61 protein-coding genes, 10 tRNA genes and 1 rRNA gene (1 of these 72 running past the window's edge) are annotated in these 57,671 nt (G+C 41.4%); 68 read left to right on the forward strand and 4 right to left on the reverse strand.

Annotation, left to right across the window (positions count from 1 at the left end):
* Nucleotides 1–5: 5 nt before the first annotated feature.
* From rrf to J7Q78_RS07815, 13 genes are all read left to right on the forward strand, one after another.
* Nucleotides 6–122 (forward strand): 5S ribosomal RNA (gene rrf / locus J7Q78_RS07755).
* An 11-nt stretch (nt 123–133) separates the two neighbouring features.
* Nucleotides 134–206: transfer RNA gene (locus J7Q78_RS07760), tRNA-Val, on the forward strand.
* A gap of 2 nt (nt 207–208) precedes the next feature.
* A tRNA-Lys gene (locus J7Q78_RS07765) sits at nt 209–281 on the forward strand.
* Nucleotides 282–304: 23 nt separating this feature from the next.
* Nucleotides 305–388, forward strand: a tRNA-Leu gene (locus tag J7Q78_RS07770).
* A 35-nt stretch (nt 389–423) separates the two neighbouring features.
* A tRNA-Thr gene (locus J7Q78_RS07775) sits at nt 424–496 on the forward strand.
* Between the two features lie 7 nt (nt 497–503).
* Nucleotides 504–575, forward strand: a tRNA-Gly gene (locus J7Q78_RS07780).
* A 14-nt stretch (nt 576–589) separates the two neighbouring features.
* A tRNA-Leu gene (locus J7Q78_RS07785) sits at nt 590–675 on the forward strand.
* 14 nt (nt 676–689) lie between these two features.
* A tRNA-Arg gene (locus tag J7Q78_RS07790) sits at nt 690–763 on the forward strand.
* A gap of 5 nt (nt 764–768) precedes the next feature.
* Nucleotides 769–842, forward strand: a tRNA-Pro gene (locus J7Q78_RS07795).
* Between the two features lie 28 nt (nt 843–870).
* Nucleotides 871–942, forward strand: a tRNA-Gly gene (locus J7Q78_RS07800).
* Between the two features lie 28 nt (nt 943–970).
* Nucleotides 971–1,044 (forward strand) — tRNA-Pro (locus J7Q78_RS07805).
* A gap of 174 nt (nt 1,045–1,218) precedes the next feature.
* The gene (locus J7Q78_RS07810) at nt 1,219–1,689 is read left to right on the forward strand and encodes a CtsR family transcriptional regulator (protein WP_154243346.1); all 471 of its coding nucleotides are present in this window, start codon (nt 1,219–1,221) and stop codon (nt 1,687–1,689) included.
* A 17-nt stretch (nt 1,690–1,706) separates the two neighbouring features.
* Nucleotides 1,707–4,172 carry an ATP-dependent Clp protease ATP-binding subunit gene (locus J7Q78_RS07815; protein WP_154243345.1) on the forward strand — a complete coding sequence of 822 codons (2,466 nt, stop codon included), beginning with the start codon at nt 1,707–1,709 and terminating at the stop codon, nt 4,170–4,172.
* Nucleotides 4,173–4,208: 36 nt separating this feature from the next.
* On the opposite strand, the gene J7Q78_RS07820 is transcribed toward J7Q78_RS07815, so the two are convergent.
* Nucleotides 4,209–6,128 (reverse strand): fructose-1,6-bisphosphatase, encoded by a 1,920-nt coding sequence (locus J7Q78_RS07820; protein ID WP_208422932.1) that lies wholly within the window; start codon nt 6,126–6,128, stop codon nt 4,209–4,211.
* A 195-nt stretch (nt 6,129–6,323) separates the two neighbouring features.
* On the opposite strand from J7Q78_RS07820, the gene J7Q78_RS07825 reads away from it, so the two are divergent.
* The 3 genes from J7Q78_RS07825 (at nt 6,324) to rpoC (ending at nt 14,838) form a co-directional block, all read left to right on the forward strand.
* The gene (locus tag J7Q78_RS07825; protein ID WP_235688088.1) at nt 6,324–7,289 is read left to right on the forward strand and encodes an LTA synthase family protein; all 966 of its coding nucleotides are present in this window, start codon (nt 6,324–6,326) and stop codon (nt 7,287–7,289) included.
* A gap of 272 nt (nt 7,290–7,561) precedes the next feature.
* Entirely contained in the window at nt 7,562–11,161 is a 3,600-nt protein-coding gene (gene rpoB, locus J7Q78_RS07830; protein WP_154243342.1) for a DNA-directed RNA polymerase subunit beta, read from the forward strand.
* 32 nt (nt 11,162–11,193) lie between these two features.
* Nucleotides 11,194–14,838: a DNA-directed RNA polymerase subunit beta' gene (gene rpoC, locus J7Q78_RS07835; RefSeq protein WP_208422934.1), complete on the forward strand. Its 3,645-nt coding sequence runs from the start codon at nt 11,194–11,196 to the stop codon at nt 14,836–14,838.
* A 64-nt stretch (nt 14,839–14,902) separates the two neighbouring features.
* Here the strand turns inward: rpoC and J7Q78_RS07840 are convergent, their stop codons facing one another.
* Nucleotides 14,903–15,601, reverse strand: coding sequence for a prepilin peptidase (locus J7Q78_RS07840; protein WP_173011607.1), 699 nt, complete (start codon nt 15,599–15,601; stop codon nt 14,903–14,905).
* A 279-nt stretch (nt 15,602–15,880) separates the two neighbouring features.
* Between J7Q78_RS07840 and rpsL the strand changes: the two genes are divergently transcribed.
* From rpsL to fusA, 3 genes are all read left to right on the forward strand, one after another.
* The gene (rpsL, locus tag J7Q78_RS07845; RefSeq protein ID WP_154243339.1) at nt 15,881–16,294 is read left to right on the forward strand and encodes a 30S ribosomal protein S12; all 414 of its coding nucleotides are present in this window, start codon (nt 15,881–15,883) and stop codon (nt 16,292–16,294) included.
* An 87-nt stretch (nt 16,295–16,381) separates the two neighbouring features.
* Nucleotides 16,382–16,852, forward strand: coding sequence for a 30S ribosomal protein S7 (gene rpsG, locus J7Q78_RS07850; RefSeq protein ID WP_154243338.1), 471 nt, complete (start codon nt 16,382–16,384; stop codon nt 16,850–16,852).
* 95 nt (nt 16,853–16,947) lie between these two features.
* Nucleotides 16,948–19,035, forward strand: coding sequence for an elongation factor G (gene fusA / locus J7Q78_RS07855; protein WP_154243337.1), 2,088 nt, complete (start codon nt 16,948–16,950; stop codon nt 19,033–19,035).
* A gap of 524 nt (nt 19,036–19,559) precedes the next feature.
* On the opposite strand, the gene J7Q78_RS07860 is transcribed toward fusA, so the two are convergent.
* Nucleotides 19,560–20,111: a cysteine hydrolase family protein gene (locus tag J7Q78_RS07860; protein ID WP_208422935.1), complete on the reverse strand. Its 552-nt coding sequence runs from the start codon at nt 20,109–20,111 to the stop codon at nt 19,560–19,562.
* Between the two features lie 330 nt (nt 20,112–20,441).
* On the opposite strand from J7Q78_RS07860, the gene rpsJ reads away from it, so the two are divergent.
* From rpsJ to J7Q78_RS08020, 32 genes are all read left to right on the forward strand, one after another.
* Nucleotides 20,442–20,750, forward strand: a complete 309-nt coding sequence (gene rpsJ / locus J7Q78_RS07865) for a 30S ribosomal protein S10 (RefSeq protein WP_004270220.1) — start codon at nt 20,442–20,444, stop codon at nt 20,748–20,750.
* A gap of 43 nt (nt 20,751–20,793) precedes the next feature.
* The gene (rplC, locus tag J7Q78_RS07870; RefSeq protein ID WP_057908162.1) at nt 20,794–21,429 is read left to right on the forward strand and encodes a 50S ribosomal protein L3; all 636 of its coding nucleotides are present in this window, start codon (nt 20,794–20,796) and stop codon (nt 21,427–21,429) included.
* 23 nt (nt 21,430–21,452) lie between these two features.
* Complete coding sequence (gene rplD, locus J7Q78_RS07875; protein ID WP_004270194.1) at nt 21,453–22,076, forward strand: 50S ribosomal protein L4; 624 nt, start codon at nt 21,453–21,455, stop codon at nt 22,074–22,076.
* On the forward strand, nt 22,076–22,360 hold the full coding sequence (rplW, locus tag J7Q78_RS07880; RefSeq protein ID WP_004270217.1) for a 50S ribosomal protein L23: 285 nt from the start codon (nt 22,076–22,078) through the stop codon (nt 22,358–22,360). The genes rplD and rplW overlap by 1 nt, the downstream gene beginning before the upstream one ends.
* Before the next feature lie 38 nt (nt 22,361–22,398).
* A complete protein-coding gene (gene rplB, locus J7Q78_RS07885; protein ID WP_154243335.1) occupies nt 22,399–23,232 on the forward strand; it encodes a 50S ribosomal protein L2 in 834 nt (277 codons plus the stop codon).
* 84 nt (nt 23,233–23,316) lie between these two features.
* Complete coding sequence (gene rpsS / locus J7Q78_RS07890; protein WP_004270198.1) at nt 23,317–23,598, forward strand: 30S ribosomal protein S19; 282 nt, start codon at nt 23,317–23,319, stop codon at nt 23,596–23,598.
* Between the two features lie 18 nt (nt 23,599–23,616).
* On the forward strand, nt 23,617–23,970 hold the full coding sequence (gene rplV, locus J7Q78_RS07895; protein ID WP_089556242.1) for a 50S ribosomal protein L22: 354 nt from the start codon (nt 23,617–23,619) through the stop codon (nt 23,968–23,970).
* Nucleotides 23,971–23,983: 13 nt separating this feature from the next.
* Entirely contained in the window at nt 23,984–24,643 is a 660-nt protein-coding gene (rpsC, locus tag J7Q78_RS07900) for a 30S ribosomal protein S3 (RefSeq protein WP_004270189.1), read from the forward strand.
* 2 nt (nt 24,644–24,645) lie between these two features.
* The gene (gene rplP, locus J7Q78_RS07905) at nt 24,646–25,080 is read left to right on the forward strand and encodes a 50S ribosomal protein L16 (RefSeq protein ID WP_004270207.1); all 435 of its coding nucleotides are present in this window, start codon (nt 24,646–24,648) and stop codon (nt 25,078–25,080) included.
* Nucleotides 25,070–25,264, forward strand: a complete 195-nt coding sequence (gene rpmC, locus J7Q78_RS07910; protein WP_154243334.1) for a 50S ribosomal protein L29 — start codon at nt 25,070–25,072, stop codon at nt 25,262–25,264. Before rplP ends, rpmC begins: the two co-directional genes overlap by 11 nt.
* 23 nt (nt 25,265–25,287) lie before the next feature.
* Entirely contained in the window at nt 25,288–25,557 is a 270-nt protein-coding gene (gene rpsQ, locus J7Q78_RS07915) for a 30S ribosomal protein S17 (RefSeq protein ID WP_154243333.1), read from the forward strand.
* A 43-nt stretch (nt 25,558–25,600) separates the two neighbouring features.
* Nucleotides 25,601–25,969, forward strand: coding sequence for a 50S ribosomal protein L14 (rplN, locus tag J7Q78_RS07920; protein WP_154243332.1), 369 nt, complete (start codon nt 25,601–25,603; stop codon nt 25,967–25,969).
* A 30-nt stretch (nt 25,970–25,999) separates the two neighbouring features.
* Nucleotides 26,000–26,311: a 50S ribosomal protein L24 gene (gene rplX, locus J7Q78_RS07925; protein WP_208422936.1), complete on the forward strand. Its 312-nt coding sequence runs from the start codon at nt 26,000–26,002 to the stop codon at nt 26,309–26,311.
* Nucleotides 26,312–26,338: 27 nt separating this feature from the next.
* Nucleotides 26,339–26,881: a 50S ribosomal protein L5 gene (gene rplE / locus J7Q78_RS07930; protein WP_154243331.1), complete on the forward strand. Its 543-nt coding sequence runs from the start codon at nt 26,339–26,341 to the stop codon at nt 26,879–26,881.
* A gap of 17 nt (nt 26,882–26,898) precedes the next feature.
* Nucleotides 26,899–27,084: a type Z 30S ribosomal protein S14 gene (locus tag J7Q78_RS07935; RefSeq protein ID WP_076786297.1), complete on the forward strand. Its 186-nt coding sequence runs from the start codon at nt 26,899–26,901 to the stop codon at nt 27,082–27,084.
* 32 nt (nt 27,085–27,116) lie between these two features.
* Entirely contained in the window at nt 27,117–27,515 is a 399-nt protein-coding gene (rpsH, locus tag J7Q78_RS07940; RefSeq protein WP_004270181.1) for a 30S ribosomal protein S8, read from the forward strand.
* Between the two features lie 30 nt (nt 27,516–27,545).
* Nucleotides 27,546–28,076, forward strand: a complete 531-nt coding sequence (gene rplF / locus J7Q78_RS07945; RefSeq protein ID WP_154243330.1) for a 50S ribosomal protein L6 — start codon at nt 27,546–27,548, stop codon at nt 28,074–28,076.
* A 40-nt stretch (nt 28,077–28,116) separates the two neighbouring features.
* Nucleotides 28,117–28,476, forward strand: a complete 360-nt coding sequence (gene rplR, locus J7Q78_RS07950) for a 50S ribosomal protein L18 (RefSeq protein ID WP_154243329.1) — start codon at nt 28,117–28,119, stop codon at nt 28,474–28,476.
* An 18-nt stretch (nt 28,477–28,494) separates the two neighbouring features.
* Nucleotides 28,495–28,995, forward strand: coding sequence for a 30S ribosomal protein S5 (gene rpsE, locus J7Q78_RS07955; protein ID WP_004270199.1), 501 nt, complete (start codon nt 28,495–28,497; stop codon nt 28,993–28,995).
* A 14-nt stretch (nt 28,996–29,009) separates the two neighbouring features.
* Nucleotides 29,010–29,195, forward strand: a complete 186-nt coding sequence (gene rpmD / locus J7Q78_RS07960) for a 50S ribosomal protein L30 (RefSeq protein WP_004270183.1) — start codon at nt 29,010–29,012, stop codon at nt 29,193–29,195.
* A gap of 34 nt (nt 29,196–29,229) precedes the next feature.
* The gene (gene rplO, locus J7Q78_RS07965; protein ID WP_154243328.1) at nt 29,230–29,664 is read left to right on the forward strand and encodes a 50S ribosomal protein L15; all 435 of its coding nucleotides are present in this window, start codon (nt 29,230–29,232) and stop codon (nt 29,662–29,664) included.
* Nucleotides 29,665–30,960 (forward strand): preprotein translocase subunit SecY, encoded by a 1,296-nt coding sequence (gene secY / locus J7Q78_RS07970; protein WP_154243327.1) that lies wholly within the window; start codon nt 29,665–29,667, stop codon nt 30,958–30,960.
* Between the two features lie 53 nt (nt 30,961–31,013).
* Nucleotides 31,014–31,670: an adenylate kinase gene (locus J7Q78_RS07975; protein WP_004270218.1), complete on the forward strand. Its 657-nt coding sequence runs from the start codon at nt 31,014–31,016 to the stop codon at nt 31,668–31,670.
* 193 nt (nt 31,671–31,863) lie between these two features.
* Nucleotides 31,864–32,082, forward strand: coding sequence for a translation initiation factor IF-1 (gene infA, locus J7Q78_RS07980; protein ID WP_004270190.1), 219 nt, complete (start codon nt 31,864–31,866; stop codon nt 32,080–32,082).
* Between the two features lie 33 nt (nt 32,083–32,115).
* A complete protein-coding gene (gene rpmJ, locus J7Q78_RS07985) occupies nt 32,116–32,232 on the forward strand; it encodes a 50S ribosomal protein L36 (RefSeq protein WP_011375433.1) in 117 nt (38 codons plus the stop codon).
* A gap of 25 nt (nt 32,233–32,257) precedes the next feature.
* Nucleotides 32,258–32,623: a 30S ribosomal protein S13 gene (rpsM, locus tag J7Q78_RS07990; protein WP_154243326.1), complete on the forward strand. Its 366-nt coding sequence runs from the start codon at nt 32,258–32,260 to the stop codon at nt 32,621–32,623.
* Between the two features lie 23 nt (nt 32,624–32,646).
* Complete coding sequence (gene rpsK / locus J7Q78_RS07995) at nt 32,647–33,039, forward strand: 30S ribosomal protein S11 (RefSeq protein WP_004270203.1); 393 nt, start codon at nt 32,647–32,649, stop codon at nt 33,037–33,039.
* Between the two features lie 83 nt (nt 33,040–33,122).
* Nucleotides 33,123–34,061, forward strand: a complete 939-nt coding sequence (locus tag J7Q78_RS08000; protein WP_004270221.1) for a DNA-directed RNA polymerase subunit alpha — start codon at nt 33,123–33,125, stop codon at nt 34,059–34,061.
* A 26-nt stretch (nt 34,062–34,087) separates the two neighbouring features.
* Nucleotides 34,088–34,468, forward strand: coding sequence for a 50S ribosomal protein L17 (gene rplQ, locus J7Q78_RS08005; RefSeq protein ID WP_004270204.1), 381 nt, complete (start codon nt 34,088–34,090; stop codon nt 34,466–34,468).
* 369 nt (nt 34,469–34,837) lie between these two features.
* Complete coding sequence (locus J7Q78_RS08010) at nt 34,838–35,683, forward strand: energy-coupling factor ABC transporter ATP-binding protein (RefSeq protein WP_208422937.1); 846 nt, start codon at nt 34,838–34,840, stop codon at nt 35,681–35,683.
* A complete protein-coding gene (locus tag J7Q78_RS08015; RefSeq protein WP_208422938.1) occupies nt 35,659–36,534 on the forward strand; it encodes an energy-coupling factor ABC transporter ATP-binding protein in 876 nt (291 codons plus the stop codon). The genes J7Q78_RS08010 and J7Q78_RS08015 overlap by 25 nt, the downstream gene beginning before the upstream one ends.
* On the forward strand, nt 36,527–37,318 hold the full coding sequence (locus tag J7Q78_RS08020; RefSeq protein WP_154243323.1) for an energy-coupling factor transporter transmembrane component T family protein: 792 nt from the start codon (nt 36,527–36,529) through the stop codon (nt 37,316–37,318). Before J7Q78_RS08015 ends, J7Q78_RS08020 begins: the two co-directional genes overlap by 8 nt.
* 55 nt (nt 37,319–37,373) lie before the next feature.
* Here the strand turns inward: J7Q78_RS08020 and J7Q78_RS08025 are convergent, their stop codons facing one another.
* On the reverse strand, nt 37,374–37,931 hold the full coding sequence (locus tag J7Q78_RS08025) for a recombinase family protein (RefSeq protein ID WP_154243322.1): 558 nt from the start codon (nt 37,929–37,931) through the stop codon (nt 37,374–37,376).
* Between the two features lie 172 nt (nt 37,932–38,103).
* Between J7Q78_RS08025 and truA the strand changes: the two genes are divergently transcribed.
* The 17 genes from truA to J7Q78_RS08110 all read left to right on the forward strand — a co-directional run.
* Nucleotides 38,104–38,868: a tRNA pseudouridine(38-40) synthase TruA gene (truA, locus tag J7Q78_RS08030; protein WP_208427754.1), complete on the forward strand. Its 765-nt coding sequence runs from the start codon at nt 38,104–38,106 to the stop codon at nt 38,866–38,868.
* A 119-nt stretch (nt 38,869–38,987) separates the two neighbouring features.
* Nucleotides 38,988–39,431, forward strand: coding sequence for a 50S ribosomal protein L13 (rplM, locus tag J7Q78_RS08035; protein ID WP_154243320.1), 444 nt, complete (start codon nt 38,988–38,990; stop codon nt 39,429–39,431).
* A gap of 13 nt (nt 39,432–39,444) precedes the next feature.
* Entirely contained in the window at nt 39,445–39,837 is a 393-nt protein-coding gene (gene rpsI / locus J7Q78_RS08040) for a 30S ribosomal protein S9 (RefSeq protein ID WP_154243319.1), read from the forward strand.
* Between the two features lie 147 nt (nt 39,838–39,984).
* On the forward strand, nt 39,985–40,926 hold the full coding sequence (locus tag J7Q78_RS08045; protein WP_208422940.1) for a diacylglycerol/lipid kinase family protein: 942 nt from the start codon (nt 39,985–39,987) through the stop codon (nt 40,924–40,926).
* A gap of 156 nt (nt 40,927–41,082) precedes the next feature.
* Complete coding sequence (locus J7Q78_RS08050) at nt 41,083–41,721, forward strand: YcjF family protein (protein WP_407929562.1); 639 nt, start codon at nt 41,083–41,085, stop codon at nt 41,719–41,721.
* Nucleotides 41,722–41,798: 77 nt separating this feature from the next.
* Complete coding sequence (locus tag J7Q78_RS08055; RefSeq protein ID WP_208422941.1) at nt 41,799–42,479, forward strand: type 1 glutamine amidotransferase domain-containing protein; 681 nt, start codon at nt 41,799–41,801, stop codon at nt 42,477–42,479.
* Nucleotides 42,480–42,543: 64 nt separating this feature from the next.
* On the forward strand, nt 42,544–42,705 hold the full coding sequence (locus J7Q78_RS08060; RefSeq protein ID WP_004270617.1) for a hypothetical protein: 162 nt from the start codon (nt 42,544–42,546) through the stop codon (nt 42,703–42,705).
* A gap of 210 nt (nt 42,706–42,915) precedes the next feature.
* Nucleotides 42,916–43,653 carry an oxygen-insensitive NADPH nitroreductase gene (gene nfsA, locus J7Q78_RS08065; RefSeq protein ID WP_154243314.1) on the forward strand — a complete coding sequence of 246 codons (738 nt, stop codon included), beginning with the start codon at nt 42,916–42,918 and terminating at the stop codon, nt 43,651–43,653.
* Between the two features lie 118 nt (nt 43,654–43,771).
* Nucleotides 43,772–43,984, forward strand: coding sequence for a hypothetical protein (locus tag J7Q78_RS08070; protein WP_208422942.1), 213 nt, complete (start codon nt 43,772–43,774; stop codon nt 43,982–43,984).
* A gap of 269 nt (nt 43,985–44,253) precedes the next feature.
* Complete coding sequence (locus tag J7Q78_RS08075; protein ID WP_154243312.1) at nt 44,254–44,955, forward strand: ABC transporter ATP-binding protein; 702 nt, start codon at nt 44,254–44,256, stop codon at nt 44,953–44,955.
* Nucleotides 44,956–44,964: 9 nt separating this feature from the next.
* Nucleotides 44,965–47,367, forward strand: coding sequence for an ABC transporter permease (locus tag J7Q78_RS08080; RefSeq protein WP_208422943.1), 2,403 nt, complete (start codon nt 44,965–44,967; stop codon nt 47,365–47,367).
* 220 nt (nt 47,368–47,587) lie between these two features.
* Nucleotides 47,588–49,282 (forward strand): DUF6792 domain-containing protein, encoded by a 1,695-nt coding sequence (locus J7Q78_RS08085; protein WP_208422944.1) that lies wholly within the window; start codon nt 47,588–47,590, stop codon nt 49,280–49,282.
* A gap of 19 nt (nt 49,283–49,301) precedes the next feature.
* Nucleotides 49,302–50,306 (forward strand): nucleoid-associated protein, encoded by a 1,005-nt coding sequence (locus J7Q78_RS08090; RefSeq protein WP_208422945.1) that lies wholly within the window; start codon nt 49,302–49,304, stop codon nt 50,304–50,306.
* A 627-nt stretch (nt 50,307–50,933) separates the two neighbouring features.
* Nucleotides 50,934–52,205 carry an Ig-like domain-containing protein gene (locus J7Q78_RS08095; protein ID WP_208422946.1) on the forward strand — a complete coding sequence of 424 codons (1,272 nt, stop codon included), beginning with the start codon at nt 50,934–50,936 and terminating at the stop codon, nt 52,203–52,205.
* 671 nt (nt 52,206–52,876) lie between these two features.
* Entirely contained in the window at nt 52,877–56,494 is a 3,618-nt protein-coding gene (locus J7Q78_RS08100) for a WxL domain-containing protein (RefSeq protein WP_208422947.1), read from the forward strand.
* 13 nt (nt 56,495–56,507) lie between these two features.
* A complete protein-coding gene (locus tag J7Q78_RS08105) occupies nt 56,508–57,548 on the forward strand; it encodes a DUF916 and DUF3324 domain-containing protein (RefSeq protein ID WP_154243306.1) in 1,041 nt (346 codons plus the stop codon).
* Between the two features lie 4 nt (nt 57,549–57,552).
* A protein-coding gene (locus tag J7Q78_RS08110; RefSeq protein WP_208422948.1) for a DUF916 domain-containing protein crosses the window boundary here: on the forward strand, nt 57,553–57,671 show its start. It continues 931 nt past the right edge of the window; the window shows 119 of its 1,050 coding nt (coding positions 1–119); it begins with the start codon at nt 57,553–57,555; the stop codon falls past the right edge of the window.

Here is a 57,671-nt window from a genome sequence, read left to right on the forward strand (position 1 = left end):
AATAGTGTGGTGGCGATAGCAAGAAGGATACACCTGTTCCCATGTCGAACACAGAAGTTAAGCTTCTTAGCGCCGATAGTAGTTGGTGGGAAACTACCTGCGAGGATAGGACGCTGCCGCGCTGTTTATTGATGGAGGTTTAGCTCAGTTGGGAGAGCGTCTGCCTTACAAGCAGAGGGTCACAGGTTCGAGCCCTGTAACCTCCATTGAGTCGTTAGCTCAGTTGGTAGAGCATCTGACTTTTAATCAGAGGGTCGACAGTTCGAGCCTGTCACGACTCATCGGCCAAGTTATACGCCAAAATGCGGGTGTGGCGGAATTGGCAGACGCGCTAGATTTAGGTTCTAGTGTCTATATAGACGTGGGGGTTCAAGTCCCTTCACCCGCATTCAATTGAATATTCAATGAAAGTTATCTTATTATGCCGACTTAGCTCAGTTGGTAGAGCATCTGATTTGTAATCAGAGGGTCGGGCGTTCGAATCGTCTAGTCGGCATTAAGATGCGGAAGTAGTTCAGTGGTAGAACATCACCTTGCCATGGTGGGGGTCGCGGGTTCGAATCCCGTCTTCCGCTTTCATTATGATTAAGCCGGGGTGGCGGAACTGGCAGACGCACGGGACTTAAAATCCCGCGGTAGGTGACTACCGTACCGGTTCGATTCCGGTCCTCGGCATCATAATGAAAAATGCACCCATAGCGCAACTGGATAGAGTGTCTGACTACGAATCAGAAGGTTGTAGGTTCGACTCCTACTGGGTGCATATAACGGGAAATAGCTCAGCTTGGTAGAGCACCTGGTTTGGGACCAGGGGGTCGCAGGTTCGAATCCTGTTTTCCCGACTGGATACAAAAAATGTGAATAAAAAATGCGGAAGTAGTTCAGTGGTAGAACATCACCTTGCCATGGTGGGGGTCGCGGGTTCGAATCCCGTCTTCCGCTTTTTTTGTACCCATAATAAGATAGTTTCCGGGAAGTAGCTCAGCTTGGTAGAGCACTACGTTCGGGACGTAGGGGTCGCAAGTTCAAATCTTGTTTTCCCGACTTTCAAAGACTTGTTGATGACAAGTCTTTTTTTTGTGCGTACAATTGATCAGGTTCTAAAAGTCAGTAAACTTTCATTTTGTGGTGATAATCGTTATAATAATAGTCAACGTTAGTCAAAGTTAAACTTTTGACACTGAAAACGCAAAAGATCAAATGAAGGGGCTGATATGTTTGCAAAGTCAGAACATCTCGGATATTATTGAAGCCTATCTAAAAAAGATACTCGCCGATAATGAACAAATCGAAATCAGACGCTCCGAAATTGCTAAACTGTTTAATTGCGTACCGTCCCAAATTAACTATGTCATTAATACGCGGTTCACTGAGCAGCGTGGTTATGTCGTTAATAGTAAGCGGGGCGGCGGTGGTTATATTCGGATCGTCAAGGTTCAATTTCTCGATGATCGGGATTTTCTAGAAGCATTAATTGAAAATGTTGATACGCAGATTTCCCAAGCGGATTCCTTAGCTATTATCCAAAAACTATATGATGAGCAAATTCTTTCGCAAAAGGAAGGCAATTTGATTCTCGCAGCAATGAGTCCACAGACATTAGCGGTTAATAATAAACAACTAGAAGAGCAGCTTAGAGCGCAGATTCTAGTGGCCGTATTAGAACGATTAAGATATGAAATTAAGTAAAAAGTGGGGGATTATCCATGAATAATCTATTTACACCAAGTGCGAAAAACGTCTTAATGATGGCACAAGAACAAGCAAAGAAATTTAATCACCATGCACTAGGAACGGAACATCTCCTATTGGCAATTGTCTTAGAAAATGAAGGCATTGCTGGAATGACCTTACGCGAATTAGGGGTTAATCCAACCGATGTCCTTGAAGAAATTGAACGCTTAACCGGATACGGTGATGCGGTTATCGCTTCTGGCATTGGTGGTTATTTGCCATACTCACCTAAAGCCAAGCAAGTACTCGATATTGCTCGCATCGAAGCCCAACAAGCTAACTCGGTCAAAATTGGGACTGCGCATTTATTATTAGCACTTTTACGTGATGATGATATTATTGCAGCGCGGATTTTATTAAATTTAGGGCTTAGCCTAGCTAAAACGCGCCAACTATTACTCCAAAAAATGGGTGTAGATACGGCAACTGCTAAAAAACGTGCTAAAGCAGCTAAAAATAATACCGATCAAGCCGGGACACCAACGTTGAACCAACTAGCGCGCGATTTAACCCAACTAGCGCGTGATAATCAAATTGATCCGGTTGTGGGACGTGATGAAGAAGTTCGGCGGCTTGTGCAGATTTTAGCTCGGCGTTCGAAGAATAATCCCGTCTTAGTCGGTGAACCCGGTGTCGGTAAGACAGCCATTGCTGAAGGATTTGCGCAACGCATCGTCAATGGTGACGTTCCAAGTGATATGCAGCAAAAACGGCTGATGATGCTCGATATGGGTTCATTAGTTGCTGGGACAAAATATCGCGGTGAATTCGAAGATCGCTTGAAGAAGATTATCGATGAAATCTATGCAGATGGGCAAGTTATTCTCTTTATTGATGAATTACACACCCTTATTGGTGCAGGTGGTGCTGAAGGGGCAATTGACGCGTCCAATATTTTGAAACCAGCATTAGCACGTGGTGAATTACAATTAATTGGGGCGACAACTTTAGATGAATATCAAAAATATATCGAAAAAGATGCAGCCTTAGAACGGCGATTCGCGACCGTTACGGTCAACGAACCGACGCCTGAAGACACGGAACAAATCTTAAAAGGGTTACGTCCACGTTACGAAGCCCATCATGGGATTGCGATTTCAGATGAAGCCTTACATGAAGCGGTTATCCTATCAAATCGCTACATCACGAACCGGTTCTTACCTGATAAGGCGATCGATTTAATGGACGAAGCTACCGCTAAAGTACGCTTAGATGCTGTTAACCAGAAGACCCCATTGGATAAATTAGAACAAAAACAGCAGACTTTAAATGAAGATAAAGAAGCTGCTGTTCGCGCGCAAGATTTTGAAAAAGCAGCCACGATTCATGAACAAGAAGTAGCCATTAAGGCGAAGATTGCCAAGCTGCAAGCTGCTGAACAAGAAAATAACGTCCGCAGTGATATTCAAGTAACTGCTGAAGATATCGCGCAAGTGGTTGCACAATGGACGGGTGTGCCCGTCACGCAGTTGCAACGCAAAGAAAGCGAACGACTTATGCAACTTGAGAAAGTCTTGCATAAGCGCGTTATTGGGCAAGAAGAAGCCATTTCAGCCGTTTCACGTGCGATTCGTCGTGCGCGTAGTGGTTTGAAAGATCCTAAGCGGCCAATCGGATCGTTTATGTTCTTAGGCCCAACCGGGGTTGGTAAAACAGAGTTAGCTAAAGCTTTGGCAGAAGCAATGTTTGGCTCTGAAGACAACTTGATTCGGGTTGACATGTCAGAATACATGGAACGTTACAGTACGAGTCGCTTAGTGGGGGCAGCACCGGGTTACGTTGGCTACGAAGAAGGCGGCCAATTAACCGAAAAAGTCCGTAATCAACCATATTCAGTCATTTTATTTGATGAAGTTGAAAAAGCACATCCGGATATCTTCAATATCTTATTGCAAGTCCTAGATGATGGTTACTTAACGGATTCGAAGGGACGAAAGGTTGATTTCCGGAATACAATTATGATTATGACTTCCAACTTAGGCGCGACAGCCTTGCGTGATGATAAAGCTGTTGGCTTCGGAGTTAAAGATGTTACAGCTGATTATAAGGCAATGCAAGGGCGAATTATGGAAGAGCTGAAGAAGGCCTTCCGCCCAGAGTTCTTGAATCGAATTGACGAAACAGTTGTCTTCCATTCTTTAACACAACTTGAACTACGCGAAATTGTGAAGATTATGGCGAAGAATGTCTTGGGGCGTTTAGCGGAACAGGGGATTCAAATCAAGATGACTGCTGCGGCAATGGATGTTGTTGCCAAAGCCGGTTTCGATCCTGAATACGGGGCGCGACCAATTCGGCGAGCCTTACAAACGCAAGTGGAAGATCAATTGAGTGAAGCCCTACTTGCCGGTGAAATCACGGTGGGTGCCCCGGTGACAATTGGAGCAACTAAGGGTAAAATTACGATTACAAGTAAGCCAAATAAAGTAACTGTTTAAACGCCAATAAGGTGGCGGACCAATTAGTCCGCCACCTTATTTTTTTTGGCTTAGGAGGGTGGTCAGTTGTTCAATTTCAGTTTTAATTGCGGCACCGATGTTGGTTTGGCTAACACGTTGGCGCTGACTAACTTGATCAATCACTCGCCGTGTAGAAATAATGTCTTGCATCTTTGCAATCGCATTGGCTCGTGTAGTGAAGGGTTGGTGGGTGACAAGCTGCATACCATAGGAATTGTATAAAAGAGTAAAGCCGCCAATGCCCGTTGTGTGGTGATAAGCTTTCGAAAAGCCACCATCAATCACAATCATTTTGCGATTAGCCATGATTGGGGTATGGCCTTTTTTGACGGGTGTGTGGCCATTGAGAATGTGCCCCGTTTCCGGCGTTAAGCCAAACTCTAGTAGAAGCTTTTGAATAAAAGCTTCTTGATGGCGTAGTCGGTAGTAGGCGTTTTTCTTTTCTACGTGTAAGGCTGGATCGGTGCTGAAGTAGCGTTCAAAGGTGGTCATTGCATCCTTGCCAAATAAAGGAGAAAGCGGGCCCGTCCATAGGTACCAAAGTAAATCAGTGGACAAATTATCTTGATTGAGTGGATGATCAAAGCTTGTTCGAATTTGATGATCGAAGAAGTCGAGTAACGCTTTACCGGCGTATTGTCGGTTGGCGAGAGTCAAGGTGAGAAAGTTGCCGTCTTCATCAACTGGAATACAGCCATGGAAAAGTAAGTTTTGGTTGTAGAGTTGATACATTCGCCCGTTGTCGATTAAAAAGCGTAGGTGTTTTCGTAATTTTTGACAGTGCGTAAATGCGTCTAACAATGATGTGACAATGGCTGCTTCATCGGAAGTTAAGACTTCTGGGTGGCCTGAATCGACTGTTTGAAAACAGGTGTTATCAAGCGGATAGTCATGACCATTCAAATGAATGGTTTGTTGTTTAAAGTCAACATGACTGAGCGTTAAGCGATGGTCCATTTTGAAATCAGGATTGCGCTTAATCACTGTTTGTTCCAACTTAAATTGCATGATGGCAATTGCTTGATGCACTTGGTTGATAATCTTCTTTTCAACAGCTGATATCGCGGGTTGATTGGCAGCGACTTTAGGTTCAAAGGCGGGATTGGGTTGGTAAGTCTGTTGGGCAAATTGAACCAGTTCACTAAGGTCGATGCCGTAAGCTTTTTCGATGATGGCTAAATTATTGTAGCGCGCGCAAATGCGTAAGAGATTCAATAAGCATAATTGAGAACCGCTAGCGGCACCAAACCAGAGAATATCATGATTGCCCCATTGAATATCAACTGCGGGTAACTCGGTGAGTTGTTCGACAATCAGATCAGGTCGCGGGCCCCGGTCGTAAATATCGCCGATGATGTGCCAATGATCAACAACTAGCCGCTGGATAGTATGACTGGTGGCGATAATTAAGGCGTCAGCTTGCCCCATCGAAATAATGGATGTTGTAATTTCCTGGAAGTAGCGTTTCTTATCGTTGTTGGCAACATCACCGTACATTAATTCTTCGGTAATATAGACAAAGTCGGGGGCCATTGCTTTGCGGACTTTTGAGCGCGTATATTTTGTTGAGACAAATTTCAAGAGGTCGATTAAACGCTTAAAAGTCGTGAGATACCATTGTTCGAGTTCAGTAGTAGCTAGTTGCTCGTGTTTGAGCGCAAGCCGTTCGGTTGGGTAGTAGACTAAAAAAGCGAATGCTTGCATTGTGTCTTCAGTCATTTCACCGGAAAAGACTTCCGTAATTTTTTGGCGGAGATTCCCGGCCCCGGTGCGAATGAGATGTTGAAAGGCGTCGTATTCGCCATGTAAATCGCTCATGAAGGCTTCAGTTGGTTTGGGAAGGTTCAAGATAGCTTTTAAGTTGATGATTTCAGAAGTAATTGCCATTTTAGTGGGGTATTTTTCGGATAACGCTTTCATTTTATTGTTAATCATTTGCCAAACTCCTCTGCTAAACTAATAGTTTGATTATACCAATCATAAATGTAAATGCAAATCACTTTGTTTAATCGCTAATTATTAGTATATACCAATTGGAAAGTCGCACCGTTGAACGCGGCCTCTGGGAACGATTGTTTTTTAGCTGAGTCACTTGAATCGACGGTAACTTCGAAAGCGATGGGCGGACAGATGAAGGAGAATTTGTTACCTGAATTAACAGAACTAGCGAGCCAAGAAGGGGTTCACTTTTCAAATACAAGTAAACCATTTGGTGGTGCCCAGCAATTATCGGGGACTGGATGGACCGTTGCGGGGATGGTCGCACAAACTTCGGGGTTACCGCTAAAAGTTCCGGTTGATGGTAATTCATATGGTTTAGAAAAAAATAGTCGATTTCTGCCAGGTGCTGTGACATTAAACAATATTTTAGCTAAGCATGGTTATCAGCAGAAAGTCTTATTAGGCTCAGATGCAACGTTTGGTGGTCGACGAGCATATTTTAGTCAACATGGGGCTGTTCAAATCGATGATTTATTAACTGCGCGGAAAGACGGTCGGTTACCAGAGGACTACTATGTTTGGTGGGGATATGAAGATTCTAAACTGTTTGAATATGCTAAAGAAAGTGCATTGGCACTTAGCCAATCGAATCAGCCTTTCAACTTAACGATGCTAACGGAGAATACACATCATATTGGTGGTTATCCAGAACCGAATATGCCAGAGAAATATGGTGATCAGTATTCAAATGTCATTGCATTTTCGGACCATCAAATTGCTGAATTCATTAAGTGGGCGCAAACGCAAGCATTCTATCAAAACACGACAATCATTGTTAATGGGGACCACTTGGGGATGGATGTTGATTATTATCAGAACATCCCAGCTAATAAACGACATACATTTAATTTGATCTTAAATGCGCCTAAGACGCGCGATGTACAAACTAAGAATCGGCAATTCAGCGCGATGGATATGTTTCCAACAACATTAGCTGCAATGGGCGTTGCGGTTAAAGGTGATCGTCTGGGGCTAGGAACTAATCTATTTTCAAGTAAAAAGACTCTAATAGAAGAAAAGGGATTTAAAGAGGTTGATAAAGCCTTAAGTGCTAATTCTAAATTTTATAATAACCAATTTATTTATGATAAGTAGTACTGAGGCAGATTATTGACTTTTAGTAGTAAAAGAAGTATATTATACAGTAACTGCGAAAATCCGTAGAAAAATTTATTGTGTTGATCTATTGTCCAGCACGGTATTCATGAAAAACAAAAATAGTTAGTCTGATTTATTCAGCTTAAAATAACTGTTTTTGTTTTTTTTCTGCTCAAAATTACCTGAAAATGGCAATGTAATATTTTTTTAATATTTGTCATTATTTTGTAACAATGAGGCTGCGGAAAACTTATAGAGGGGTGAACAATTTGGCAGGACACTTAGTGAATTACGGTAAACATCGTACTCGTAGAAGCTACGCACGGATTAAAGAAGTGCTAGAACTACCAAACTTGATCGAGATCCAAACTAATTCCTATCAATGGTTTTTAGACGAAGGGCTTCGTGAAATGTTTGACGACATTATGCCAATTGACGATTTTGCTGGTAACTTATCATTGGAATTCGTTGATTATCAACTTCTTGAACCGAAATACACGGTTGAAGAAGCTAGACAACATGATGCCAACTACTCAGCACCATTACACGTTACTTTGAAATTAACGAACCATGAAACTGGTGAAATTAAATCTCAAGACGTTTTCTTTGGGGACTTCCCATTGATGACTGACCAAGGGACTTTTATCATTAACGGTGCTGAACGAGTAATTGTTTCTCAATTAGTTCGTTCACCAGGCGTTTATTTCAACAGTGCTATTGATAAAAATAGCCGCACAACTTATGGTACAACGGTTATTCCTAACCGAGGCGCATGGTTGGAATTTGAAACAGATGCTAAGGATATTGCATATGTCCGAATTGATCGCACACGTAAGATTCCAATGTCTGTTTTAATCCGGGCATTAGGTTACGGTTCTGATCAAGAAATTATCGATATCTTGGGCGACAATGATTCATTAATGTTGACGTTAGAAAAAGATATTCACAAGAACACTGAAGACTCAAGAACAGAAGAAGCTTTGAAAGATGTCTATGAAAGACTTCGCCCCGGCGAACCTAAAACAGCTGATAGCTCACGTTCATTACTTTATGCCCGTTTCTTCGATGCTAAACGTTATGATTTAGCTGCTGTTGGTCGGTATAAGATTAATAAGAAATTAAGCTTAAAAACACGCTTATTGGGGCAAACGTTGGCTGAAACACTTGCTGATCCAGATACTGGTGAAGTAATTGCTGCCAAAGACACAGTTGTCGATCGTCAAGTAATGGATGCCTTGGCACCATACTTAGATAGAGAAGACTTTAAGACGGTTACTTACCAACCATCTGATGAAGGTGTCTTACCAGAACCAATGACCCTCCAAGTCATCAAAGTTTACTCACAAAAAACACCAGATAAAGAAATCAACTTAATTGGTAACGGGCATATTGATGCCAAGATTAAGCATGTGATTCCTGCTGATATTATCGCCTCAATGAACTACTTCTTTAACTTACAAGAAGGCCTCGGTTCAACGGATGACATTGATCATTTAGGGAACCGTCGGATTCGTTCAGTTGGTGAATTATTACAAAACCAATTCCGGATTGGTTTATCACGGATGGAACGTGTGGTTCGTGAACGGATGTCAATTCAAGACACAAGCACTGTGACCCCACAACAATTGATCAACATTCGGCCAGTTGTTGCCTCAATTAAGGAATTCTTCGGTTCATCACAATTGTCACAATTCATGGATCAAACCAATCCACTTGGCGAATTGACGCATAAACGGCGGCTATCTGCCTTAGGACCTGGTGGTTTGACTCGTGATCGTGCTGGTTATGAAGTGCGAGATGTGCACTATACGCATTATGGCCGGATGTGCCCAATCGAAACGCCTGAAGGCCCTAATATCGGTTTGATTAATAGTTTAGCTAGCTACGCTGTTGTTAACCGTTATGGCTTTATTGAAACGCCTTATCGTCGTGTTAGCTGGGATACGCATGAAGTTACTGATAAGATCGACTATTTAACAGCCGACGAAGAAGATAACTATGTCATTGCGCAAGCTAACTCACCATTAAACGATGACGGTTCATTCGTTGATAATACGGTCTTGGCTCGTTACAAGGATGAAAATATCGAAACTTCAATCGACAAGTTAGATTATATGGACGTTTCGCCTAAGCAAGTTGTTGCGGTTGCTACGGCCTGCATTCCTTTCTTGGAAAATGATGATTCAAACCGTGCTTTGATGGGGGCTAACATGCAACGTCAAGCCGTACCATTGATTGACCCACATGCACCACTTGTTGGGACTGGGATGGAATATAAAGCAGCCCACGATTCAGGGATTGCCTTATTAGCTCAACATGCTGGAACGGTTGAATACGTTGATGCGAAAGTGATTCGCGTTCGTCGTGAAGACGGCTCATTAGATACGTACGAATTAATGAAATTCCGTCGTTCAAATGCCGGTAAGAACTACAACCAACGACCAATCGTTGCAAAAGGCGATCACGTTGATGTTGATGAAATTATTGCTGATGGCCCAGCTATGGAAAAAGGCGAATTAGCCTTAGGTCAAAACCCATTGATCGCTTTCATGACTTGGAACATGTATAACTACGAAGATGCGATTGTTCTTTCAGAACGGTTAGTTAAAGAAGATTTGTATACCTCAATTCATATTGAAGAATACGAATCAGAAGCACGTGATACTAAACTTGGGCCTGAAGAAATCACACGTGAAATTCCTAACGTCGGTGAAGATTCATTGAAAGATCTTGACGAATTTGGGATTGTCCGCATTGGTGCTGAAGTTAAAGATGGCGATATTTTAGTTGGTAAGGTTACGCCGAAGGGTGTCACTGAATTATCAGCCGAAGAACGTTTATTGCACGCTATTTTCGGTGAAAAGGCGCGCGAAGTTCGTGATACATCATTGAAAGTGCCACATGGCGGTGGCGGGATTATCCAAGATGTTAAGATCTTTACGCGTGAAGCAGGCGATGAATTATCACCAGGTGTTAACATGATGGTTCGGGTTTACATTACCCAAAAACGTAAGATCCAAGTCGGTGATAAGATGGCTGGACGTCATGGTAACAAAGGGACTGTTTCAATCGTTGTTCCTGAAGAAGATATGCCATACATGCCAGATGGTACCCCAGTCGATATCTTATTGAGTCCCATGGGTGTGCCTTCTCGTATGAATATCGGACAAGTTCTTGAATTACATCTTGGGATGGCTGCCCGTAACTTAGGCATCCATGTTGCAACCCCAGTCTTTGATGGTGCGCAAGATAAAGATTTATGGGATGCTGTTCGTGAAGCGAACATGCCTTCAGACGGTAAGAGTATTCTTTATGATGGTCGGACCGGTGAACCATTCGATACACGTGTTTCAGTTGGGGTCATGTACTACATGAAACTAGCCCACATGGTAGACGATAAACTTCATGCACGTTCAATCGGACCTTACTCACTTGTTACGCAACAACCATTGGGTGGTAAAGCTCAATTTGGTGGGCAACGTTTCGGTGAAATGGAAGTTTGGGCTCTTGAAGCTTATGGTGCCGCTTATACCTTACAAGAAATCTTAACTTATAAGTCTGACGATGTTGTTGGCCGTGTGAAGACATATGAAGCCATCGTCAAGGGTGAACCAATTCCAAAACCGGGTGTGCCAGAATCATTCCGAGTATTGGTTAAAGAATTACAATCACTTGGCTTAGACATGAAGGTCTTAGATATTAATCATCAAGAAATTGAATTGCGCGATATGGACGACGACGATGAGGATATCGAAAATATTGATGCATTATCTAAATACGCTAAAGAACAAGAAGCCAAAAAGGCACAAGAAGAAGCTGAAAAGGCACAAGCAGCAAATGCTGATGCAATAGATCCATCTGTTGAATAAAGTGTGCTATAAATTATGAGGAGGTCGGCCCTTTGATAGATGTCAATAAGTTTGAAAGTATGCAAATTGGTTTAGCATCTTCAGATAAAATTCGTAGTTGGTCATATGGTGAAGTCAAAAAGCCGGAGACAATCAACTACCGTACTTTAAAACCTGAACGCGATGGCCTTTTCGACGAAAGAATATTCGGTCCTACGAAAGATTGGGAATGTGCTTGTGGGAAGTACAAACGAATTCGTTATAAAGGAATTGTCTGTGATCGTTGTGGTGTTGAAGTTACACGTTCAAAAGTGCGTCGTGAACGCATGGGACATATCGAACTTGCAGCGCCAGTGACCCATATCTGGTACTTTAAAGGGATTCCTAGCCGGATGGGCCTTGTCTTAGACATGAGCCCTCGTGCATTGGAAGAAATTATTTACTTCGCATCATATGTTGTGATTGATCCAGGCGATACAGCTTTAGAAAAGAAACAATTGATGACCGAACGTGAATATCGTGAAAAATTAGATGAATACGGTAATCGTTTCAATGCCAAAATGGGGGCTGAAGCGATTAAAGAATTGTTACGTGACGTTGATCTTGAAGGCGAAGTTGCTGAATTAAAGGAAGAATTGAAGTCAGCACAAGGCCAAAAGAGAACCCGGGCAATTCGTCGTTTAGACATCTTAGATGCCTTCCGTAAATCAGGAAATAATCCTGAATGGATGGTGATGGATGCGATTCCTGTTATTCCACCAGATTTACGGCCGATGGTTCAACTTGAAGGTGGGCGTTTTGCCACATCTGATTTGAATGACTTGTACCGGCGTGTTATCAACCGTAACAACCGATTGAAACGTTTGTTAGACTTGATGGCACCAAGCATCATCGTTCAAAACGAAAAACGGATGTTACAAGAAGCCGTTGATGCTTTAATTGACAATGGTCGTCGTGGTCGTCCAGTTACTGGACCTGGTAACCGTCCATTGAAGTCTCTTTCACATATGTTGAAAGGGAAACAAGGTCGTTTCCGGCAAAACTTACTTGGTAAACGTGTCGACTATTCTGGTCGTTCCGTTATCGATGTTGGCCCTACATTGAAGTTCTATCAATGTGGGTTACCACGTGAAATGGCACTTGAGTTGTTCAAACCATTCGTGATGCACGAATTAGTGAAACGCGATATGGCTTCCAATATTAAAAACGCCAAACGTAAAATTGATCGTCAAGATGACGATGTTTGGGATGTTTTAGAAGACGTCATCAAGGAACGCCCAGTTCTATTGAACCGAGCACCTACTTTGCATCGACTTGGTATCCAAGCATTCGAACCAATCTTAGTTGATGGGAAGTCAATTCGTCTCCATCCATTAGCTTGTGAAGCTTACAATGCCGATTTTGATGGGGACCAAATGGCTATCCACGTACCTTTATCTGATGAAGCACAAGCAGAAGCAAGAATGTTAATGCTTGCTGCTCACCATATTTTGGCACCAAAAGATGGTAAACCAATCGTTACACCTTCACAAGACGTTGTTTTAGGGAACTATTACTTAACGCTTGAACAAAAAGGTAGTCTCGGCGAAGGTATGATCTTCAAAGATACAAACGAAGTCTTAATGGCTTATCAAACAGGTCACGTTCATTTACACAGTCGGATTGGGTTGTCAGTAGCTGATATGGATAACCGACCATTCCCTGACGAACAACGCCACAAGATTATGGTAACCAGTGTTGGTAAAGTGATGTTCAATGAAATCATGCCAACTGGCTTCCCATATTTAAATGAACCGACAACCGATAACTTGATGAATGGTGTGCCAGACAAATACTTTATCGACAACGGTGAAGATATTCATGACTACCTTTCAAGTGCCGCAGTTATTTTACCATTTAAGAAGGGCTTCTTAAGTGATATTATTGCGCAAGTCTTCAAGGTATATAAGGTTCAACGAACATCTGATTTATTGGATGACATGAAGACCTTAGGTTATGTTCAAGCAACCCATGCTGGTTTAACGGTTGGGGTTGTCGACGTGCCACAGTTACCTGAAAAACAAGAAATTGTTGATGAAGCCCATAAGAAGGTCACAACGGTTTCGAAACAATTCCGTCGTGGTTTAATTACTGATGAAGAACGCCATGCGCGCGTGATTGAAATTTGGAATGATGCTAAAGACGATATCCAACAACGACTCACAGATTCGTTTGATCCTACAAACCCAATCTCAATGATGTCTGACTCTGGTGCTCGTGGGAACATCTCTAACTTTACGCAACTTGCTGGGATGCGTGGCTTGATGGCTGCGCCTAATGGTGGGATGATGGAAGTGCCTGTTACATCAAACTTCCGTGAAGGACTCTCTGTCATGGAAATGTTTATGTCTACCCATGGTGCTCGTAAAGGGATGACTGATACGGCGCTTAAGACTGCCGATTCTGGTTACTTAACACGTCGTTTAGTTGATGTTGCTCAAGATGTGATCATTCGTGAAGAAGATTGTGGGACTGATCGTGGTCTGCTCATCCGCTCAATTCGAGAAGGTAACGAATTAATCGAACCATTGTATGATCGTCTTGTTGGGCGTTGTGCAATGAAGACCATCGTTAACCCAACAACGGGTGAAGTGATGGTTCGTCGTAACCAATTAATGGATGAACAATTGGCTCAAGCAGTTGTTGATGCTGGGGTTGAAGAAGTTACCATTCGTTCCGTCTTCACATGTAACACAAAACACGGTGTCTGCAAAAAATGTTACGGTCGTAACATGGCTACCGGTGAAGAAGTTGAAGTCGGTGAAGCAGTCGGAACAGTCGCAGCTCAATCAATCGGTGAACCTGGTACGCAATTAACCATGCGTAACTTCCATACCGGTGGGGTTGCCGGCGGTGAAGATATCACACAAGGTTTACCTCGTATCCAAGAAATTTTTGAAGCACGTAATCCTAAAGGGCTTGCAACCATCACTGAAGTAACTGGTGAAGTCGTTGCGGTGGAAGAAAACCCAGCAGAACATACACGTGAAATCACTGTTCAAGGTGAAACCGATACACGTTCATATAGCGTGCCTTACACAGCCAACGTCATTGTTAACGAAGGCGATATGGTTCGTCGAGGTTCTAAATTAACAGGTGGTTCTGTCGATCCTAAACAATTAATTAAAGTGCGTGACGTTTTATCAACTGAAAATTACCTCTTGCATGAAGTTCAAAAAGTTTACCGCATGCAAGGTGTTGAAATTGGCGATAAACACGTTGAAGTGATGGTTCGTCAAATGCTACGTAAAGTTCGTGTTATGGATCCAGGCGATACAGATATCTTACCTGGTACATTAATGGACATTAGTGAATTTACAGACCGTAACCACGAAACCTTAATTAGCGGTGGTGTACCTGCTACTTGTCGGCCAGTCTTGCTTGGGATTACTAAAGCGTCATTGGAAACAAATAGTTTCTTATCAGCCGCATCATTCCAAGAAACAACGCGGGTCTTAACGGATGCTTCTATCCGTGGTAAGAGCGATCCATTACTTGGTTTGAAAGAAAATGTTATCATCGGTAAGATTGTCCCAGCTGGTACTGGTATGGCGAAGTATCGTCATATGGAACCCAAGACAGTCGGTGCTGTCTCAGAAAATGTTTACTCAATCAGTGACATCGAAGCACAGATGAAAGAAGAAGAAACAAAAAGCTAAATAAGCGCGATTAAACGCAGATAGATGCTTTTAAAAAGGCCTCACCGTTATGGTGAGGCCTTTTTTATTTGTTCATAATAGTCAAAACAGCCCAAACACCGAGGCTGATATACGGGACAAACGGAATTGGGCTGCGACTAACGAGCGCGAAGACGACTGGATGACGAAGATAATCAACGAGATATTTGGTCAAGCAGAAAAGACAGGCAATTAATAACATCAAGAGGGTGGTCTCCAACCCAAACCACAAGCCAAGAATTGCTAATAATTCAATATCACCAGTACCAATACCGTCTGAAAAGTAGTTAATAATGGATAAACTACTGCCAATCAATAGGGCGCTGACCCAATGATTTGATGGCCAATATTCAATAAACAAAGGAATAAAAGCAAGCAACATTGGAACTGGGTATAGCGCGGTGTGAAAAATATCGACTAAGCTCAACAAGTAAAGAATAATCAATAAATAGCCCATCTGTGATGGCAAATAATGACGAGCTAAGCAACAAGCTAACAAGCCGCCAGCAACTTCGCTGTTAAAAAAATGGCGTTGAATTTGCGCATCGCAATAGCGACAGCGCCCTCTGAGAACGATGTAACTGATAATTGGACACAAGTCGTACCAAGCGAGGGCGTGATGACAGAAATCACATTGCGAACCGGGCCAAATGATGGATAAACCAAGTGGCCAACGCCAGGCACAAACCGTAAAAAAAGAGGCGCAACATGCGCCAAAAATAAAGGCCGAAATATAAATTAGCAAACGAGTCATCTCCTTTATAATAATTACGGAAAAAGGCCATAACTTTTTCTGGAAAACTGACTTATAGTACGTTGACTTTCACAGTTGTGCATGCTATTCTTGTAGATGTGCTTTTTACGGAAGTTTTCTGATATTCAGACATGCTGACTGACGTCTAAAAATGCATGACAATCCACGCAATCTCGGTTGCCATTTTTTTATCGCAAAAAAAGAACCACCTGGATGTGTGGACTTAAAACTCAAAAATAACTTTCAGATCAAGGAAGGAGGAACCTTCAAATGCCAACAATTAACCAATTGGTACGTAAGGGTCGTAAATCAAGAACTTCAAAGTCTGATGCACCTGCATTAAACTTTGGCTACAACAGTATGAAGAAAAAAGCTACAGATAATCCAGCACCACAAAAACGTGGGGTTGCTACTCGTGTCGGTACAATGACACCTAAAAAGCCTAACTCTGCTTTACGTAAGTATGCGCGTGTGCGTTTATCGAACTTAATCGAAGTTACAGCTTATATTCCTGGTATTGGTCATAACCTACAAGAACATAGTGTTGTTCTTATCCGTGGGGGCCGTGTCAAGGATTTACCTGGGGTACGTTATCACGTTATCCGTGGTGCTTTAGATACTGCTGGTGTTGACGGCCGGATGCAAAGTCGTTCTAAGTATGGTACTAAGAAACCTAAAAAATAACACACAAAAAATTAAAAAAGTCGATTGAAGTTTAAATGACACTGTGTGTTACTTCAAGGACTTAAATATCTTGAGGAGGTTATCAGGATGCCAAGAAAAGGCTATGTTGCAAAACGTGACGTTTTACCTGATCCAATGTACAATTCTAAATTGGTTTCACGCTTAATCAACCGCTTAATGATTGATGGTAAACGTGGTACAGCGTCAACAATCTTATATGACGCATTTGATATTATTAAAGAAGAAACTGGCAATGACCCATTAGAAGTGTTCGAAGAAGCTATGAACAACATTATGCCAGTACTTGAAGTTAAAGCTCGCCGTATTGGTGGTTCTAACTACCAAGTGCCAATTGAAGTTCGTCCAGAACGTCGGACAACTTTAGGCTTACGTTGGTTAGTTAACTACGCACGCTTACGTGGGGAACATACGATGGATCAACGTCTTGCACGTGAAATCATGGATGCTGCCAACAATACTGGTGCTGCTGTTAAAAAACGTGAAGATACACATAAAATGGCTGATGCCAACCGCGCATTTGCACATTATCGCTGGTAAGATTATCAAGGTTGGCTATTGTATGTTTTTTAATAAATCATATAATGGCCTCTTGTTGTCTTTAGGTTAATATTCGAGAGGAGTAACATTCACTTATGGCAAACAAACGTGAATTTCCGTTAGACAAAACGCGTAATATTGGTATCATGGCTCATATTGATGCTGGTAAAACAACGACCACAGAACGTATCTTGTACTATACGGGTAAAATCCATAAAATTGGTGAAACACATGAAGGTGCTTCACAAATGGATTGGATGGAACAAGAACAAGAACGTGGGATTACAATTACATCAGCTGCTACAACTGCTGAATGGAAAGGTAATCGAGTAAATATCATTGATACACCAGGTCACGTTGATTTCACAATCGAAGTTGAACGTTCATTGCGTGTTTTAGATGGTGCGATTACTGTCTTAGATGCACAATCAGGGGTTGAACCTCAAACTGAAAATGTTTGGCGTCAAGCAACTACTTATGGTGTTCCCCGGATTGTTTTTGTTAACAAGATGGATAAAATTGGTGCTAACTTCGATTATTCAATGACAACATTGGAAGATCGTTTACAAGCTAACGCACATGCTGTTCAAATGCCAATTGGCGCTGAAGACGAATTCCAAGGCGTTATTGATTTGATCGAAATGCAAGCTGATATCTATGATGAAGATGAATTAGGTGCTAAGTGGGATACAGTTGATGTACCTGCTGACTACCTTGAAGAAGCTACGAAACGGCGTGCCGAATTAGTTGAAGCTGTTGCTGACGTTAACGACGACATTATGGACAAATATTTAGAAGGCGAAGAAATTTCTAAAGAAGAATTAAAGGCTGCTATTCGTCAAGCAACTATCGATTTGAAATTCTTCCCAGTTTTTGCTGGTTCAGCTTTCAAAAATAAAGGTGTTCAAATGTTAATGGATGGGGTTGTAGATTACCTACCATCACCATTAGACGTACGTCCTTACAACGCTAAAAACCCAGCTGACGATTCAGAAGTTGAATTGATGGCTGGCGATGATAAACCATTTGCTGGTTTGGCATTTAAGATTGCTACTGACCCATTCGTTGGTCGTTTAACATTCTTCCGTGTTTATACTGGTACATTACAATCTGGTTCATACATCTTGAATGCTACTAAAAACAAACGTGAACGTGTTGGTCGTTTATTACAAATGCATTCAAATCACCGTAACGAAATTCCTGAAGTATTCTCTGGGGATATCGCTGCTGCAATCGGTTTGAAGAACACAACAACTGGTGATTCATTAACTGATGTTGATCATCCATTAATTTTGGAATCAATGGAATTCCCTGACCCAGTTATCCAAGTTTCTATCGAACCTGATTCAAAAGAAGATCGTGATAAGTTAGATCTTGCTTTACAAAAACTTGCTGAAGAAGATCCTACATTCAAGGCTGAAACCAACAATGAAACAGGCGAAACGCTTATTTCTGGGATGGGTGAATTGCACTTGGATATCATGGTTGACCGGATGAAACGTGAATTTAAAGTGGGTGCCAAAGTTGGTGAACCACAAGTTGCTTACCGTGAAACATTCACAAAACAAGCATCAGCACAGGGTAAATTCGTTCGCCAATCTGGTGGTAAAGGTCAATATGGTGATGTTTGGATTGAATTTACACCTAATGAAGAAGGTAAAGGCTTCGAATTCGAAGATGCCATTGTCGGTGGGGTTGTTCCACGTGAATACATTCCATCAGTTGAACAAGGTTTGAAAGAATCAATGGCAAACGGTGTCTTAGCTGGTTACCCATTGATCGACGTTAAAGCTAAGTTATATGATGGTAGTTATCATGATGTCGATTCAAATGAATCAGCATTTAAGATTGCTGCATCAATGGCATTGAAGAATGCTGCTAAACAAGCTGGTGCTGAAATCCTTGAACCAATCATGAAAGTTGAAGTAATTGCCCCTGAAGAATATCTTGGTGATATTATGGGTCAAGTTACTGCTCGTCGTGGTCGTGTTGAAGGGATGGAAGCGCGTGGTAATGCCCAAATTGTTAATGCAATGGTGCCATTGTCAGAAATGTTTGGTTATGCGACAACATTACGTTCAGCTACACAAGGCCGTGGGACATTTACAATGACATTTGATCATTATTCAGCTGTTCCTAAGAGTATCCAAGAAGAAATCATCAAGAAAAACGGTGGCCAATAAGCCGTTAATCTTAGTAAATGGATTTCAATTGAAAAGGGCTCGTCAAAATGACGAGCCCTTTTTTTGCGCTTAAAGGGTCAATTCAAGACGAAAAAATGCGATTTTACAGTTTCGTAAATGAAAGTTCATATTTAATTCATAACTAGTTGGTAATCTATAGACATCAGATGAATTCCTCCCAAGAAATAATCTGAGAAGTAAGATTAATTGAATTTCATTAGACAATTCCTCCCTAAAGAATCCGTCTAACTAAAGCACCACCAATGAGTTATAGTTTAATGGTAAAACGAGCCAGTCCATTTGAAATTCCTCCCAAGAACAGCGAATGGTTCTCTGGTCTTTAGTAAAGACTTAATTTTGAAGGCATGAGTCTCTGCTAGTTACTAATACTGGTTCATGCGGGTTCAATCCCCGCTAACTCGATTTGCCACCGCCCTGGCAAAAACGCAAACTCTTTTTCATAAAACTTCTCCGAAAAGAAAAGCGCCGCAAACCAAATGGTTTGCGGCGCTTTTCGTATTGGGCTAGATAATTGTGGCACCAAGGCTGTTTTTAAAATGTGCCAGGGCCCATTTTTGGCCGTTGGGTGTAAAAGTTGCCACGGCATCGGCTGGAATTGTCAGTGGATAATTTAAGTTATATGCCGCGACTGCTGTGTGAAGTACGCAAATGTCGGTGCAAACGCCAGTCAGCGTTAAAGCGTTAATCTCACGCTCACGTAAAAAATTATCTAAATTAGTGTTAGCAAAGGCTGAATAGCGATTTTTTGCAAATGCGTAAACATGAGGATCGGCTTGATGTTCTGCGTACCAGTTGGCTAATGGCCCGTAAAACTCATGACCCCAAGTGTTAGCTAGATTATGTGGGGGAAATAGGGTGCTCTCCGGATGAAAAGGATCATCTTCGACGTGTAAGTCAGTTGGTAAGATGACATAATCATCATTTGCTAGGAATTGGTCAGCTAATGTGATGATTCCAGGGGCGATTAGCTGAGCGCTTTTACCGGCTGTTAGAGCGCCATTTGAATCAACAAAGTCGTTTGTATAGTCGATAATCAAAAGTGCGTTATGGGACATAATAGGGGCCTCCTAAAGGGAATTCAAGATGCTCTTAGTGTATCAAAAAGGGACCAGAAATCAATTGATAACGCTTAGTGTAAGACTGATGAAAATTCGTGAAAAACTTTGATAAATCAGCGAAAAAGGGTTGCGTTATTGGGGTGTATCTTGTAAGATAGATGAAGTGCTATTTCCATAGCAGGAGTGCGCACTATGGTAGTCAAAACGATTACCGAGTAGCTAAGATGTGAGAGGTTGCGACACACCCGGCCGCTTTGCCATGGCGGGCGTGCCGGAAAATTTTCACGGAGCTAGTCTACTTTTAAAATAGACGAAGGAGGGAAAAACATGGCAAAACAAAAGATTCGTATTCGTTTGAAGGCATTCGAACACCGTATTTTGGATCAATCAGCTGACAAGATTGTGGAAACAGCAAAGAGAACAGGTGCTACTATCTCTGGCCCAATCCCATTGCCAACTGAAAGAACACTTTATACAGTGCTCCGTTCACCACATAAGCATAAAGATTCGCGTGAACAATTCGAAATGCGTACACACAAACGTTTAATCGATATTGTTAACCCTACACCTAAGACAGTTGATTCATTGATGAAACTTGACTTACCAAGTGGTGTAGATATCGAAATCAAGCTTTAATTCGTACCAACTAAATTAAAAATACTAGAAAAGAGGTGTTACCATGACCACAAAAGGAATCTTAGGTAGAAAAGTAGGTATGACACAAGTCTTTACTGAAAACGGCGAATTAATTCCCGTAACAGTTATCAAAGCAACACCAAACGTTGTTTTACAAGTTAAAACAAACGAAACAGACGGCTATGAAGCCATCCAAGTTGGTTTTGAAGATAAACGTGAAGTCTTGTCAAACAAACCTGCTAAAGGTCATGTAGCAAAAGCAAATACTACTCCTAAGCGCTTCATTAGAGAATTCAGAGATGTCGCATTAGGAGATTACGAAGTAGGAACAGAAATCAAAGTTGATACTTTCGCAGCCGGCGACGTCGTTGACGTTACTGGTGTAACGAAAGGTCATGGTTTCCAAGGTAACATTAAAAAAGACGGCCAATCACGTGGGCCTATGGGTCACGGTTCTCGTTATCACCGTCGTCCTGGTTCAATGGGTGCGATTATCAACCGCGTCTTCAAAGGTAAATTATTACCTGGGCGCATGGGTAACAACCAACGTACTGTTCAAAACCTTGTGGTTGTAAGCACAGACGTTGAAAAGAACGTTATTCTTGTTAAAGGTAACGTGCCAGGTGCTAAAAACTCAATGATTACAATTAAAACAGCTGTTAAAGCTCGTAACAAATAATCTGAGAAGGGAGGATTTTACCAATGGCAAACGTAACATTATTTAAACAAGATGGTAGTCAAAATGGGAACGTTGAATTAAACGACTCAATCTGGGCTATCGAACCTAACGAAAACGTTGTGTTTGATGCAATCATCATGCAACGGGCTTCATTAAGACAAGGAACACACGCTGTTAAGAACAGATCAGCTGTTCGCGGTGGTGGACGTAAACCTTGGCGTCAAAAGGGTACTGGTCGTGCTCGTCAAGGCTCAATCCGTTCACCTCAATGGCGTGGTGGTGGTACCGTATTTGGTCCTACACCTCGTTCATACAGCTACAAATTACCTCGTAAAGTACGTCGTCTTGCAATCAAGTCAGTACTTTCACAAAAGGTTATCGACAATGATTTAGTGGTTGTAGATGCATTCAACTTTGACGCACCTAAGACTAAAGAATTCGCTGAAGTACTTAACAAGTTAGACGTTAATACTAAAGCATTGGTAGTACTTGAAGATGGAAATGATTTTGCTGCATTATCAGCACGCAACTTACCAAACGTAACAGTTGTTGCTGCTGATGGCATCAACGTGTTAGACGTTGTTGGCAACCAAAAATTAATTCTTACTCAAGCTGCCCTTTCTAAAATTGAGGAGGTGCTTGCATAATGGAAGCACGCGATGTTATTTTACGTCCAGTAGTTACTGAAAATTCAATGGCTGCAATGGACGACAAGAAATACACATTTGATGTTGATGTTCGTGCCAACAAAACACAAGTGCGTTACGCAATCGAAGAAATCTTTGGTGTAAACGTTAAAAACGTAAACATCATGAACGTTCGTGGCAAGTTAAAACGTCAAGGTCGCTATGCTGGCTATACTAAAAAACGCCGCAAAGCAATCGTTACTTTAACTGCTGACTCAAAAGAAATTAAGATTTTCGAAGATTAAGCAACATTTAAATAGAATAATTATAGGAGGGTATACACGTGGGAATTATTAAGTACAAACCAACCACAAATGGTCGTCGTAATATGACCAGCTCAGATTTTGCTGAGATCACAAAGACAACCCCTGAAAAGACGTTGTTGGAATCCCAAAGCCATACTGCTGGTCGTAATGCACATGGTCATATCACTGTTCGTCATCGTGGCGGCGGTCATAAGCAAAAATATCGTGTCATTGACTTCAAGCGTATCAAAGATGGTATCAAAGCGACTGTTAAATCAATCGAATACGATCCAAATAGAACTTCAAATATCGCATTAATCCAATATCCAGATGGTATCAAGTCATACATCATCGCCCCTAAAGGTCTTGAAGTAGGCATGGTTGTTGAATCTGGTGTGGATGCCGATATCAAAGTCGGTAACGCATTACCATTAGCTAATATTCCTGATGGTACAATCATCCACAATATCGAATTAAAACCTGGTAAAGGCGGCCAATTGGTTCGTTCAGCTGGTACATCAGCTCAATTATTAGGTAAAGAAGGTAAATACGCGATTGTTCGTTTAACTTCTGGCGAAACGCGGATGATTCTACTTACATGTCGTGCAACGATCGGGACTGTTGGTAACGGTCAACACGAATTAATCAAGATTGGTAAAGCCGGCCGTAAACGTTGGATGGGTATCCGTCCTACAGTTCGTGGGTCAGTAATGAACCCTAACGATCATCCTCACGGTGGTGGTGAAGGTAAAGCTCCAATCGGTCGTCCTTCTCCTATGTCTCCATGGGGTAAGAAAACGCTTGGTAAGAAGACACGTAGTAGTAAGGCTCGTTCAGAAAAACTTATTATTCGTCATCGTAAATCAAAATAATCAGTTCCAATTGAACATGTCTAAAGCCAATGCGGCTTAAACGTAAAAGTCACATTGAACTTTTTATTCGAAGGAGGTTTCATAATGAGTCGTAGTTTGAAAAAAGGACCATTCGCAGACGCACATTTGCTCAATAAAATTGAAGCACAAGCCGATAGCGAAAAGAAACAAGTCATCAAGACTTGGTCCCGTCGCTCGACAATTTTCCCTAGCTTTATTGGGTACACAATCGCTGTTTATGACGGACGGAAACACGTTCCCGTTTTCATTTCAGACGATATGGTAGGCCATAAATTAGGTGAATTCGTACCAACAAGAACTTTCCATGGTCATGGAAATGACGATAAGAAAACAAAAGCACGCTAGAAAGGAGGATGAATCTCAATGGCAGATCAAATTACTAGTGCAACAGCTAGCGCTAAGACAGTTCGCATGGCAGCCCGTAAAGTACGGATGGTAGTCGACTTAATTAGAGGCAAGAGCGTTGCAGAAGCAATTGCAATCTTAGAATTTACACCAAGAGCTGCTTCACCAGTTGTAATTAAAGTTCTGAAATCAGCTATCGCTAATGCAGAACATAACTATGACTTAGATGCAGAAAACTTAGTCGTTACTGAAGCTTATGTTAACGAAGGACCAACATTGAAACGTTTTCGTCCTCGCGCTAAAGGCTCAGCATCACCAATCAACAAACGTACAAGTCACATCACTGTAGTTGTATCAGAAAAAGAAGCATAAGGAGGGATATCGCGTGGGTCAAAAGATTAATCCAACCGGTTTTCGTGTTGGCGTCATCCGTGATTGGGACGCTAAATGGTATGCAGAAAAAGATTTCGCAACATTTTTACACGAAGATCTTAAGATTCGTAAATACATTAACACAAAATTAGCTGACGCATCTGTCTCTACTATTGAAATCGAACGTGCTGCAAATCGCGTGAACGTTTCAATCCATACTGCTAAACCTGGTATGGTCATCGGTAAAGGCGGTTCTGAAGTAGAAAATCTACGTAAAGAATTAAACAACTTAACAGGTAAGAAAGTACACATCAACATTGTGGAAATCAAGAAACCTGATTTAGACGCTCATTTAGTAGGTGAAGGCATTGCTCGTCAATTGGAAGCACGTGTTGCTTTCCGTCGTGCTCAACGCCAAGCTATGCAACGGACAATGCGCGCTGGTGCTAAGGGGATTAAAACTCAAGTTGCCGGCCGTTTGAACGGTGCTGACATGTCGCGTGTCGAAACACATGCGCAAGGAACGGTTCCTTTGCATACATTACGTGCAGACATCGATTATTCATGGGATGAAGCCATGACTACTTACGGTAAATTAGGAGTTAAGACTTGGATTTATCGGGGCGAAGTATTACCCGCTAAAGCCAACAACAATACGAAAGGAGGGAAATAAACATGTTAGTACCTAAACGTGTAAAACATCGTCGTGAATTCCGTGGGAAGATGCGCGGTGCTGCAAAAGGTGGTAAAGAAGTCACATTTGGTGAATTCGGGTTACAAGCTTTGGAATCAAGTTGGATTACCAACCGTCAAATCGAAGCTGCTCGTGTTGCCATGACTCGTTACATGAAACGTGGTGGGAAAGTGTGGATTAAAATTTTCCCTCATAAATCATACACTGCAAAAGGTGTCGGCGTTCGAATGGGTTCAGGTAAGGGTGCTCCTGCTGGATGGGTTGCTGTAGTAAAACGTGAAAAAGTCATGTTTGAAATCGGCGGCGTTTCTGAAGAAGTTGCTCGTGAAGCATTACGCTTGGCATCACATAAATTGCCAGTTAAAACTAAGATCGTAAAACGCGAGGAAGTAGGTGGCGAGTCAAATGAAGGCTAAAGATATTATTGAATTAACCACTGCTGAAATGCTTGAAAAAGAACACCAATACAAAGAAGAATTATTCAATCTTCGTTTCCAACAAGCTACCGGTCAATTAGAAAATACCGCCCGCTTAAAGCAAGTTCGTAAGAACATTGCCCGGATTAAAACTGTATTACGTCAACAAGAACTTAACAAATAATAAATGGAAAGGAGCTATTTACTTTGAGCGAAGAAAGTCGTAACCATCGTAAAGTGTACCAAGGCCGTGTTGTTTCAGACAAAATGGATAAAACAATTACTGTCGTGGTTGAAACTTATAAAACACATCCTGAATATGGTAAACGTGTCAGATATTCAAAGAAATATTATGCACAAGATGACAACAATGAAGCAAAAGTTGGCGATATTGTGCGTGTTATGGAAACTCGTCCTTTGTCACGTACAAAACGGTTCCGTTTATTAGATGTCGTTGAAAAAGCAGTTATTATCTAAATCGTTACTCAATATATATAAGTGACGGAAGGAGGACCTATAAGTGATTCAATCAGAAAGTCGTCTTAAGGTTGCTGATAACTCCGGTGCCCGCGAAATTTTAACTATTAAAGTTTTGGGTGGTTCAGGTCGCAAGACTGCTAACATCGGTGATGTTATCGTTGCAACAATTAAACAGGCAACACCAGGTGGCGTTGTCAAAAAAGGTGAAGTTGTCAAAGCTGTTATCGTTCGTACTAAGTCAGGTGCTCGTCGTACAGACGGTTCTTACATCAAGTTCGACGAAAACGCTGCTGTTATCATCAATGATGACAAGACTCCAAAAGGAACACGTATCTTTGGACCAGTTGCACGTGAATTGCGTGACAATGATTTCATGAAGATCGTTTCCTTAGCGCCTGAAGTTCTATAATTACAGACAACCAAGGAGGTGCGTATATCAATGTTCGTTAAAACTGGTGATAAAGTTAAAGTAATTAGTGGTAAAGATAAAGGTAAAGAAGGTACAATCATCAAAGCAATGCCTAAAGAAGGCCGTGTTGTTGTTGAAGGTATCAATACCATTAAAAAGCATGTTAAGCCAAATGCTCAAAATCCTAATGGTGGGATTGTTGACACAGAGGCAAGTATCGATGCTTCAAACGTTATGCTAATTGATCCATCAAACAACGAAGCTACTCGTGTAGGTTTCGAAGTGATTGATGGTAAAAAAGTACGCGTTTCAAAGAAAACTGGAGAATCAATCGATAAATAATTTTTGGGGAAAGGAGGCACTTTTTACATGACTAACCGTTTAAAAGAAAAATATGTTAAAGAAGTAACACCAGCGTTGATTGAAAAGTTCAACTATACATCAAGCATGCAAGTTCCTAAGATTGAAAAAATCGTACTTAATATGGGTGTTGGTGATGCTGTTTCAAACGCTAAGAATTTGGATAAAGCTGTTGAAGAATTAGGCTTGATTGCTGGTCAAAAACCATTAATCACAAAAGCTAAAAAATCAATTGCTGGTTTCCGTTTACGTGAAGGAATGCCAATTGGCGCTAAAGTAACTTTACGTGGCGAAAGAATGTACGATTTCTTAGATAAATTAGTTAACGTATCTTTACCTCGTGTTCGTGATTTTCACGGTGTTAGTGCAAAATCATTCGATGGTCGCGGTAATTATACATTAGGTGTACGCGAACAGTTGATCTTCCCTGAAATCGATTATGATAAGGTAGATCGCGTTCGTGGTTTGGATGTTGTTATTGTGACAACTTCAAATACTGACGAAGAAGCACGCGAATTGTTAACACAATTTGGCATGCCATTTGCTAAATAAAAAGGGAGGTCAATTTCTTGGCTAAAAAATCTTTAGTTGTAAAGAATCATCGTCCAGCAAAATTTTCAACACAAGAATATTCACGTTGCGAACGTTGTGGACGTCCACATTCTGTATATCGTAAGTTTAAGCTTTGCCGGGTTTGCCTCCGTGAATTAGCTCATAAGGGCCAAATTCCAGGCATGAAAAAAGCAAGCTGGTAATTATAAAGAGTCAATAAGGAGGTTAATTCCACATGGTCATGACAGATCCAATCGCAGACTATCTAACACGTATTCGTAATGCCAACATGGTACATCACGAATCATTAGAAGTCCCTGCTTCACGTATGAAAAAAGAAATTTCTGAAATTTTGAAACGCGAAGGCTTTATCCGCGATTACGAAGTGATTGAAGACGACAAACAAGGTATCATCCGTGTATTCTTGAAATATGGTAAGAATAACGAACGTGTTATCTCTGGTTTGAAACGGATTTCAAAACCTGGTTTACGTAACTACGTTAAAGCTAATGATGTTCCTAAGGTATTAAATGGCTTAGGCATCGCAATTATCTCAACAAGCAACGGTGTCGTAACTGACAAAGAAGCTCGTGAAAAGGCTGCCGGCGGCGAAGTACTCGCATACGTTTGGTAATCTAAACTTAAAATAAGGAGGTGTCATAACGTGAGTCGTATCGGATTAAAAGTAATCGAAGTTCCTGCAGGTGTTACCGTTACTAAAGACGGTGAAAACATCACAGTTAAGGGACCTAAAGGGGAACTAACACGTCATTTCAGTCCCGTGATTGAAATGCACGAAGAAGGTAACCTTATTAATTTCACACGTAATAGCGAAAGTGATCGTGCAATGCACGGTACTATGCGTGCTAACTTAAACAACATGATTTTGGGCGTAACGGAAGGTTTCAAGAAAACATTGGATCTTATCGGTGTTGGTTACCGTGCTCAATTGAAAGGCAAGATTTTAGTATTGAACGTTGGGTATTCACATCCAGTTGAAATGGAAATCCCAGAAGGTATTACAGTCGAAGTGCCATCAAACACAAACATTACTATCAGCGGGATTAGCAAACAACAAGTTGGCCAATTTGCAGCTGAAATTCGTGATGTTCGTCCTCCAGAACCTTATAAAGGTAAAGGTATTCGTTATACTGATGAATATGTTCGCCGTAAAGAAGGTAAAACTGGTAAATAGAGCAGCTTAAGCTGTTAAACGATATTAAGAGGTGAAAATTGTGATTACAAAACCAGACAAAAATAAGACACGTCAAAAACGCCATACACGCGTTCGTGGTAAGATCTCTGGTACTGCTGACTGCCCACGCTTGAACGTTTTCCGTTCTAACAAAAACATCTACGCTCAACTTATTGATGACGTAGCGGGTGTGACGCTAGCAAGTGCCTCAACATTAGATAAAGAAGTAAAAGCAGAAGGTACTAAAGTCGAACAAGCACAACAAGTTGGCGCATTAATTGCACAACGCGCTGTTAAAGCCGGCCACAAAGTTGTTGTTTTTGATCGTGGCGGATATTTATACCATGGTCGTATCGAAGCTTTAGCTACAGCTGCTCGTGAAAACGGACTAGAATTCTAATAAGGAGGAAAACCATTTATGACTTACATTGATCCAACTCATTTAGATTTAGAAGATCGCGTTGTTTCAATCAACCGTGTTACAAAAGTTGTTAAAGGTGGACGTCGTCTACGTTTCGCAGCAATTGTAATCGTTGGTGATAAAGACGGTCACGTAGGTTTCGGGACAGGTAAAGCACAAGAAGTTCCTGAAGCTATTCGCAAAGCCGTTGAAGACGCTAAAAAGAATCTTATCAATGTTCCTAAGGTCGGAACAACATTACCTCATGAAATTATTGGTCGCTTCGGCGCTGGCCGTGTTCTATTAAAACCAGCCGTTGAAGGTTCTGGTATTGCTGCTGGTGGTGCTGTTCGTGCCGTTATGGAATTAGCAGGAATCGATGATGTGACAAGTAAAACATTGGGTAGTAAAACTGCCATCAATGTTATCCGTGCCACAATTGACGGTTTAACTCGTATGAAGACTGCTGAAGAAATTGCAGAATTACGTAACGTATCTGTAGAAAGCTTACAAAACTAGGAGGATAACTGAACATGGCTAAATTAAAGATTACTTTAAGAAAAAGTGCTGCTCATCGTCTTCCAGAACAACGTAAAATGGTCAAAGAATTTGGCTTGAACCGAGTAAATAGTTCTGTAATCAAACCAGATGATGCTGCAACTCGCGGTGTGATTTTTAAACTCGCACATTTAGTAACAGTCGAAGAAATTAAAGACTAATTTCAACATATATTGCAAGGAGGTGCGCACAATAATGAAATTACATGAAATGAAACCTAACGAAGGTGCTCGTAACGTTCGTAAACGTGTCGGCCGTGGTACTTCTTCAGGTACTGGTAAAACTGCTGGTCGTGGTCAAAAAGGCCAAAAAGCTCGTAGTAAAGTACGTTTGGGATTTGAAGGTGGGCAAATGCCTTTATTCCGTCGTATGCCAAAACGGGGATTCAAGAATATCAACCGTAAAGAATATGCGGTTGTTAACTTGAATGATTTAAATCGTTTTGAAGACGGTGCAGAAATTACTTCAACTGTTTTAATCGAAGCAGGCATTGTTAAGAATGAATTATCAGGTGTTAAATTATTAGCGAATGGCGAATTAAACAAAAAATTGAACATTAAGGTAAGCAAGTATTCTGAAGCTGCAAAAGCTGCTGTAGAAGCTGCTGGCGGTTCAATTGAGGTGATTTAATTGCTAAAGACACTCAAAAACGCATTTAAAGTAAAGGAAATCCGTAGTAAGATTTTATTTACTCTAGGCGTTTTGATCGTTTATCGTTTAGGTGCACAAATTACGGTGCCAGGTGTGAATGCTGGTGCATTGACGAAGCTGGGGTCGACTGGGTTGATCCCACTGCTTGATACCGTTAGTGGTGGTGGCTTGGCGAACTATTCCATCTTTTCGATGGGGGTTTCACCGTTCATCACTGCCCAGATTGTGGTTCAATTACTACAAATGGATATTGTGCCTAAGTTTGTTGAATGGAGCAAGCAAGGTGAAGTTGGGCGACGTAAGCTTAATCAAGTAACGCGTTACTTAACCATCGCCTTAGCGTTCATCCAATCGATAGGGATTACCGCTGGCTTTAACTCACTCAGTCAAATGGGTTTGGTTAAAGATCCGGGGATTAAAACCTTTGTTAGCATCGGGATCATTTTAACGGGTGGTACGATGTTAATTACATGGTTGGGTGAACAGATAACGGATAAAGGCTTAGGAAATGGTGTGTCAATGATTATCTTTGCAGGGATTATTGCACGCCTTCCAAGCGGTCTTTACCAAATCTTCCGCGAACAAGTCTTGAACGCTTCAAAAGGCGATATGTGGAAAGGTGTCTTATTCATCATCGGTTTGCTGATTGCGATCCTTGTAATCGTCACATTTGTGACATGGGTACAACAAGCAAATCGAAAGATTCCGATTCAATATACGCGTCGTGAAGCTGGTGCAGGTGACAATAGTTACCTTCCGCTTAAAGTCAACGTCGCTGGTGTGATTCCGGTTATCTTCGCCAGTTCATTTATTATGACACCTCAAACAATCTTGATGGCCTTCCAATCAAGTCATGGGGCAGATACCTGGTTTAAAGTATTATCAGATATCTTCAGCATGCAGACTGTGACAGGCTCGATTGTTTATACGGTGCTCATTGTTCTCTTTACCTTCTTCTATGCTTTTGTTCAGGTGAACCCTGAAAAAGTTGCGGAGAACTTGACTAAGCAAGGGAGTTATATTCCCGGGGTTTGGCCAGGTAAAGGGACCGAGAAGTATCTTTCTAGCGTATTAATGCGTCTTTCAACTGTCGGGGCGGTGTTCCTTGGGGTAATTGCACTATTACCGCAATTAGCAGCAAACCTCGGTGGCTTACCTCAATCAATTGGTTTGGGTGGGACAAGTTTACTAATCGTTGTTGGGGTTGCACTTGAAAGTACACGTCAACTCGAAGGGTTACTTATGAAACGCAAGTATGTTGGATTCATTCGATAAGTAATTATCGTTAAAAAAGTATTGAATCCTGGTTTTAAATAGGAGGCAAAGACATGAATCTCATGTTAATGGGACTTCCCGGCGCTGGTAAGGGAACGCAAGCTGAAAAGATTGTTGACGCTTATCATATTCCACACATTTCAACTGGTGACATGTTCAGAGCTGCTATGGCAGATCAAACAGAACTTGGGGTTAAAGCTAAGTCATTCATTGATAAAGGTGAATTGGTACCAGATGATGTGACGAACGGAATTGTTGAGGAACGTCTTGCACAAGCAGATACTAATGTAGGTTATCTCCTTGATGGTTTTCCTCGGACTCTTGATCAGGCGGATGCTTTAGCTGCCATTACTGATAAATTGAACAAACCTTTAGATGGTGTGATTAACATTGATGTTGATCCTGAAATCTTAGCTGATCGTTTATCGGGTCGCTTTATTTGTAAAAATTGTGGCGCAACATACCACAAACTTTACCATCCAACTAAAGTTGAAGGGACATGTGATCGTTGTGGCGAACATGTTTTCTTCCAACGAGAAGACGACAAACCTGAAACGGTTAAGAATCGCTTAAAGGTCAATATCGAAATGAATACACCTTTACTTGATTATTATGAAAAACGTAACCTACTTTATACGGTAGATGGGAATCAAGAGATTGATGATGTGTTCTCTGCCGTTCAAAAAGTACTTGATACCATTAAAGACTAGTCATCAACTCAAGTGATCCCACGGTCATTGTTCACGTAAAAGCCTGACTAGTTGTTTGATGACAGAATTCTCAGTGCTTTTAAAAATTTAATACTTGTGATATAATATCTCGGTATGACCACTAGCGGTGAGTGCGGAGAGCTCTCACCATTTTTCTGTATGAATTTTCACAACCACAAGGGGGTACTTTTGCGTGGCAAAAGATGACGTCATTGAAATTGAAGGTAAAGTAACTGATACTTTACCAAATGCAATGTTTAAAGTAGAACTTGAAAATGGTGCAGTTATTCTGGCACATGTTTCTGGCAAAATCCGCAAGAATTACATCAAGATTTTGCCTGGGGACCGTGTGACAGTTGAATTGTCACCCTATGATTTGACTAAGGGACGAATTACGTATCGCTTTAAATAAGGCGTAAGGATCATATCAAGGAGGTCAGTCGATATGAAAGTAAGACCATCAGTAAAACCAATGTGCGAACATTGTAAAGTTATTAAACGAAAAGGCCGCGTTATGATTATCTGCGCAGCTAATCCAAAACATAAACAACGTCAAGGTTAATATTAATTAAGCAGGAGGTGCAAGAATGGCACGTATCGCAGGTGTGGATTTACCACGTGATAAACAAATTGTGATTGCTTTAACTTATATTTTCGGTATCGGAAATACAACTGCCGTTAAAGTCTTAGCTGATGCTGGCGTCCCAGAAGACGTCCGTACGCGTGATTTAACGCCGGATCAAGAAGACAAGATCCGTGCAGCAATCGACAAGGTTAAAGTTGAAGGCGATCTTCGTCGTGAAGTTAGCTTAAACATCAAACGTCTACAAGAAATCGGTTCTTATCGTGGCATGCGTCATCGTCGTGGTTTACCAGTTCGTGGTCAAAACACGAAGAACAACGCACGTACTCGTAAAGGTAAGAAAGTTACGATCGCAGGCAAGAAGAAATGATCAGTAAAAGGAGGTTATAATTTATGGCAAACAAGAAAAATGCTCCACGTAAGCGTCGTGTCAAGAAAAATATCGAAGCCGGCGTTGCACATATTCACTCAACATTTAACAATACTCTTGTGATGATTACTGATCCGCATGGGAATGCTGTTGCATGGTCATCTGCTGGTTCATTAGGTTTCAAAGGTAGTCGTAAGTCAACACCTTTTGCTGCTCAAATGGCTGCAGAAGCTGCTGGTAAAGAAGCCATGGAACATGGTATGAAATCTGTTGAAGTTGCTGTTAAAGGACCAGGTTCTGGCCGTGAAGCTGCAATCCGCTCATTACAAGCAACTGGTTTAGAAGTTACTGCTATTCGTGACGTTACACCGGTTCCTCATAATGGATCTCGTCCTCCAAAACGCCGTCGTGTTTAGTCTGGGCTACGCTTCATTTTGAGACAAACTGAAACGTGTTCACGTATAAACACTTCTCGTTTTGAAAGGGGTAAAAGATAAGAATGATCGAATTTGAAAAACCAAACATTACAAAGGTTGATGAAAGTACTAACTACGGTAAATTCGTTGTAGAACCACTTGAACGTGGTTATGGTACGACTTTAGGTAACTCTTTACGTCGTATTTTACTCGCTTCTTTACCAGGTACTGCTGTCACAGATATTCAAATTGATGGTGTTTTGCATGAATTTTCAACAATTGATGGCGTCTTAGAAGACGTAACACAAATCATTTTGAATATTAAAAAATTAGCACTTAAATTGCATGTCGAAGAAGACAAGACAATTGAAATCGATGTTAAGGGTCCGGCAACAGTTACTGCTGCTGATATCATTTCTGATGATGACGTTGAAGTCTTAAATACTGATCAATATATTTGTACAGTAGCTGAAGGCGGCAATTTCCACGTGCGAATGACAGTTAAAAAAGGCCGTGGTTATGTTGCTGCTGATCAAAACAAGTCAGACGATATGCCAATTGGTGTTTTGCCAATCGACTCAATTTATACCCCAATCAGTCGTGTTAACTATCAAGTAGAAAGTACACGTGTTGGTCGTCGTAACGATTTCGACAAATTAACACTTGATGTTTGGACAAACGGTTCCATCAGTCCTAGAGAAGCTATTAGCTTAGCTGCGAAGATTATGACAGAGCATTTGGCAATCTTTGTAGATCTTACTGATGAAGCGAAAAATGCTGAAATCATGGTCGAAAAAGAAGAGACACATAAAGAGAAAATGCTTGAAATGACAATTGAAGAGTTAGATTTATCAGTTCGTTCATACAATTGTTTGAAACGTGCTGGCATCAACACTGTTCAAGAGTTAACTGACAAATCAGAAGCAGATATGATGAAAGTTAGAAATCTTGGTCGCAAGTCGTTAGAAGAAGTTAAGAACAAGTTATTTGATCTTGGCTTAGGCTTACGCACAGAAGAATAAACTGATAAGAAGGAGGGACTCCATTCATGAGTTATCGTAAATTAGGTCGCACAAGCTCACAACGTAAGGCAATGTTACGTGATTTGACAACTGATTTAATCATCAATGAACGTATCATTACTACAGAAGCTCGCGCCAAAGAAATTCGTAAAACAACTGAAAAAATGATCACTTTAGGTAAACGCGGTGATTTACACGCTCGTCGTCAAGCTGCAGCATTCGTTCGTAACGAAGTAGCTGATATTCGCGAAGAAGATGACGCTGTAATCGTTCAATCTGCTTTACAGAAATTATTTAGTGACATTGCCCCACGTTATGCTGAAAGAAATGGTGGTTACACACGTATTCTTAAAACAGCCCCTCGTCGTGGTGACGGTGCATTAATGGTGATTATTGAACTTGTTTAATCACAAAATGATTTAGGTCATTTGATCGATGAGACAGGGCGTTATGATGGTGGAAGTACTCCGAGTCTAGTCCTAAGGTCATACTGGCAATATAGTATGGCTTTCATCGATTGATGATTTACATAAAATAACGTCTAATTCCGAGTTAAATTGGAGTTAGACGTTTTTTGTGTTGGACATGCTTTGAATAAAGGGTGACTAACAAAAGCGTTATGGCTTATTCTATGATAAAATAATACCAGAGTGCGTTTTAGGCGTGACATAGCTAAACGACAACAACCGATTTGAAAGATGATGACATTCGGCAAGATGGCCTGAAGCGCAAAAGAGCACATGAATCTATTCCAATGAAAATACGGGTTACTAATCATGAACGAGAAAAAAATAATTCAAGTTGAACACTTAAAATATGAATACCCACAATCTGAAGGCCATTTAGCACTGAATGGGCTTTCGGTCAGTATCAATGCCGGTGAATGGGTCGCCATCATTGGTCATAACGGCAGTGGTAAGAGTACCTTTGCGAAATCGTTGAACGGTTTGTTAGATTTACAATCGGGATCAGTCACGATTGATGGGTTACCATTATCGTTGGATAACGTGTGGGCTATTCGCCAGAAGATTGGCATGGTCTTCCAGAATCCGGATAATCAATTTGTCGGTGCAACGGTCGAAGACGATGTGGCTTTCGGTCTCGAAAACCAAGGGGTAGCTCGCACTGAGATGATTGAACGGGTTAAAGATGCGCTTGAGCGTGTTGGGATGCGTGACTATTTGAAGCGTGAACCTAGCCGTTTGTCAGGCGGTCAGAAGCAACGCGTGGCCTTAGCCGGTATCATTGCCCAACAACCTGAGATTCTGATTCTCGACGAGGCCACTAGCATGCTTGATCCAAAAGGTCGGGAAGAAGTCCTCGCAACAATTCACAAGTTAAAACAAGAAACGAACATGACCGTGTTGTCCATTACCCATGATATCGATGAAGCCGCCAGTGCGGACCGCATTATTATCTTGGATAAGGGGCAGGTGTATGATCAGGGCACGCCGGCCGATATTTTTGCGTATGGACAACGTTTACTTGATCTAGGTTTAGATGTCCCATATCCGGAAAAACTTAAAGCCGCGCTAAATGAACGCGCTATCGAAATGCCAACGGATTACCTCACAACGGAAAGGATGGTTGATTATTTATGGACATTACATTCAAAAATGTAAACTACACTTATCAGCCAGGCACACCTTTTCAAGGAGTGGGGCTAGAAAATATCAATGTGACCATTCCAAGTGGCTCATATACGGCACTGATTGGCCATACAGGTAGTGGCAAGTCGACATTGCTCCAACACCTCAATGCACTCTTAAAACCAACGAGTGGCGTTGTACGGATTGGTGAACGCGAAATTACCTCTGAAACGAACAATAAAAACTTGAAAGCAATTCGTCAAAAAGTTGGCATGGTTTTTCAATTTCCCGAAAGCCAATTATTTGAGGCGACGGTCCAAAAAGACATTGCTTTTGGTCCGCAGAACTTTGGTGTACCGGAAGCTGAAGCCCTTGGCCGCGCTAAAGAGATGATTGAACTTGTTGGCTTACCGGCCGACGTGATTGATAAATCACCGTTTGATTTATCGGGAGGGCAAATGCGGCGGGTTGCGATTGCCGGTGTCTTAGCAATGCAACCGGAAGTGTTGGTCTTAGATGAGCCAACTGCCGGCCTTGATCCTGTTGGGCGGCGTGAGATGATGGCACTTTTTGAAAAACTGCATCGTGAACAAGGCATGACGATTGTGATGGTGACGCATCAGATGGATGATGTGGCTAATTATGCTGATAATGTTATTGTTTTGGAACATGGCAAACTGGCGAAGACTGGGACACCACGCGAGATTTTTGCGGATCCTGATTGGTTAACGGAAAAACAACTTGGCTTACCAACAACGACGCAGTTCGCGCAAGCCTTAACGCAAAAAGGGTTTGTCTTTGATCAAGTGCCATTAACTGAACATGAGTTAGCCGCCTTATTAGCGGAACAACTACCGAAGAAGGCGGGGGTTGGACATGAATAAATTGATTCTAGGCCGCTATATCCCTGGTGATTCTGTGTTACACCGGATGGATCCCCGGGCGAAGTTATTAGCTAGTTTTTATTACATTGGTATCATCTTTTTAGCACGTACCTGGCAAGCGTATGCCTTGTTACTTGTTTTTACGTTAGCGCTCATTGGAATTTCCAAAATTAAGCTTGATTTCTTTATTAAAGGCGTTAAGCCGCTGTTATGGCTCATTTTATTTACTGTGCTTTTACAGATTTTCTTCACCCGTGGCGGCCATGTTTATTGGCAGTGGGGGTTTCTGACACTTACCCAATATGGACTGATTAATGGCGCCTACATCTTCATGCGCTTTGTATTGATTATTTTCATGTCGACCCTCCTGACATTGACGACACCGCCGCTGTCATTAGCGGATGCGATTGAATCAATTCTCAAACCACTCAAAGTAGTTCATTTTCCCGTGTATGAAGTCGCATTGATGCTATCAATTGCGCTGCGATTTGTACCGACATTGATGGATGAAACAACCAAGATTATGGATGCGCAACGTGCGCGTGGGGTTGATTTTGGGGAAGGTAATTTATTCCAACAAATGAAAGCAATTGTGCCGATTTTAATTCCGTTGTTCGTCAGCAGCTTTAACCGGGCTGATGATTTAGCAACGGCGATGGAAGCACGGGGCTACCAAGGTGGTGAAGGCCGCAGTAAGTATCGAATTTTAAAATGGCGGACAAGAGATACTGTGGCGTTTATCACGATGGGGCTTTTGACCGTCGCATTGTTGCTCTTAAGATAACGCAAAAAGGACGCTGTCTAATCAAAAATGGTTGATTTAACAGAGTCCTTTTTAGTCAGCTTGTTTTTTTGAAGCGGCGTTTCAACGTTGAAGCACTAATGCCAGTTTGGTAACTAATTTGAGCGTACGTAAATCCTTCTTCACGCATGTCTAAGGCTGCTTGAATGTCATCATCCGTATAGGTCGTTTTACGGCCTTCGGAATAACTCGGATTGGTGACACGGGCATTATGCTTTCCTTCCTGGGTGCGGGTGAGAATCATATCACGCTCAAATTGCGCAAAAGCGCTAAATAAGGTGAAAATGAGTCGTCCGGAAGGGGTGTCTTCGATGATACCCATGTTTAAAATATGAATCTTAATGCGGGCTTCAAAAAGTTCCTGAATGATTTCCAGTGCTTCTTTAGTATTTCTTGCGAAACGATCAAGTTTTGTAACAACGATGGTATCACCACTTGAAACTCGATTTAATAGTTCATTAAATTTGGGACGATCAACAGTAGTTCCGGTAAATTTCTCGCTGTAAATGATGTCACAGCTTTCTTCCTTTAATTGACTAATCTGGGTTGCTAGACTTTGTCCGGCAGATGAAACGCGTGCGTATCCGAACTTCATTACACAATTCTCCTTATTTCTAATTATAATAATAATTATACAGCATTTAAGGTCATTTGATATTAAAAATACAGGGTGAACGCATTTTTTTAATAACAGTCATAAAGGGATTGCTACTTTTCAGAAAATTCCTTAGAATAGAGTTACTAACTTTTAACACAAGAGGGATAAAATGACACAACGGTATCGCGTAACAGTTGCCTATGATGGAACCGATTTTGCGGGCTTTCAAGTGCAACCGAACCAACGAACAGTGCAAGGCACATTAGAAAAAGCGCTGACGAAGATGAGTAAGGGTGCTGATATTCAAGTGTATGGTTCAGGCCGGACGGATGCAGGTGTTCATGCGATGGGGCAGGTCGTTCATTTCGATTATCCGCAGGCATTACCAGCAATCAGCATGTTGCGGGCCCTCAACAGCCTTCTCCCCCTTGATATGGAGGTTGTGGATAGTCAATTAGTGGATGACAGTTTTCATGCACGCTTTTCAACGGTTGGCAAGCGCTATATGTATCGGGTTGATCTGGGCCATTATACGAATCCCTTCAAAAGACGGTATACAGGTCATTATCCATATCCAATCGATGTTGACCGAATTAAAGCAGCACTGCCAGATGTCATGGGGACGCATGATTACACTAGTTTTGCCGCTTCTGGTGGGGTCATTAAAGACAAAGTCCGGACGATTTATGATGCAACCGTTGTTTTCGATGAAGCTGAAAATGAACTTGTTTTTGAGTTTTATGGGAACGGCTTTTTGTACAACATGGTGCGGATCTTAGTTGGTACTTTATTGGAAATTGGCAATGGTCGACGGGATGTCCACGATTTTTTGCGACTGTATGAAGTTAAGGACCGTCAACAAGCGCGCTCAAACGCGCCAGCAAGCGGTTTATACCTTAAGACCGTTTATTACGAAACTGATGAAAATAATTGAGATTCAATTGACTTAATCGTGAAATTACGATACTATAGTATCTGGTATTGTTTGCCCCACGATAGGCCCCGGAAACTTATTGAGTGTCAAACAAACACAGAATATTGGAGGAATAAATCGTGCGTACAACTTACATGGCTAAACCAGGCGAAGTAGAACGTAAATGGTATGTGATCGATGCAACAGATATTGCATTAGGTCGTCTATCAACTGTAGTCGCTTCTATCTTACGCGGTAAAAATAAACCAACATTTACACCTAACGTTGATACAGGTGATAACGTCATCGTTATCAACGCTGAAAAAATTAAATTAACAGGTCGCAAAGCAACTGACAAGTTATATCATCACCATAGTAACCATCCTGGTGGTTTGAAAACGCGGACTGCTGGCGAAATTCGTGAAAACAACCCAGAACGTTTAATTGAAATGTCAGTTAAAGGGATGTTACCTAAGAACTCATTGGGTCACAACCAATTCTTGAAGTTACACGTTTACGCTGGTGGCGAACACAAACATCAAGCACAAAATCCAGAAGTCTTAGACATTACGGATATTATTTAAGGAGGAAACTATAGTGGCTCAAGTAACTTATATCGGTACAGGCCGTCGTAAAAACTCAGTAGCTCGTGTACGTTTAGTACCTGGTACTGGTAAAATCACGATCAACAACAAAGATGTTGCTGATTACATTCCATTTGCTAACTTGATTGTAGATATGAAACAACCTTTAACAATTACTGAAACAACAGATAGCTATGATATCTTGGTAAACGTTAAAGGCGGTGGATTCTCAGGCCAAGCTGGTGCAATCCGTCATGGGATTTCACGTGCTTTATTGACAGTTGACCCTGACTTCCGTCCAGCCCTTAAGAGCGCTGGTATGTTAACACGTGACCCTCGTATGAAGGAACGTAAGAAACCAGGTCTTAAGAAAGCTCGTAAAGCTTCACAATTCTCAAAACGTTAATATCAATTCGATATTATTCGGTTTTGCAAAACACCCCACACCTTATGGTTGTGGGGTGTTTTTTTGATTTGAGCTTCTCTAATACACTATTAATGTATGTTAGAGGGATTTTTGCTATGCTAAGGGTAGTTGAAGGAGGCTTTTTTTATGGATCGGTATGCCGTTATTTATAATCCCCACTCTGGTCACAACAATGGTGAGTCGGTTGGGCAAAAAATTGAGCAGGCACTCATTAAGAATCAACACAAGGTCGAACTGATGCCAACCAAAGGGCCAAAAGATGCGACGCGCTTAGCTAAAAAAGCGGCCCAGGCTGACTTTGATGTTGTAGTGGCTGTCGGCGGGGATGGGACCATTAACGAAGTTGTTAGTGGACTTGCAGCGTTAGATCAGCCCCCGTATTTAGGCATTGTACCTGCTGGGACCGTTAATAATTTGGCGCGGGTTTTACAAATCCCGTTGGATATTGATCAAGCGATTGAAAATCTACAGCAGGTTCATTTGCGCCCACTCGATGTCGGGCAAGTGAACGATGATTACTTGATTAGCACAATGACACTGGGGATTTTGGCGGATGCGGCTTTAAACGTTACCCAGAGTGAAAAGCAAAAGTGGGGGCCGCTCGCTTTTTTAAGCAAAGGGATCCATGCATTGGCCAAGCATCAACATTATCCATTAACGATTGAAACGCCTAATCGGCACTGGCAAAAAGACACGCAATTCTTGTTGGTTGCGCTCACGAATTCGGTTGGTGGCTTTACCAACTTTAATCCTGAGGCACAACCCGATGATGGTTATTTTCATGTCTTTGTTGCGCCCAAAATGTCATTAGCACGCTCAGCGATGATTCTGCCTTATTTCTTAACGGGCAATTTTAAAAAGATTCCGGGGATGACCTACTTTAAAGCCAATGAAATCACGATTACTACTGATGATCAGGAGCGGGTGCAAACGCGCATCGATGGTGACCCGAGCGCCAAGTCACCATTAAAGATGCGGCTCTTAGAACATAAGTTACAAGTGATTACACCTGTTCCGGATACCAATAAGAGTGCCTTAGAGCAATTAAAAAAACAGCTTGATTTATAGGATTGGGTTACATTATTTAATAAATAGTTAAAGGCATGGGAGTCATGCGGGAGATTCATTAAAAAGTCAGTCTTTCGCTCGATAGACTAACCGTTGTTCAATATTATATAATCGCTTTAAAGTAGCGATGGTAGTCAATCAGATGAGGAGCGTGGCATGATGAAGGAACGGTTTAATAAGCAACAAGTGAATGATGAACGAAATCCAGAATTTGATTCTTTTTTTGCAGAAGTCTTGCAGAAGTTGCCCCAAAAATCGGCAGCGGTAATTGCAAAGTCTTTTAATCAGTCCAAGGCCTTGGCGGAAAAGACGATAGCTAAGAGTCGCACCCAGTTTGATGGGGTCTTCGAAGACTTCTTAGTCGGGGTGGATACTCAGATGCGCAAAAAGGCCCACAACATCATTCATGCCGCATCATTAACAGCCGCAATTATTGGCTGTTCACCAATTCCGTTTTCCGATGCATTCTTGTTGGTGCCGGTTCAATTAACGATGATGGCGCGCTTGCACAAGCTATTCGGTCAATCTTGGTCGGCCAGTTTGGGCAAGAGCCTGTCGAAAGAATTGGTGCTCGTGGGCTTAGGTCGGAGTGCGGTCGGCAATATTCTAAAATTAGTGCCAGTGGTTGGGACCGTCAGTGGGGCCGCGGTGAATGCGACTGTTGCGATGTCGATTACCGAAGCGCTTGGCTGGTTAACGGTTAAGATGTTAAACGATGGCGAAGATATCTTCAATGATGTGGTTTCGTTCAAAAACCAATTCAGAACGCTGTTTGGATTGTTGCGCCGCAAGTAGTTATTTTTGAATTGACAGAATAAGAACCAATTGATTTAATAAACCTGCATCACTAATTTTTTAGGGAGGCTAATCAGATGCCTAAAGTACTAATTGTTCACACGAATGTTACGCGTTATCAAGGGACTACCGATCCAACCGGATTATGGTTGGGAGAATCTGCAGAGTTCGTTAATGAATTACAAAAAGCGGGGCTTGATTACGATTTTGTCAGTCCTAAAGGCGGCTTCGTTCCGCTTGATCCACGGGGGATGAAGTACACGGATGAATCAATTCTGACCATCTATGAACAACCGGATTACGTGCAACGGGGGTTAGTCGCAACGCTGAAGCCAAGCGATATCAATCCAGCTGATTACGTTGCGATTTACTATACGGGCGGCCATGGCGTGATGTGGGATTTTCCTGATAATCCAGAATTACAAACAATTGCCCGGGAAATTTATAATCACGGTGGCTATCTTGCGTCCGTTTGTCACGGAATTGCGGGTTTACTACGCATTAAAAATGAAGACGGTAAGTATCTGATTGCTGGTAAAAAAGTGACTGGGTTTACCACTGCAGAAGAAATTATTGCGGGGAAGAAAAAAGTGGTGCCATTTTTAAACCAAGAAGTGGCATCTCAAAGCGGTGCCCAATTTGTGCAAAAACGGTTCTACAAACCATTTGCTGTCCAAGACGGCCAGTTGATTACGGGGCAAAATCCATTTTCTGTACGGGAAGTGACGAAGCGCTTGATTCCAGCCCTATCTAAATAACGGTTAGGCATTTTTTGAATTCTATGCTAATCTTATAGGATGTAGAAAAGTGAGGAATCAGAAGATGAGTGAAAAACAAACACCAAAATTAACGCAAAAAGAAAAAATGCAAGCACTAATTGATCAGAAAAAAGGCGGCGGCAGATCAAAACAAACTGACGTTGCTAAAAATGATCGGACAAAGATGCGCAAAGGACCCAAGATTTTTAACGAAATCCACTGGTAAAAAACAGAGTGCGTCATCAACGATTAGCTTCTGAGCATTAGCCTAATAAGGCGGATGATTGCTGAAAGCAATCGTTTGACTTGTGTAGCTAAACGCAGCAGTATGCTTTTGAAAAGCACGTTTTCGGGCTAGGGCAAATTTGTCCTAGCCCTTTTTGATGTGGCGCGCTATGATATAGACAACTTATTTTAAAGTGATTGGAGTTTCAATATGTCATCCTTAATAGATCAAATGCAACACCATGTTTCAGTTCGCGATTTCGAAGCAACCCCCCTTAGCCCGACAGTGAAGCAGCAGCTCATTGCGGCAGCTCAAAGTGGATCTTCTTCGAATTTCGTTCAGGCCTTTTCAATCATTGAAGTGACTGATGTTGCGATTCGTGATGAAATTGCGACGATTTCTCAGAGCGCGGCGTATGTTAAGCAGACGGGGACGTTCTATGTTTTTGTCGCAGACTTATACCGCCAGGCCACTCTTCTAGAAAAAGCCGGCCAGTCATTAGCTGGCATTCAAAATATGGAAGCCTTATTAGTCGCAACGGTTGACACAACCATCGCGGCTGAAGATATGGCAGTCGCGGCCGAATCGTTAGGGTTAGGTATCTGTTATATCGGTGGCATTCGCAACGACATTGCGCGTGTCGCTGAACTACTGGGGTTGCCCGCGTATACGGTCCCGCTATTTGGCTTAACAATCGGCATTCCGAAGACTAAAAATCAGGTTAAACCACGGTTACCCCAAGCTAATCAAGTTGCACAAAATCACTATGATGTCTCTCAAGCAACGGATTTAGCACAATACGATCAACAAATGCAAAATTATTATGCTAACCGCGGGCGTAATCAACAACAAACTGATTGGTCGACCAAGAATACGGCCTTCTTTAGTGAAGTGCGGCGACCAGCAGTGGCGCGCTTTTTGAAAAAACAAGGGTTTACTCTAAATTAAATCTTCTTTTTAAGCATGTAAGTTTACTTACTGTGGATAAACATGTCATTGTAAAGAAAAGGAGATATTTACAATAAAAAAAATTTCTGTACTACAGCCAGATGTGAATAAATTAAAAATGGCGATAGATCAATTACCATTTGAGGTAGTTTGTTTTTATACAGTTATTTTGGAAAAAACTTACAACGAAATTTATGTTAAACAAAAGCTTGATATTGTAACATCAGAAATTTTAAAAAATGCAGAGAAGGCATTACAGGATATTCCTAATTTTTTTAGAGAGTCTTTAAAAATGTTGAACGAAGTAGATTTAGTGAAAATAGAATATTAGTTAAGCTGAATATTCAAAGATGATAAAAACGTTGATAATATTTTCTAAAAGTGGTCTGCTTTATTCCTGGCCATCTGGTTTTCTGCTATTGGGATAGTAGTCGGTGTCGGCGGGTACTTTAGGCAGAAGCGCCGGTTACACCTTTATCGGTAATGAGGTCAAAAGACAATCAGTTTGCTGATTGTCTTTTTTGAATGTCCTACAAGCTTGGATATGCGATAATAAAGTTAGCTAAATGTAACCGTTAAATCGATAGAGGAGTGATCACAATGAGTTTAATTGATGTGCGCCATGTCGCCAAGCGTTATCAGATGGGCGAGACGACTATCGTGGCCAATCACGATATTAATTTTACAGTCAATGCAGGTGAGTTAGCAGTGATTCTTGGCCCAAGTGGTGCGGGAAAATCGACAGTGCTGAATATTTTAGGTGGAATGGATACCCCCGATGAAGGACAAGTATTAATTGATGGGGTTGATATTGCGCAGTTTAGTGCGCGCCAATTGACGGCGTTTCGACGAACTGACGTGGGGTTTGTCTTTCAATTTTACAATTTAGTGCCGAATTTAACGACGCAGGAAAATGTAGCACTAGCAACGGCCGTCGCACCCAATGCCTTAGATGTTGAGCTTGTTTTGCAGCAAGTTGGGTTACAGGATCGATTGCAAAACTTTCCGGCCCAACTGTCTGGCGGAGAACAACAGCGCGTCGCCATTGCGCGGGCGCTGGCTAAGAATCCGAAACTCCTCTTATGCGATGAGCCAACTGGCGCACTAGATTATGAAACGGGCAAGCAGATTCTTAAATTGCTACAAGAGGTCAGCCGGCAACAGCACCGGACCGTTGTTTTAATTACACATAATGCGGCGATTGCGCAGATGGCCGATCGTGTGATTCACATTAACGATGCGCGTGTTCGGTCAATTGATGTGCAACCCAACCCACTTCCAGTTGAACAGATTGAATGGTAGGTGGCTAATATGCAGACACGCTTATATTTACAAACCACATTCCGCGATATTTTACAGACGTTTGGGCGGTTTGTTGCGATTACGCTGATTATTTTAATGGGCGTTTTATTGTTCGTGGGGATCAAATCGATTGGCCCGAATTTAGAAGAGACTGTCGACCATTTTGTCACCACACAGCGCGTATCTGATTTACAGATTAGTGGGACCGCAGGCTTAACGCAACAGGATCGGACGGTCGTCGAAAAAATACACGGTGTCCAAGCTGAATTGGGTTATCAGATTCCATATCGCGATGAAGCGCGGGATGTTAACTTGCAATTATATAATTACCAACCAACTGCGCGGCAAAATCGCTTAACGTTGACTGCCGGGCGTTATCCGCAACGACCAAATGAAATTTTAGTGGATAATGCGGTGAAGACGCACTATCCACTGGGGCAGACGATGGCGATCAAGAGCCGCCAATTACTGATCCAACGGTTTAAAGTGGTCGGTTATGTCGATTCACCGTTATATATCGACCGTAAGGAACGGGGCACCGTCCCAGTCGGGGATGGTCAGCTAGATGGCTTTATGTATTTGCCGCAAAAGGCATTTGCCCCCCAACCGTATTCGGTGATGATGGTGCGCTTTAGCGATTTAGATCGCCACAGTAGCTTTTCACAGGCTTATCGCACCGGCATTGCGACTAAAGAGACCCAGATGATGCGCCAATTAAAAGCCCACCCAACGCATCCGCAGCAACAGTACCTACTAACTGCGCGCAGTGCCAATCCGGGCTTTAATGAGTTTACGAGTTTGTCGGATCGCATCGATGCGATTGGGAATGTCTTTCCGGTCTTTTTTTTCTTAATCGGAATTCTAATTACCTTTACAACCATTACGCGGATGATCGAAGAAAATCGCAAGGAAATCGGGACATTAAAGGCACTGGGCTATCGTAATTGGGAAATTGCGCAGAAGTATTTACTATACGCGCTATTAACAGGCAGTATCGGGGCGGTGCTTGGGACCATCTTGGGCACGAAGTTATTACCATTAGTCGTTTACCGGATTCAAAAACCGGTTTACATCTTCGCTAATTACCCAACGCATTTTTGGGGAATTCCTATTCTGTTGGCCATCGGAGCGGTCATGATTGCGACAGTTGGGGCAACGGGGTATGTTTTAATCCGTGATTTGCGCGCGAAGCCGACCCAATTACTACGACCAAAAGCGCCAAAACCGGGCCAACGGATTTGGTTAGAAAGAATTACACCGCTCTGGCAACGGTTGAGCTTTCATCAAAAGGTTACTTATCGTAATCTTTTTCGCTATAAAGCACGAATGATTCTGACTATTTTAGGCATTGCTGGTTGTACCGGGCTAATGGTTGCAGGCTTTGGCTTAAAGACGTCAATTGGCGAAGTTGCCAATCGCCAGTTTAAGCAATTGATTCATTACCAAGCCATTGTGACGCTCAAAAATCCCAATAAGCTAACCCAAACAAAAATGATGTTAGCGCAGACTGAGAAAGTCCGTTCTTATTTACCGGTCACAATGACCCAAATTAAGTTCAAGCAAAAAGGGGTTACGGATCAAGCGGCGACAGTCTATGCAGTCGCTGATCAGGCCAAGTTGGCGCGGTACGTTGCTTTAAAAGCTCCACGGGAACACCGGCCGCTAGCATTACCGAAAGATGGTGCGGTGATTGCCGCGAACCTCGCTAAAACCTATGCGGTCCAAAAAGGCGATTGGTTAACCTTGCAAACGGCACAAGGTCAGCGTGCCCGAATTCAGGTTGTGGGTATCAGTGAAAACTACCTTGGCAACAGCGTCTATCTCCGCCAATCCGCTCTTTCAAAAACGCTACAACAACCAGTTACGGCCAATGCCTATCTCGTGCGTACCGCTAAGATGACCACCAAGCAAGAAAAACAGTTGGCAACCCGTTTGCAACAGACAACGGAAGTGGCCGCTACGACGTTTATTAGTGATCAAGGGGCTAAGCAAGCAACGGCGAGTGCTAATTTAGACCCGATCGTTTTGATTTTCATCGGATTATCAGCCATTTTAGCGTTTGTCGTCTTGTTCAACCTTACCAGCATCAACGTTTCAGAGCGGGAACGTGAATTGGCAACAATTAAAGTACTCGGCTTTTTCGATCGAGAAGTGACAGCCTATATTGTGCGCGAAAATGTGATTTTCACCATGATTGGGATCGTGCTTGGCTTTGGAATCGGTAAATTACTGACTTGGTTTATCATTACGATGGCGTCCTCGGAACAAGTGGCCTTTCCCCTCATCATGCCAGCTAGCGGCTACCTAATTGCGGCAGGGATGACGGTGCTATTTTCACTGATTGTGATGGGGATGACCCACCGTAAGTTAAAAGGAATTGATATGATTGGAGCATTAAAGGAGAACGAATAAAAGGTTTAGCAAATAATGCTTTTTTACAAGCCTGTAATGTGACGATATGGGCAGATGCTTAAATTTTTGAAGCCGGCAAGCTTAAATGACGGACATTTTAGAATAGACTACCTAAATAGCAATGCTAGTTAAAGACCCAAAAGCTGAGGCCATTTCGGCTCAGCTTTTTTGAGGCAGATACTTTATAATAGAAGTATTACAAACATAAGGAATGATGCAAATGGAGACGACAGTGATCATCTCAATGCTCTTTCGGTTGGCCAAAGTCTTTGATGACATGGGCAAGTTATTGTTTAAAGCGCATTTAGATGTGCCATTGACGTTTGACAGCGCACAATCGCAGACCTTATTACGCCACAATAACCGCTTAGCGTTTAGGTATCGACAACTGAAAATAAGTAAAACGAAACTGCTAAATCAATTATTGGCAACAGTGGGGGGTGATCCCTATTTGTGGAATAAGTTGAAGCGACTACAAGCATTAGATGCGGCAAGCTTAGCCGTTTCATCCAAGCCACAGTTTAAGCGGCAACGGAAGATTAATCGATTAAAGCAACTGATTATCGATCTGCAAAATGAAAAAATTAATGAGAGTACGGTTTTGACAAAGCAAGCACTCGCCTACTTGTACCATATTGCACCTGACAAAGTGGCGGCCACAAGTAAATCCGGACCAGTATTAACCGATCCGTTTGTTAGCCGCGCCTTTAAAATGGACATGATGGCCCTCAATTATTTGGATCAGTATTTTAACGTGCAAGAATTGCAATATTATGTGCAATATCTGGTGTTTATTCACGCGCATCAAGCAGCAGAAGCGGTGATTCACTACGATGCGCGGACGGTTTTGCCAAATGCCAAACAAACTGGCTTTTCGGCAGTTGCCTATTACATCACGATTAACCGCCAGTCGTACACTTACATCTCATATAAAGGGACTGAGGGGACGATGGACGATCCGCGGATTAAGTCGTTTACGCAACGGCTGGATAATTACGTCCGTGAGAGTTATCAGGATTGGAAGTATAATATTGATGCGATGCTGATTGGCAATACTGAAAATGATGAACAACTTCAACTAGCGCGGCGGTTTACCCGCTATGTAGTTCGCCGCGTGCGGAAGATTAATCCAGCAACAGTCATCTATGGGCTAGGGCACTCGCTTGGTGGGCATTTTGTGCAGACGGTTCAATTACTGGATGAGCCGTTTGATGGCGGCTATACGTTGAATGCCGCACCGGTTCAATTGAAGCAGATTAAGCATTATCGACCGGATCTATTGTCAGCTTCAGAATGGCAACAATTATTCGCCTTGACTAAGCATAATAATACACAAGATCCGGCCGTTGCGATGCAAGTGCATGCCATTTTAGGCCACGAGTACGCCACAATCGAAAACGAATGGTTTATCAAAGATTTAACGCGGATCTATTTTGGCTTTCCATATACGTTTTACATCGGGACGGCGCGGTATCTGAATGTTAAAAATTGGCAATACCCGTTCGTGGTTGATGTGGCACCCTATCTTCAAAAAGATGAAATTCGGGCGTATAGCCAGTTCTGGGGTAACCTAATTCGTTACTTGAAGCGGGTTGAGACTAAAAACGGGTCATTGATGTTGGCAAGTCTGATGACATATGGGTTGCAGACATTACGTGAAGTGTATGCCGCAATTAAAACTGACCAAGCCCAAAAGATTTTTGCGGCGTATGCGCATTATTTATATGATGCCCATATTTTTAAAGACACCCCTGTTCAGGTACAAGCCAATTTTGAACGGGAATTGTCACGGCCCCGCACGGCATTGCGGGTGTTACAAAGTGAATGGCCATTTTTGAAGAGCGTCAACAACGAGATGGTTGAAGCCGTCATTTTCTTCCATACGATTGAAGGCGCCCAGTACTTTACACGCTAGACAGATGGGATGTTAAACAATGGATATTTATTTAAAACAAGCAATTTTACAAGTGGTTGACCGTGAACTTGGGGATCCAATTTACTCGCAACAGGGATTGGATCTCACCAACGGCAACACGCGCGACTATTTAATCAACAAGATTAAAAAATTATCGTCTGCTCAGAGTAAGACCGGCGTATTGCGTCAAGATGCCGCGCTTGCATCAATTCTGCGCGATGCGACAGCTGATTTTATCGGCGTTAGCCAACGCTTGGTTGAAAAATGGTACACGGTCTATCAAAAAAGTGACGATGCACCGAGTGCGGATGCGTTTGTTGTCTTGTATGAACAAGACGCGCAAGCTTATTTGGCTTTTTTAAAGGTCGATTATCATCAAGCATTCACCCACTATGTGAACGCCGAAGAGGGCCCATTGATGAATCAGTTGATCATTCATCAATCAATCTTATCGAATAAGACCCAAAAGGCAGATGAGGGGTTTGCGATTAATCTGCAGACGTTTGGCTTTGAATTGATGGAGAAGAAGTACACCTTCTCCGGTGAAAAGATGCCGTATTTATCAACGAACGTGATTGAAAGTGAGCCGGCACCATCGCTAGAGGAAAACGTTAAAGTCGTAAAAAAAGCAGCTGAAAAAATCGGGAAGAAATTTGAAGTTGCCAAACATGATGTTGTGGCTAACGTCAAAGAAGCCATTTATAACACGCTTGAAACCACGGGTGAAATCGACCCGCATCAGATAGCAACTAAGATTTTTAAAGACAATATTTCGGCTCAAAGTGAATTTAAAGCGGAGATGACCGAAAATGTGTCAGCCGAACCGGCGCCCATTTCACCAGCTGTTCGCGAAATTGCTGAGAAGAAATACGGTAAACAGAAACTAAAACTTTCAAATGGCATCGAGCTAATCGTTCCAATTGACGTCTACCAAAACCCGGCACTCTTCGAATTCGTTAATCATCCAGACGGGACAATGTCGGTAGAAATAAAGAATGTGGAAGAAGTAATCAGTAGACTATAGCGAAAGCAAAAAAGGCGGTTTGATCATCAAAATGATGATTAAACCGCCTTTTTGGTTGGCCTTTAAAGCCTAACTTGAGAATATCGAATAATAATGTTTACTCGATGTGGGCAAATACGGCGTATTGCGATTGCTGGCGTGAGATATAGCACTTTTTGAAAAGTTTCATCATTTGTGTCAGCAGCTTTAATTGCGCGAATGATTTAGCAATGGCGATATCAAGGTGTGAAGGTTGCGGCAAGTTTTAAAATGGTGTTATTAATAGTTATTTTACAAATCATACTTTTTTGGAATGATGGTTAATTATTTATAATCCTATCATGAATCCTGAAAATGGCTAGTATAACGGTAATTATATAAGTATTAGATTATGTTTACATGTCATAAAATATAATAGCAAACAAGTTAAAAAAATAACAAAATAAGCTGAGGCAATAAAAAAATTTTTTATGTGCGAAACGCTTACAGCACCAAAGGGTCTTTTGGAATAAGGAAAATCTAATTAAATATATTACTTGCACCATCGAAAAAGAAATGATACATTATTCACATAGCAGAGATAATCAACGTCAACGACTAATAACTGTCGCTGCTAAAAAATATAAAAACGCACTTGGAGGCGAAAATATGATTAAAAGCTCAAAATTGGTAAATTTGGTGTTAGTATCATCAACAGTATTAGGTATGGTGGCTAATGCAAGTATGGCTAGTGTTAATGCTGCATCAAATGGATCAACTGATGTTACACAAACTTCTAAGATAGCCAACAGAGGTGGCATTAATGTCATCACGAAAGGCGCTACAACTTTTGAAGGGTCTAATATGTTGGAAGGGGTTAAGCTATCTAATGATTTTTCGTTGACTTCAGGGACATTACAAATTAACTATACCGGGACAACTCAATATTCATTGACGATTGGCGAAAAAACAAAAACCTTTGTAAGTATGCCAGAAGAATTTAAACCATTAATGCAAAAAACGACAGCAGATGGGAAAACATTCCTAGACTATATTGAAGATTCAAGTTACTTCTATGCTCCAAATAATCTCGGTGAAAAGAAACATACTTACCAACGTAGCGACATTTCGTATGATTCAGCGACTAATACTTTAATTTTTCAAAATCAAGTCAGTTTAAATAATTTACTTGGAGGTGAAACGTTAGAAGCGCATATCTTTGTTGACTTAGGGCAAGCTATTACCGATTTAGGTGAAAGAATTCCAGATGCTTATAATCATTCAAATTATAAATTCCAATCAACAGTTGTCACAGATGATTCACTTCCTGATTGGAATATTATTGGCGACGCAGAAGCGGACGGCTTTATCAACTGGGATAAACTAGATAAGGGCTGGACAATTGTCAATCAAATTCCGACGATTAGTGAGCCTGTGACTGATACGGATACAGAGATTATAGGGGGCAACGCACCAGCAGGTTCAACTGTCACAATTCGTGCAAATTCTGAAAACGGTCCAGTGGTTGGAACCGCTATTGCAGGTGCCAACGGAACTTATATTATTAAAAATATTACGAAACAAAAAGCAGGAACGGTTTTATACGCAGAACAAACAACTGCCTTGGGGACTAAAGGTTATGGTAAAGCAACTGTGGTCCATAACAATTCCAAGCCAGCAGCACCAGTTGTAGATAATAAAAAAGTTGTTTGGGGTAATCAGATTTCCGGTAAGATCGATATTCCTGGTGATACAATTCAAGCAATAAATGGAATGAATGGTAATGTGTATAAAGTTGAGATAAGTGCGGATGGGACATCGTTTACGATTGATACATCACAAGTTGATAAGTCCGATTTACCAACAAATATAGAAATTACAGAAACAAATGGTGAGCTAGTTAGTGATAAAACAACTGTGCTCGTATACCAGAACGCATAAAAATAATGACAAATAAATGAAATAGCATGTCATGAACTGAACTCTCGATGTTGGATTAAATCCGGTATCGGGGGTTTTTATTTTTACCTAAAAGAATCAAAGAAGGGCGGTGCAATTATCAAAATGATGATTGCACCGTCCTTCTTTTCTTGCGCTTTAAAGATTAACTTGAGAATATCAGAAAATAATTAAATCATCCTCAAAAGAGCCTGTAGCTAAATCAATCGATACAGGAATAATGATTTTTGAGGTTCACAACTCATAAGTTATGAACCCTTCGGCATAAAAGAAGTTTACACCATTATTTAAGGGTATACAAGTTTATTTTGAGGAAACTGTTCGTATTAGATAAAGTTTCGGACGCTGATACAATCGCGATTTAGCGCCTTTTTTTCGGAAATTTTTAAATTCAAAAAAAATATGCGGTCATTTTTATGTAACGCATAGAAAATATTAATGGAGGTTCACAACTCATGAGTTGTGAACCTATTGTGTTGCTATATATTTTAATAAGCAATGATGGTTAAATAACTAATATTTACTCACGTAATATATAAATTCTTTGGAGCTTAACCTAGGGAAATAGCTACATATTAAAGGTAGTTTTAATGAATATAGTTAAAATAATGGAAAAAAGTTTTAAGGGTATTAGAACTGGGAGGAAATTTGATATGCAAAAGAGAGTCATATATCTAATTTTAGCAATTATTTTCTTAACTACTATAATCGTACAGTCATTTGGCAATGCATTAGCCGTGGCTGTGAACGAGGAGACGATGACAGCAAATACGACTTCTAAGATTGTGAACCCACGAAGTGCCATTAAAGCAGTAGCGGATTCGTCACATTTAGAAAGTAGCAGGTCAAGAGTTCCAGAGTCGACTAGTCAATCGGTTATTCGAAGTGAAGCTAAGCAGTCAGTTGAAAAGTCAAGTTCAAGCAGTCAATCGAAAAATGTGAGTGGTTCTTCAAAAAATAACACTATTAATAAGAAGAAATCGGCTGAATCAAGATCAATTTTAATTCAGCCTAGGGTAATTGGAGAGAAGTATCCAGACTTCTCAAAATCATTGATCGGTCAGTCGGGAGTAACTGCAGTTGATCCTACAAATACGACAGAAGAAATCGCTTATCCTAACAATGCTTTTCCTAATTATATCCCAGGCGTTTCATCCCAAACTGTGCACGGATTAACAATGGATGAAAATGGAATCATTGATGGTTCGCAACTGGACGGTACTGAAAATCATAATATTTATTATTCGAAAGTAATGTCTTATACAGATAGCAATAACAAACATCATTGGATTGATATTAAGGAATCGTTCATTGCATTAGATAAACGTGGTTGGAATGTGGGTTTAAGTAATTTTAAACCAACAACTAAATTTCTTTGGAATTTTACAACAGGATTAGGGGATAAGACAAATAGTGCAATGCCAGGAATGCTAGGTATTGCAGATACCTTAGGAACTCGAGGCGTTAAGGCGTTTTATCCAGCGGCTGGAAAATATACTTCTGGCGCGTCGGGAACAGTCAATCCACCTGATTTGTATGATTTTAATCAGCCTGTAAAAGTCAAGTTAGATTTTATAGATAATGCAACTAAACAGCCTATTAATATTTCGGGATTCTTAACCTTAGGCGATATGGATCATCGAAATTATATTGAATTTTCAAAGAGTGATAATCTTAGTAAAGTTTATGTAACAAATGACTCATTATTGAAAGGAACGACGACTGATCCCAACTTAACGAGAATTGTAAATGGTCTTGGTAATTGGGATTATACACCTAATGGTCCTGCTTTGAGTGGGGACTATGATGCTCAGGGAAATTCAGTTACTAGTGATATCATAAAACCTAATAATACACGAGCATGGGCGACAGTCGTCTTTGACAATGTTAATACTTTAGACTATACGGTTAATGACACGGGTGAGTTAGATTTCCTTGCAAGTGCACTTGTTCCGGTTGCATTTTCAGCACCAGCTAAAGATGGCGATGGTGATGAGTATAATAGCAAGTGGGATGACCAAACGATTCAGTTTAATATGGTTGCCACGTTGCCTTATCGAGGAAGTACAATTCATAACCCGCAGAGACCAGATACAGATACAGATACAGGATCAACAATATCAACATTTAAGCAATCGACTAAGTTTGAATTAACTGATCCGATAGATAGTAATTTAAAAGTTGATACGGTAAAAGTGCTCAATCAATTGGGGAACGATGTTTCAAATCAATTTACAATTAAAACAACAAACAATAAAGTAGTCGCAACTGCCACTGCGGCATTTTTAGCGGATGAAAAAAATTACGCTCAACCGTACACCTTAGAGATTGACACAACGGTTAAAGCGGGAGCGGATTTATCAGCGTATCAACAAGTTGATGCGAATAATAACACATACGCCATGATACCAAACACTGGACATATGTCGGTTATTAAAAAGGCTGGTGCTGCCGAAGAAACTTTCGACAGTAACGTAGCTTATGGACATGTTAAAGCACCTAAGGTGGTCAAAGTTACAGCAACTAAGCAAGTCAAAAATATTACTCAAAACGAAGCTACTTATGCGGATAAAACAGAAGCAATGAATGGCGATCAAGTTAGCTATCTAGCTACTTTTAAAGTTGCTAATGCAGCTAGAGTAGATAAAGCAATCGCTGCTGGGACGGTCATTAAGGATGTACTTGATAAACATTTAACGGTGGCCGCCAAAGCTGTTAAAGTCACTTATTTTGATGCCAAGGGGACCGTATTAGGAACCGAAAATGTTGATTTTGACAGTAATCATGAGTTGAAGACTACTAAAGATGTGCCAGCAGGGGGTTCAATAACGGTTGAACTCACAGCAAGGGTTAAAGATGATGGGACGACGACTGAAATTGATAATACGATGAATATCAGTGGGCCAAGTTTAAGTGCCCCTACAGATACCAATAAAGCCGTCATCAATGTCAAACCGGACGTTACCGTTGACAGTCCGATCACGCAGGTTGTTCAAAATAGAACCCAAAATGGTGCTAAAGATAAAGAAATTACTGGGAATGTAAATGACACGGTTTTATATACTTTTAGCGCGAAAATGACGGCCGTTAAGGCGACCCAAATTAGCAATATTGTATTTACGACTAAGGAAAATGACAGCAGTCATAAGGATAGCAGTGGCGAATTGACGGAGGATAAATCTGGGGATTTCATGTACAGAGTTATTCGTGGTACGACAGCATCTGCATGGATGGCAACAACTGGAGAAGCAATCAAGAATGGTGATGGTTTTAAGATTTCAGTGCCAACCATTAACTTAGATGCAGGTGTTAACCAAGTTGAAGTTATGTACTATAGAAAAATTAAAACGACACCAGATAGTCAAAAATATATTTATAACGATGGTCAAATTCAAATTGGCGCCTCAAAAGCTATCCCAAGTAATGCCACGCGGATTAAGTTAGCTGAAGGAGAAACCGTTATTCGATATGTTGATTTAGATGAAGACTTAGCAAATCCGGATAAACAGCCGACCCAAATTGCGCCTTCTGTTAGCGCTAAGGGAATGCCTGGTAAAGCTTTCTCAACGGTTAATGCAGAACGAGTTGCGCCAAAAGTTATCGACGACTATACAGTAATTGCGGTTACTGAAGATGAAGATTTAACTGCTGCGCAATGGAAAGCAGCTTATAAAGATGATCCACTATTCAGTAGTAAAAAACGGGTTATAACGTATGGTTATAAGAAAAAAATGCTCTCAATTGAAGCCCCTAGTTATTGGGACTTTGGGCACTATAATCGGAATCAACAAGATACAACATACTATTTAAACCCACAAAAAGAACCGCAAGAAGTGACTGTCGCTGATAATTATGGCGTCGACTCATGGCAACTTCAGGTTCAGCAAGAGCATCAGTTTATCGATGATCGTAAACAGGAATTGACTGGTGCAGAGTTACGTTTCAAACAGGGCAATGTCGAAGCTGAAGCGACGAACACTGCTAAAGGTGAGATAACTTCAATTGATTCATTTGAATTAACACCGGGTAATGCTGTTAAAAACCTAATGACCTTTACTAAAAAGGGCGTTTTCCAAAATCGGGATATTAACAAGGATCAAAGTAGTGCCACTAATAGATATACTGACCCTGGTGAGGGTATCTGGCATTATAAATTTGGGACTAGAAAAGAAGCTGGTAACAGTATTGGATTATATGTACCAGCGACGACTAAGCGAGGTAATACTCGCTATACGACCGTGTTAGATTGGTCATTGACGGTTGCGCCATAGGAGGAATTAAAACGTGTTTAAGAAAAAATGGTTACGAAATATTATATTAGGTATTGCATTTGGGATTATTGGGGGAGTTAGTCTTTCACAAACAGCTCAGGCAGCGGTTAAAACAGAGAATGCAGATTTTGAGATTCAGCCGGTTATGCCCGAAGGACAAGTTGATACCAGTTTGAACTATTTCGATGTGCATTTTAAACCAGGCACGACGCATACCATTAAAATGCGAGTCCAAAATTTTACAAATCATAAAATTACAGTTAAATCAGAATTGCAAAATGGCATGACTCAAATCGGCGGTGATATGAAATTTCAAACATCCACAAAGGGGTTGGATCCAAGTTTTAAATACCCGCTAACAACCTTAGGTTCTGTTAAAAAATCAGATCGTATTCTACACCTAGGGCCTCAAGAAACAACGATTATTGAAGCCACCATTAAGATGCCGGAAGAAAAGTTAAACGGCTTAATTTCAGGGGGCTGGCATTTTATTGAATATCGGAGTAATACCGATAAAAATGAACAAACAGTCTCAAGTAATTATGCTTATATGATTAGTGTTGTTTTGAGAGGTGAGCATTATCGAGTTTATCCAGAGTTAAAATATGTTTCAGCTCAACCAATTTTATATGCCAATCGGCCTGCAATGGGGATTAAATTAAGAAATCCGCAACCAATGATTTTAAAAAAGGCGAGCTTCAAGGCAGTTATTTCTAAAAAAGGTCTCTTTGCAGATAAACGGATTTATGAAAAAACGAACTCAAGTATAGCTTCGAATTCAACGGTTACCCTACCGATTTCATGGGACTATGACACGATGAAGCCGGGCACTTATGAAGTTGCAGTCAAAGTTAAGGGTGAGAATTTGTGGAATAAATTGCCAATGTCATGGACCTTTAAACGGACATTTAAGATTACCAAAGAACAAGCTGACGATATTAATAGACGGTCAGTACAGCGACCAACCAATAGTTGGTTGTATATTGCTGCTGCTACTGGGGTTGTTTGGTTAGTAGCTGCATATGGCTTATATAAAGTATTGAGAATCGGGTAATAGAATGCAAAAATATCGACGTTGGTTATTAATAATAATGACGACAGTGTGTTTGACCCTGATATTAGGTAGTGGCGCCGTTCAAGCTACTAAGAAAAAAACCACCACTATTCCAGCTGAAAA

The organism is Latilactobacillus fragifolii, from assembly GCF_905332535.1.
GTDB lineage: Bacteria > Bacillota > Bacilli > Lactobacillales > Lactobacillaceae > Latilactobacillus > Latilactobacillus fragifolii.

What these genes read in the sequence shown, in the direction of transcription:
- J7Q78_RS07815 (WP_154243345.1), top strand. Translation starts at nt 1,707, where the DNA reads ATGAATAATCTATTTACACCAAGTGCGAAAAACGTCTTAATGATGGCA.
- J7Q78_RS07820 (WP_208422932.1), bottom strand. Translation starts at nt 6,128, where the DNA reads ATGATTAACAATAAAATGAAAGCGTTATCCGAAAAATACCCCACTAAA.
- J7Q78_RS07825 (WP_235688088.1), top strand. Translation starts at nt 6,324, where the DNA reads ATGAAGGAGAATTTGTTACCTGAATTAACAGAACTAGCGAGCCAAGAA.
- rpsL (WP_154243339.1), top strand. Translation starts at nt 15,881, where the DNA reads ATGCCAACAATTAACCAATTGGTACGTAAGGGTCGTAAATCAAGAACT.
- rpsG (WP_154243338.1), top strand. Translation starts at nt 16,382, where the DNA reads ATGCCAAGAAAAGGCTATGTTGCAAAACGTGACGTTTTACCTGATCCA.
- fusA (WP_154243337.1), top strand. Translation starts at nt 16,948, where the DNA reads ATGGCAAACAAACGTGAATTTCCGTTAGACAAAACGCGTAATATTGGT.
- J7Q78_RS07860 (WP_208422935.1), bottom strand. Translation starts at nt 20,111, where the DNA reads ATGTCCCATAACGCACTTTTGATTATCGACTATACAAACGACTTTGTT.
- rpsJ (WP_004270220.1), top strand. Translation starts at nt 20,442, where the DNA reads ATGGCAAAACAAAAGATTCGTATTCGTTTGAAGGCATTCGAACACCGT.
- rplC (WP_057908162.1), top strand. Translation starts at nt 20,794, where the DNA reads ATGACCACAAAAGGAATCTTAGGTAGAAAAGTAGGTATGACACAAGTC.
- rplD (WP_004270194.1), top strand. Translation starts at nt 21,453, where the DNA reads ATGGCAAACGTAACATTATTTAAACAAGATGGTAGTCAAAATGGGAAC.
- rplW (WP_004270217.1), top strand. Translation starts at nt 22,076, where the DNA reads ATGGAAGCACGCGATGTTATTTTACGTCCAGTAGTTACTGAAAATTCA.
- rpsS (WP_004270198.1), top strand. Translation starts at nt 23,317, where the DNA reads ATGAGTCGTAGTTTGAAAAAAGGACCATTCGCAGACGCACATTTGCTC.
- rplV (WP_089556242.1), top strand. Translation starts at nt 23,617, where the DNA reads ATGGCAGATCAAATTACTAGTGCAACAGCTAGCGCTAAGACAGTTCGC.
- rplP (WP_004270207.1), top strand. Translation starts at nt 24,646, where the DNA reads ATGTTAGTACCTAAACGTGTAAAACATCGTCGTGAATTCCGTGGGAAG.
- rpmC (WP_154243334.1), top strand. Translation starts at nt 25,070, where the DNA reads ATGAAGGCTAAAGATATTATTGAATTAACCACTGCTGAAATGCTTGAA.
- rplX (WP_208422936.1), top strand. Translation starts at nt 26,000, where the DNA reads ATGTTCGTTAAAACTGGTGATAAAGTTAAAGTAATTAGTGGTAAAGAT.
- rplE (WP_154243331.1), top strand. Translation starts at nt 26,339, where the DNA reads ATGACTAACCGTTTAAAAGAAAAATATGTTAAAGAAGTAACACCAGCG.
- rpsH (WP_004270181.1), top strand. Translation starts at nt 27,117, where the DNA reads ATGGTCATGACAGATCCAATCGCAGACTATCTAACACGTATTCGTAAT.
- rpsE (WP_004270199.1), top strand. Translation starts at nt 28,495, where the DNA reads ATGACTTACATTGATCCAACTCATTTAGATTTAGAAGATCGCGTTGTT.
- rpmD (WP_004270183.1), top strand. Translation starts at nt 29,010, where the DNA reads ATGGCTAAATTAAAGATTACTTTAAGAAAAAGTGCTGCTCATCGTCTT.
- rplO (WP_154243328.1), top strand. Translation starts at nt 29,230, where the DNA reads ATGAAATTACATGAAATGAAACCTAACGAAGGTGCTCGTAACGTTCGT.
- J7Q78_RS07975 (WP_004270218.1), top strand. Translation starts at nt 31,014, where the DNA reads ATGAATCTCATGTTAATGGGACTTCCCGGCGCTGGTAAGGGAACGCAA.
- rpmJ (WP_011375433.1), top strand. Translation starts at nt 32,116, where the DNA reads ATGAAAGTAAGACCATCAGTAAAACCAATGTGCGAACATTGTAAAGTT.
- rpsM (WP_154243326.1), top strand. Translation starts at nt 32,258, where the DNA reads ATGGCACGTATCGCAGGTGTGGATTTACCACGTGATAAACAAATTGTG.
- rpsK (WP_004270203.1), top strand. Translation starts at nt 32,647, where the DNA reads ATGGCAAACAAGAAAAATGCTCCACGTAAGCGTCGTGTCAAGAAAAAT.
- J7Q78_RS08000 (WP_004270221.1), top strand. Translation starts at nt 33,123, where the DNA reads ATGATCGAATTTGAAAAACCAAACATTACAAAGGTTGATGAAAGTACT.
- rplQ (WP_004270204.1), top strand. Translation starts at nt 34,088, where the DNA reads ATGAGTTATCGTAAATTAGGTCGCACAAGCTCACAACGTAAGGCAATG.
- J7Q78_RS08010 (WP_208422937.1), top strand. Translation starts at nt 34,838, where the DNA reads ATGAACGAGAAAAAAATAATTCAAGTTGAACACTTAAAATATGAATAC.
- J7Q78_RS08015 (WP_208422938.1), top strand. Translation starts at nt 35,659, where the DNA reads ATGGACATTACATTCAAAAATGTAAACTACACTTATCAGCCAGGCACA.
- J7Q78_RS08020 (WP_154243323.1), top strand. Translation starts at nt 36,527, where the DNA reads ATGAATAAATTGATTCTAGGCCGCTATATCCCTGGTGATTCTGTGTTA.
- J7Q78_RS08025 (WP_154243322.1), bottom strand. Translation starts at nt 37,931, where the DNA reads ATGAAGTTCGGATACGCACGCGTTTCATCTGCCGGACAAAGTCTAGCA.
- truA (WP_208427754.1), top strand. Translation starts at nt 38,104, where the DNA reads ATGACACAACGGTATCGCGTAACAGTTGCCTATGATGGAACCGATTTT.
- J7Q78_RS08045 (WP_208422940.1), top strand. Translation starts at nt 39,985, where the DNA reads ATGGATCGGTATGCCGTTATTTATAATCCCCACTCTGGTCACAACAAT.
- J7Q78_RS08050 (WP_407929562.1), top strand. Translation starts at nt 41,083, where the DNA reads ATGATGAAGGAACGGTTTAATAAGCAACAAGTGAATGATGAACGAAAT.
- J7Q78_RS08055 (WP_208422941.1), top strand. Translation starts at nt 41,799, where the DNA reads ATGCCTAAAGTACTAATTGTTCACACGAATGTTACGCGTTATCAAGGG.
- J7Q78_RS08060 (WP_004270617.1), top strand. Translation starts at nt 42,544, where the DNA reads ATGAGTGAAAAACAAACACCAAAATTAACGCAAAAAGAAAAAATGCAA.
- nfsA (WP_154243314.1), top strand. Translation starts at nt 42,916, where the DNA reads ATGTCATCCTTAATAGATCAAATGCAACACCATGTTTCAGTTCGCGAT.
- J7Q78_RS08070 (WP_208422942.1), top strand. Translation starts at nt 43,772, where the DNA reads ATGGCGATAGATCAATTACCATTTGAGGTAGTTTGTTTTTATACAGTT.
- J7Q78_RS08075 (WP_154243312.1), top strand. Translation starts at nt 44,254, where the DNA reads ATGAGTTTAATTGATGTGCGCCATGTCGCCAAGCGTTATCAGATGGGC.
- J7Q78_RS08080 (WP_208422943.1), top strand. Translation starts at nt 44,965, where the DNA reads ATGCAGACACGCTTATATTTACAAACCACATTCCGCGATATTTTACAG.
- J7Q78_RS08085 (WP_208422944.1), top strand. Translation starts at nt 47,588, where the DNA reads ATGGAGACGACAGTGATCATCTCAATGCTCTTTCGGTTGGCCAAAGTC.
- J7Q78_RS08090 (WP_208422945.1), top strand. Translation starts at nt 49,302, where the DNA reads ATGGATATTTATTTAAAACAAGCAATTTTACAAGTGGTTGACCGTGAA.
- J7Q78_RS08095 (WP_208422946.1), top strand. Translation starts at nt 50,934, where the DNA reads ATGATTAAAAGCTCAAAATTGGTAAATTTGGTGTTAGTATCATCAACA.
- J7Q78_RS08100 (WP_208422947.1), top strand. Translation starts at nt 52,877, where the DNA reads ATGCAAAAGAGAGTCATATATCTAATTTTAGCAATTATTTTCTTAACT.